This window comes from Georgenia phoenicis (assembly GCF_047302425.1).
Lineage (GTDB): Bacteria > Actinomycetota > Actinomycetes > Actinomycetales > Actinomycetaceae > Oceanitalea.
Genome location: NZ_CP154855.1, coordinates 2,087,454 through 2,142,687, shown reverse-complemented (window position 1 = coordinate 2,142,687; position 55,234 = coordinate 2,087,454). Strand labels below are relative to the sequence as shown.

Here is a 55,234-nt window from a genome sequence, read left to right as displayed (position 1 = left end):
CGCCCGGTGCGAGGGCACCGACGTCGGTGCCGAGCGCTCCTGCTCGTCGGTGTCGATGGTCATCTCGGCGTCGCCCATGCGTCGTACCTACCCCCAACTGTGCGTCCTCACAACCTACGTCTGCGGCTCGTCCCCGCAACACGCGTCCCGGAAGCGTAGCCGGTCCCCCGGGCGCGCCTGCGCGAGGGCGTCGAGGTCCGTCTCGCGGACGACGGCGAGCACCGGGTAGCCGCCGGTCACCGGGTGGTCGGCGAGGAAGACGACGGGCCGGCCGTCGGCGGGGAGCTGGACGGCGCCGGCGACGGTCCCCTCGCTCGCCAGCTCCGCCCGGTCGGTGAGCTCGAGGGGCGTGCCGTCCAGGCGCAGGCCCACGCGGTTGGACCGTTCGGTCACCGTCCACTCCTGGTCGAGGAGCCGCCGGAGGGACTCGGCGGTCACCCTGTCCGCCCGCGGGCCGATGAGGACGGCGACCTGCAGCACGCCGGACGCGCGCACCCGGGCGGGCTCCGGCTGACCGACGGCCGTGGCGGGTGGCGGGCCGACCGGCAGGACGCTGCCCGCGGCGAGAGGAAGTGGCCCGATGCCCGAGAGGAGGTCCGTGGACCGGCTGCCGAGCACGGGCGGGACCGTGATCCCGCCGCGGACCGCGACGTAGGCGCGCAACCCGACCGCCGGGTGCCCCAGCCGCAGGACGTGGCCGTCGGGAAGGAGGAACGGGGCGTCGGTCGGCGGGTGGCTGAGCTCGGTCCCGTCGGCGAGGACGGTGAGCGGGACGGGCGCGCCCGAGACGGCGAGCACCTGGTGGCCGGCGGCCGCCAGCTCCAGGCCGCCGAGGACCGTCTCGACGACGGCGGCGGTGCGCTCGTTGCCGACGAGCCGGTTCGCCTGGCGGGCCGAGCCCCGGTCCGAGGCACCGGAGGGGCTGACACCCAGGTCGAGGAGGCCGCTGCGGCCGAGGTCCTGGAGCAGACTCTGCGCGCCGGCGGCGAGGACGGTGAGGGCGCCGTGCGGCGGGGGCACGGGTGGCGCCGCGTCCGACGGGCTGGCGGGTGCGTGCGTGACCGGCGGCGGGCCGATGGGCTCGTCCGTCCTCAGCCGCGCCTGCTCCGGCACCGGGCGGAAGCGCACCCGGTCCCCCGGGCGCAGCAGCGCCGGCGGCTCGCGGTCGAGGTCCCACAGGCGCGCATCGGTGCGCCCGACGAGCTGCCACCCACCCGGCGAGGAGCGCGGGTACACGGCGGAGAAGGGCCCGGCGAGGGCGACCGCGCCGGCGGGCACGGCGGTGCGCGGGGTGGCACGGCGCGGGACGGTGAGGACGTCGTCGCCGACGAGGTAGGCGAAGCCGGGCGCGAAGCCGCCGAAGGCCGCGGTCCACTCCTGCCCCGAGTGGGCGGCGACGACGCCCTCCCGGCTCAGACCCGTGAGCTCGGCGACGACGGCGAGGTCGGCGCCGTCGTACACGGTGTCGATCGTGACCAGGCCGCCGCTGGGCGCGGGCGCCGACGACGCGGGAAGCTCGCGCAGGAGCGGCGCGAGGCGGTCGCGGGCGCCGCGGTCGCTCACCCGGACGAGGAGCGTGCGCGCGGCGGCGAGCAGCTCGGTCAGGCCGGGCAGCGGCTCGGCGGTGAGGGCGGCGTGCAGGCCGAGGACCTCGGCGAGGTCGGCGCACTCGACGAGCAGCGCCCGCTCCCCCACCGGGCGGACCGGGCGGCCGGTCACCGGAAGCCGGCCACCGGGACGCCGGCGGCGTCGAGCGCGGCACGGACCGCCGTCGCGACGGCGACGGCGCCGGGGGTGTCGCCGTGGACGCACACGCTCTCCGCGCGCACGGGCACGGTGGTCCCGTCCACCGCCGTCACGGTCCCCTCGGTGGCGAGCCGGACGACGCGCGCCGCGATCTCCTGCGGGTCGGTGAGGACGGCGCCGGGGCGGGAGCGCGGGAGGAGGGTGCCGTCGGGCAGGTAGGCACGGTCGGCGAAGGCCTCGGGGACGGTGCGCAGGCCCGCCGCCCGCGCCTCCTCCTCGACGACGCTCCCGGGCAGCACGAGCAGCGGCAGCGAGGGGTCGACGGTGCGCACGGCGGCGACGACGGCGCGGGCCTGCTCGCGGTGGTGGACGATCGCGTTGTACAGGGCGCCGTGCGGCTTGGCGTGGCGCACCTCCGTGCCGGCCGCGGCGGCCAGCGCCTGGAGCGCCCCGACCTGGTAGACGACCTCGTCGGCCAGCTCCTCGGGGTCGACGTCGAGGAAGCGGCGGCCGAAGCCGGCGAGGTCCCGGTAGGAGACGTGCGCACCGACGTTGACCCCCGCCTCGGTGGCGAGTGCGCAGGTACGGCGGGCGGTCCGAGGGTCGCCGGCGTGGAAGCCGCAGGCGACGTTGGCGCTCGTGACGACACGGAGGATCGCGGCGTCGTCGCCCATCGTCCACGCGCCGAAGGACTCACCGACGTCGGCGTTGAGGTCGATCGGCACGGGGGCTCCCTTCGGGGTGGTGCGGGCAGCGTATCCGCCGCTCCGGTTTGCGAGGCGCCCGGACGGAGGCACGCTGGGCACATGTCGAACCCCACCGCCGCCATCCTCGTCATCGGCGACGAGATCCTCTCCGGACGCACCCGGGAGGCCAACGCCTACCACCTGGCCGGCGAGCTCACGCGGGTGGGCATCGACCTCAGGGAGATCCGTGTGGTCCCCGACGACCAGGACGTCATCGTCGCGGCGCTGGACGTGCTGCGGGAGCGGTACACCCACGTGTTCACGTCCGGCGGCATCGGGCCCACGCACGACGACATCACCGCCGACGCCGTCGCCGCGGCCTTCGGGGTTGGCATCGACGTGCGCGAGGACGCCCGCGCGCTCCTCGAAGCGGCGCTGGCGGGCCGGGGCGCGACGCCCACGGCCGACCAGCTGCGCATGGCGCGCATCCCCGACGGCGCCACGCTCATCGTCAACGGGGTCTCGGGCGCGCCGGGCTTCAGCATCGGCAACGTCCACGTCATGGCGGGCGTCCCGAGCATCTTCGTCTCCATGCTCGAGGTCCTGCTGCCCACCCTCGCCGCCGGCGTCCCGCTGCGCTCCCGCGAGGTGCGCTTCGAGGTCGGCGAGGGGCGGATCGCCACCCGGCTGCGGCACCTCGTCGAGGAGATGCCGCAGCTGAGCTTCGGGTCCTACCCCTTCCACGAGGGAGCGGTCCGGGGCACGAACATCGTCGTCAGGGGGACGGAGCCGGGGCTGCTGGAGGACGCCGTCGCCCGGCTCGAGGAGCTGCGCGACGCGGTCTCCGGCTGATCAGCGCAGGTCGCGGCGCATGAGGACGCGCGGGAAGCCGGCGAGCACCGAGCTCGTGTCGGTGACCTTGACGAAGCCGGCGCGCTCGAAGACCGCGCGCGTGCCGACGTAGGCCATCGTGAGGTCGACCCGGGCGCCGTCGTTGTCGACGGGGTAGGCCTCGACGGCGGGGGCGCCGTGGGAGCGCGCGAGCTCGACGGCGCCGTCGACGAGGTGGTGGACGATCCCCCGCCCGCGGTGCCCGGGGCGCACCCGCACGCACCAGAGCGGCCACACGGGCAGGTCGTCGACGTGCGGGATCTTGCGGTTGCGGGCGAAGCTCGTGTCCGCGCGCGGGTGGACGGCGGCCCAGCCGACGACGTCGTCACCCTCGTAGGCGAGCACGCCCGGTGGCGGGTCCTGCCCGACGAGCTCGCGCACCCGCTCCCCCCGGGCCGGGCCGCGCAGGGCGAGCTGCTCCTTGGACGGCAGGCGGTAGCTCAGGCACCAGCACACGTTCGCGTCCGGCCGCTTCGGGCCCACCGTCGTCGCGACGTCCTCGAAGACGACGGCGGGGCGCACCTCGATCGCCATGGCGCCATGATCCACCGACGACGCGGCGGGCGGAAGGGCGTGCCGGTGACGTCCGGTAGCGTCGGCCACGTCCTGCCCTCCTGCGGAAGACGACGATGACGCCCTCCTCCACCTCTCCTGTCGACCCCTCCCTCGCCCACCGGGTGACCCACGCGACGCTCACCGTGCGCGGCGCCGACGGCGCGCCCCTGGCGGACGCCGAGGTGACCGTCGAGCAGGTCCGCCACCGCTTCGCCTTCGGCAACATCGGCTTCGACCTCATCCCCCTGGCCAACGGGGAGACGTCCGGTCCGGTGGACAACGTCTTCGGCGGGGCCGCGCCGGACCAGGGCGAGCATCTCGCTGCGCTGTGGCTCGACGTCTTCAACACCGCGACCCTGCCCTTCTACTGGGCCGGTTTCGAGCCCGAGCGAGGCCGCCCGGACACCGAGCGACTGCTGCGCACCGCCCGGTGGTTCCAGGACCGGGGTGTCACGGTCAAGGGCCACCCGCTCGCGTGGCACACGCTGGCCCCGGACTGGCTGCGCGAGCTGCCGACGGCGGAGGTCGCCGAGGTGCTGCGCGCCCGGATCCGAAGGGAGGTCGGTGACTTCGCCGGGGTCGTCGACACGTGGGACGCCATCAACGAGGTCGTCATCATGCCGGACTTCGTCAACGAGGAGCACGAGAACGCGATCACCCGGCTGTGCCGGGAGCAGGGTCGCGTGCCGACGGTCCGCCTCGCCTTCGAGGAGGCGCGGGCGACGAACCCGTCCGCGACGCTCCTGCTCAACGACTTCGACCTGTCCACCGACTACGAGCGCCTCATCGAGGAGGTCCTTGCGGCGGGCATCCAGGTCGACGCGCTCGGGCTGCAGACCCACATGCACCAGGGCTACTGGGGCGAGGAGAAGATGCTCGCCATGGTCGACCGCTTCGCGCGCTTCGGCCTGCCCCTCCACCTCACCGAGAACACGCTGCTCTCGGGCGACCTCATGCCGCCGGAGATCGTCGACCTCAACGACTACCAGGTCCCCTCCTGGCCGTCGACGCCCGAGGGCGAGGAGCGCCAGGCGGACGAGATCGTCCGGCACTACCGCTCGCTCCTGTCCCACCCCTCGGTCGAGGCGATCACCTACTGGGGCATCACCGACGACGGCGCCTGGCTGGGAGCGCCGGCGGGTCTCGTGCGGAGCGACGGGACCCCCAAACCCGCCTACGAGGCGCTGCGCCGGCTCGTCAAGGAGGAGTGGTGGCTGCCGGCGACGACGCTGCGGACCGACGCCGAGGGGCGGGTGCAGGTGTCCGGGTTCCACGGCGACTACGCCGTGACCGCCGCCGGTACGAGTGGCACCGTCGCGCTGGACGGGGCGCCGACGGCCGCCGTCGTCCTCGGGTAGGGCTCGACCGTGCCGGACGGTGGCGGGCCATGACGCTCATGACGATCGGTGACTTCTCGCGTGCCACCCGGCTCAGCGCGAAGGCGCTGCGGGCGTACCACGAGTCCGGGCTGCTCACGCCGGCCCGGGTGGACCCGCACAACGGCTACCGCCTCTACGCGGCCGAGCAGCTCGCCGACGCGCGGGTCATCAGCGCGCTGCGTTCCCTCGACGCGCCGCTCGCCCTCGTCCGTGAGGTGCTCGCCACCGCCGACGTCGCCGAGCGCGAGACGCTCCTGCGCTCCCACCTGCGGGAGCTGGAGGCACTGCTCGCGGCGACACGCTCCGCGGTGCAGTCCCTGCGGACCCTGCTCGACCCGGCCCCGGCACCGCTCGAGGTGGTCCACCGCAGCGTGCCCGCGCAGCGTGCCGTCGGGGTGCACGCGACGATCGAGCTCGACGCCCTCGGCGAGTGGTTCAGAGGCGGCGTCGGGCTCCTCACCGGCCTCGTCGCGTCCGGCGAGGTCGCCGCCAGCGGTCCCTACGGCGGCGCGTGGTCCACCGAGCTGTTCCTCGACGGCCGGGGCGAGGCGGCGCTCTACGTCCCGGTCGATGAGGCACCAGGGGCGCTGCCGCCGGAGGCGTCGGTCGTGCGGCTGTCCGCGGTCACGCTCGCGGTCGCCACGAGCGAGGGACCGGACGAGGAGGTCGCCCGGGTGTACGCCGCGCTCGGGGAGTACGTGGCGCGCCGCGAGCTGGGGGTGCCCGGGCCCTCTCGGGAGACGTACCTCGAGGGCTTCCCGGGCATCGACGCCCGGACCCGGACGGAGGTGGGCTGGCCCGTCTTCCCTGTCTCCGGGAGCCGGTCTTGACCTTCCCCCGGGGGGAAGGTCGACGGTGGCCCTGTCCACCGACACAGGGAGGAAGCCCATGACCACGACCACCACCCCGTACCGGCCCGAGCTGCTGCCAGCGCCTGTCACCCGCTACCTGGAGGGCCGTCTCGAGGACGGTGACCCCGCGGGGCTCGTGGCGGCCTTCGCCGCCGACGCGCGCGTCGTCGACGAGGCCACCGAGTACCGGGGAGCCGACGAGATCCGCCGCTGGCTCACGACGGCAGGCAGCGAGTACACCTACACGGCGACCTACCAGGGACAGGTTGCCGACGGCCCGGGCCGCTGGACCGTCCTCTCGCGCATCGAGGGGAACTTCCCCGGCGGGGTCGCCGACCTGCGGCTCCGCTTCCGCGTCGGCCCGGACGGGATCGAGGAACTCGTCATCGCCCCGTGAGCGCCCGGCGTGGCGCGGGCACGCCACGCCGGTCCGCCCCGCCTGCGGTGGCAGAATGGAGGCGGTCCCGGCGGTCGAGCGCTGCTCCCCGGGACCGGCCGTACTGGAACGAGGGCGTGGGCGACGCTCTCGCCCGCGCCCCTGGGTTGCTAGGGAGTGATCCGGATGTCGAACGTCCCCCACCTGCGTGCGCCGGAGGCCGAGGAGCGGTCCCTCGGGCAGCAGGCCGGGTCCATGGTCCTCACGCTCGTCGTCGTCGCCGCCCTCGTGCCGGGCGCGGCGGTGCTCGCCCTCACCTCGCTCGTCAAGGCGGTCGCCGCGGGCTGGGGGCCGGTCCTCGGCGGCGCGCTCTTCGCCTGCACGTGGCCGCTCGTCCACCGGGCGTGGCGTGAGCTGTCCGGCCGGGAGCCCGAGCTGCCGCTCGGGCTGCCCGGCTGGCTGTGGCTCGGGGCCGCCGGGACGCTGGGGTGCTGGCTGCTCTGACGCGCCGTCGGTCCCACGGGCTGCCGTGGTTGCGCCGGCGCCTCGCCGGCTCAGCCGACGAGGCGCCGCACAGCCCGGACGGTCGCGATCGCCGCCTGGGCTGCCTCCGCCCCCTTGTCCTCCCGCGAGCCGGGCAGGCCGGCGCGGTCGAGCGCCTGCGCCTCGTCGTCGGTCGTCAGCACGCCGAACCCGACCGGGACGCCCGTGCGGACCGAGACCTCCGTGAGGCCCGCGGTGGCCGCCTGGCAGACGTAGTCGAAGTGCGGGGTCTCGCCCCGGACGACGACCCCGAGGGCGACGACGGCGTCCGCGCCGCCACGGGCCGCCGCCGCGGCGGCCACGGGCAGCTCGAAGGTGCCCGGCACCCGTTCGAGCGTCACGGTGGCGCCCGCCTCCTCGGCGGCCCGGACGGCGCCGGCGACGAGGCCGTCCATGACGGTCGTGTGCCACTGCGCGGCTACGACGACCACCCGCAGGCCGGCGCCGTCGGGGGTGATGGTGGGTGCTCCGGCTCCGCTCATGCGTGCTCCTCCTCGGTCGTCCCGGACGCGCCGGGGTGGGTGCCGGCCGTGTCCAGGCCGGGCAGGTGGTGGCCCATGGCCGTCCGCTTCGTCAGCAGGTAGTGGTGGTTGTCCTCCGTGTGGCCGATCTCGAGGCCGCGGACCGCACTGACCTCGACCCCGGCCTCGACGAGCCCCGCGGCCTTCGCCGGGTTGTTCGTCAGCAGGCGGACGCGGTCCATGCCGAGGTCGGCGAGGACGGCCGCCGCGGCGCCGTACTCGCGCGCCTCCGCCGGGTGGCCGAGGCGGAGGTTCGCCTCGACCGTGTCGGCGCCGAGGTCCTGCAGGGCGTAGGCCTCGATCTTCGCGAGGAGCCCGATCCCCCGTCCCTCATGTCCACCGAGGTGGACGACGGCGCCACCCTCCCGAGCCACCCGGGCGAGGGCCTCGCGGAGCTGGGCGCCGCAGTCGCAGCGCGCGGAGTCGAGCGCGTCACCGGTGCGGCACTCCGAGTGGAGCCGCACGAGCGGGTCGGCCGGCGGGGCGCCCGCAGGAGGGGCGGCAGTGAGCGCGAGGTGCTCGTCCCCGGTCCGCAGGTCGGTGTAGGCGTGGACGACGAACTCACCGTGCGGCGTGGGGAGGCGGGCTGACCCCCGCGCCCGTACCCGGCGGGCGGGCGGCGCGACCACCGGCCGGTCGTGCGTCGTGCGGTACGTGACGAGGTCCGCCACGGTGAGGAGCACCAGCCCGTGGCGCCGCGCGAGCGCCGCCGCCTGGGGGCGGCGAGTCATCGTCCCGTCGTCCTCGACGAGCTCGGCGATGGCGGCGACCTCACCCACGCCGGCGAGGCGGCACAGGTCCACGGCGGCCTCCGTGTGCCCGGCCCGCTCCAGCACACCCCCGCTCATGGCGCGCAGGGGCAGGACGTGGCCGGGCCGGACGAGGTCGCCCGGGCCCGTGGCGGGGTCGGCGAGGACGCGGAGCGTCCGGGCCCGGTCGGCCGCGGAGATGCCGGTGCCCACGCCGTCGGCCGCGTCGACGGACACCGCGTAGGCGGTCCCTCGCGGGTCCTGCGAGTGGGTCACCATGGGCGGCAGGTGGAGCTCGTCGGCGCGGTGCGCCGGCATCGGCGCACAGAGGTAACCCGAGCTGTGCCGGACGGTCCAGGCCACCCACGCCGCGTCGGCGGTGGCGGCGGGCAGCACGACGTCGACCTCGTCCTCCCGGTCGTGGCCGTCGGCGACGAGGACGGGGCGCCCCGCGCGGAGCTCGCCGAGCGCGGTCTCGAGCCGGTGGTCCGGCGACGCTCCGCCAGCCGCACCGGGGTGGGCCCTCGTCGTGCTCACGCGCCGACCCCCGCGGAGAGGAGCCGCTCGACGTACTTGGCCACGACGTCGACCTCGAGGTTCACCCGGTCCCTGGGGGCGAGGTCACCGAGCGTGGTCCGCTCCAGGGTGGTGGGGACGAGCGCCACGCCGAAGGCGTCCGCCCCGACCCCGGTGACCGTGAGGGACACACCCTCGACGCTGACGGACCCCTTCTCGGCGACGTAGCGCGCGAGCCCCGCGGGCAGCGCGACGTCGAGCTCGGTCCAGCGGGGCCCGGGACGCCGGTCGAGCAGGGTGCCCACACCGTCGACGTGCCCCTGGACGAGGTGCCCGCCGAGCCGGCCGTCGGGACGGACGGGACGCTCGAGATTGACGCGGTGCCCGGGGGCCAGCGCGCCGAGAGTGGTCCGGCGCAGGGTCTCGGGCATGACGTCGGCGGTGAAGCCGTGCGCGTCGTGGGTGGTCACGGTGAGGCACACGCCGGCCACGGCGACGGAGTCGCCCGGGCGCAGACCGTCGAGGACGGTGTCGGCGGCGACGGTGAGGACGGCGGCGTCGTCGAGGTCGGTCCGTCGCGTGACGGTGCCGACCTCCTCGACGAGTCCGGTGAACATCAGAGGTCTCCCTCGGGTCGGTGGGCGACGACGAGGAGGTCCTCGCCCAGGGTGTGGGTCGTGACGGGGCGCCACCGCGGCGCGTCGGCCAGGGTCGTGACGCCGAGGTCGGTGACGGCGGGCAGGCCGCCACCGAGCAGGACGGGGGCGAGGTACGCGTGGAGCTCGTCGACCAGGTGCTCGCGCAGCGCGCGGCTCAGCAGGGTGGGCCCGCCCTCGAGGAGGACCCGGCGCGCTCCCGCGTCCCAGAGCCGGTCGAGCGCTGTGCGCAGGCCGCGCGTGGGAAGGTGAAGCCAGCCGCCCGGCGCCTGGCGCAGCGCAGCCCCGGGCGGGACGGCGCGCCGGCCGACGACGACCCGCAGCGGCTGGTGGTCTCCGAGCGTGTCGTCGGGACCGCGGGCGGTGAGCGCCGGGTCGTCGGTGAGCACGGTGCCTGTGCCGACGACGACGGCGTCGACGTCGGCACGCACCGTGTGCGCGTGGGCGCGGGCGGCCGCGCCGGTGATCCAGCGCGACGTGCCGTCCGCCGCGGCGACCCGCCCGTCCAGGCTCATCGCGGTCTTGCCGACCACCCAGGGCCGGCGACGGCGCACTGCGGTCGCCCAGGCGGCGGTCAGGCGTGCCGCCGGGCCCGTGACGTCCGCGGGCACGCCCGCGTCCTTCGCGGTGAGGACGTCCACGCCCTGACCGGCCAGCCACCGCGCCCCACCGGTGGCGACCGGGTCGGGGTCGCCGACCGCGTACACGACACGCGCGACGCCCGCGGCGTGCAGGGCCAGTGAGCACGGCGGGGTCCGGCCGCTGTGGTGGCACGGCTCGAGGGTGACGACCGCGGTCGCGCCGCGGAGCCGGACGGGGTCGGTGCCGGCCAGCGCGGCCGCCTCGGCGTGGGCCGTGCCCGCCCCGCGGTGCCAGCCCTCGGACACCACCGCACCGTCGGCGGCGAGGATGACGCAGCCCACCCGGGGGTTGCCGCCGTGCTGCGGCCCTCGCTCGGCGAGCTCGGTCGCGCGTCCGAGCGCCCACGAGACGTCCGGCATGCCTGTCCCCTTCCCTGTCGGTACCAGACCGGGGGCAGGGGGACACCAATGACGCCACCGTCGGCAGAGGACGGCGGCGCCACGTGCTGCCTCCCATCCGGACTTTCACCGTCGGTCCTGGAGTTCCACCAGGTCAACCGGGCGTCGTGGGACGCACGGGTCGCGGACTGTCACCGCCGGCTCGGAATTACACCGACCCCGGAGCACGTGTTGCTGCCCGACAGCCTACCTTCCCGGGAGACGGGCCGGACCGCGGCCGGCGTGCGGGGACGACGATCGGCCTCACCCGGGCGAGGAGGCCGTCGCGACGACCCGCTCGCACAGCTCGTGGGTGACGAGGGCGTCGCTCGCGTCGAGCCGCCGGCCCTCCCGGACGGCGGTGAGGAAGTCCGCGCACATGGCGTCGAAGCCGCGCAGCTCGGTGGCCGGGCGCCACCCGTCACGGCGGACCAGGCGTTCACCGCCGTCGTGGTCGACGACGTCGGCGAGGTCGGTGACCTGCCTGCGGCGACCGTCGCCGACGACGTCGAGCAGCTCGTGGGCGCCGCCCGCCGTCCAGCTCATGACCCCGACGGCGAGGCGGCCCTCCCCCGTGAACTGGACCGCGAGGCGGCGGGTGCGGCCGGCGTCGTCGTGGCGGACGGAGACGGTGAGGTCCTCGAGGGTGGAGGGGACGAGGAAGCGGAGGGTGTCGAGGACGTGGATGAAGTCGTCGAGGACCATGGGGCGGGCGTCGCCGAGCGGGTGCGAGCGGTGCTTGTGGAGGGTGACGACGTCGCGGTCGGGCCAGTCTGCGAGGGCGCGGTAGGCGGGGGCCCAGCGGCGGTTGAAGCCGACGGCGAGGGAGACGCCGCGCTGCGTAGCGAGCTCGACGAGCCGGGCCGAGGTCTCGAGGTGCGGGGCGATGGGCTTGTCGACGAGGACAGGGACGTCGTGGCGCAGCAGCGTCTCGACGATCCGCTCGTGCGCGTCGGTCGGGGCGTGGATGGTGGCGGCGTCCAGGCCGGAGGCGATGGCGGCCTCGAGGTCGGTGAAGCGCTCCGCGACGCGGTAGCGCTCCGCCGAGGCGTCGACCGTCTCGCGGCCGCGCGAGACGAGGACCGGGGTGACCCCGGGGGTGGCGGTGAGGACGGGCAGGTAGGCCTTGGTGGCGATGTCCCCGAGGCCGATGACGGCGACGCGCACCGCTCAGGCCCGCCCGACGGGGGCGGCCAGCGTGGTGTGGCCGTCCCGGACGGGCACGATCTGCTGCCCGAGCGGCAGGAGCGCGAGGGGCACCATCTTCCAGCAGGCGATGCCGAAGGGGATGCCGACGACGGTGACGCAGAGGATGAGGCCCGCGACGAGGTGCGCGATGGCCAGCTCCCAGCCGAGCAGGAGGATCCACAGGACGTTGCCGATGAGGGAGAGGACACCGGCGTCGCGGCGGAACACCGCGCGGCGGCCGAAGGGCCAGATGACGAAGCTCGCGAGCCGGAAGGAGGCGATGCCGAAGGGGATGGTGATGATGAGGATGCAGGCGATGATGCCGGCGACGACGTAGAGCAGGGCGAGCCACCAGCCGGCGAGGAGGAGCCACAGGACGTTGCCGATGGTGCGCATGGGTCAACCGTAGTGGTGGCGTGCGTTCAGACGGGGCCGACGGGCTGGCGCAGGATGGTCCGCTGCCGTTCGGGAGCGGTGCGCCGCATGTCGCTGAGGTAGATCTCGTGGTGGATGCCGGTGGGGCGCAGGCCGCGCTCGGGCAGGACCTCGTGGTGGAGGCGCTCGAGGACGGGTGCCTCGTCGTCGAAGGAGCCAACGTGGAGGGTCTGCACGCAGGTTGCCTCGGCGAGTGGTGCGACGCGCAGATCGTCGATGCGGGCGGGGCGCTTGGTCGTGCGCACGTGCTCGACGGTCGTATGGGCGAGGTCGGTGGGGACCCACTCGGGGATCAGGAGAAGGAGCGTCCAGTCCCACTGCGACTTGTCGCGGGCGGAGGTGAAGGCGTCCATGTCGTCGGCCCACCACAGTCCTTCGAGGGGCGGGACGACGTAGTCGCGGCCGAGCTCGTTCCTGCTCGCGAACTTGAGTGCGTAGGCCACGGGGTAGAGCGTCTCGACGGCGGCGGTGAAGGCCGGTGAGGTGTTGGGGTCGCCGTGGCCGTCGACCATGAGGTAGCGCGACTCGGGGACGTCCAGCAGGCGGAACTCCCCGCGCTTGGCCTGGTAGCCGTCGAGGGTCTTCCTGAGATCGGTCTTGCCTGCCTCGGTCGTGCGTCCCGCCATCATCGGCCTCGCTCTCTCGTGCGTTCTGCGGTCATGGTTCCAGCCGTCGCGCCCTGGCGGTGGCGATTCGTAGTTCGGGCTTGCCCTCAGAACGGTGGCTCGTCCTCGGCAGCCCACGACGGTCCGTCGTCGACGCCCGGCCAGGGGGCCGTGGTGCGCAGTCCTCCGGAGGGCACCCAGCTGCCGCCGACATCGGTGCCGGCGGCGATCTCCGCGAGGACACCGTCGACGAAGGCGGGATCGATGCTCCGACGTGCGCTCACCGAGGCCCGGCCCAGCTCCCGCAGTCCCTCGGCGGAGCGCCGCGGCATGGTGACCACGGTGCCGTCGGGCCGGCGGAGGTAGCCGTGGCCGGTGGGGCCGGCCCAGGCGTAGGTGCGGTCGGTGCCGTGGGCGACGGTGTAAACGCCGATCGTCTTGACGAGGTGGTCGCGCCGACAGTTCGGTCCGGTGTTCTCCACGGAGGTGACGCCCCCGTGCTGCCACTCGTGCTCGTGGTCGATCTCCGCGTGGCGTGCCGAGCAGGAGCAGCCAGGCCGGCTGCAGGTGCGGTCGCGCTCCCGGACCAGCTCCGCCATCGCGGCGGGCGGCTGGTAGCGGGTGCGTCCGACGTCGATGACCTGCTCGGTGGCCGGATCGGTAACCAGTCGCCGCCACGCTCCCCCGGCGGCCAGGGCTCGCGCGACGACCGGCGGGACGGGGCCGTAGCCCTCGAGCTCGGCGACGGGCTCGGTGATCCGCTCGAGCGGGCTCTGCTCGCCTGGCTCGGGCAGGAAGACGCCGAGCGGGACGGTGACCCGCACCTGGACCTTGCTGCCCGACAGCGATCCGAGGCGGACGGTGGGCAGGAGACCGCCGGGGAGCCGGTGCCCCGGGTAGGGCGGGCAGGCGGTGGCAGGGCGGGGCGCGGTGGTGGGCGTTGACGCCGGGGCGATGGTCGCTTCGGGTGGTGGTGACGCGGTCGGTGGTGGTGCGGTGCTCGTCTCGACCGGCGGCGGGGCGGGTGGCGGAGGTGCGGTGCGCGCTTCGTCGAGCGGGGAGACGGGCGGCGGAGGCGCGGTGCTCGCTTCTTCGGGTGGTGAGACGGTCGGCAGGTGCGCTGTGCCCGCTTCACCGGGTGGCGCGGCGGTCGGCGGAGGCGCGGTGCCCGCGCTCTCCGCGTCCGGCGGCTCGGCGACGACACCGCAGGCGCACACGCGCAGGGCGGCGTCCGGTCCGATGTGACCGCACTCGAGGGCGGTGTAGGCCATGAGCCCGAGGGAGTCGGCGCGCAGCTGGTCGAGGGTGCGCTTGTCGCCGTCCTGCTTCGCCGAGCGCGCGGCGGCGTCGAGTGCGAGGTCGAGGGCGATGGCGTCGGCGGCGGGCACGACCGCCGTCATCTGGGCCATGCCGTCGGGCAGCGGCCGCGGCCGGTACACGCAGCGCTTCTGCCGCGCCCGGCGGTGCCGCTCGTCGGCGTCGTCCGGGTCGACCGCGATGACGGCGCGCGCGAGGTCGTTCTGCAGCTGGCGCAGGGTGCGGCCCGGGGCCTTGTCGATGACCTCCCACTGCGCGGCCATGGCGACGTCCGCGGGCAGGTCCTCCAGCACCCTGACGATCGCCTGGGCACGCGGGTAGTCGATCTGGCCCTGCTCGAGAGCCTCACCGGTGAGCTGGAAGAGCTGCCCGAAGCCGCGCCCACACGAGACGATGCGCAGCGCCGTCTGCCGGCTGACCCGCAGCCGCATGGCCAGCTCCTCGCCCACGACGCACTCGCCGCGGTCCCGGCCCGGCACCGTGCCGGGCCACGTCGGGTTGAGGGCGGGACGTTCACTGAGCGCCGCTGCGGCACGTGCCGTGCGCGCCGCCGCCCAGGACTCCATCCGCCGGTAGGCCGCGACGACCTCGACGAGCGAGTAGTCGTCGACGTCCGCGGTGTCGATGACCTCGAGGAGGTGGGCCAGCCGCGGGCCGGGCGGAAGGTGCTCGAGGTAGTCCCCCAGCGCCATCGGGACCGGAAGGAGCTCGGCAACCTTCCGCTGTGCCCAGTCGGCCGGCTCGACCTCCGTGTACTTCGCCAGCCCGAAGGTCGCGAACTCCGCGTAGGCCGGCGGGTCCTCTGCGGTCACCGGCACGAGGTCGGCGGAGCGGAGCGGCGAACGGGGATCCAGCCTGCTGAGCAGCGCGGCGACCTCCGCCTCGAGGAGTGACGGCTCGCGAGACTCGCCGGCGTCCGGGTCGACGTCGTCCCGCTCGCTCAGTGTCATCTCCGGCACCTCCTTGGCACTATGGTATCGAACGCACGTTCGAGTGCGCAAGGGGTGTGGAACCAAATCTTCGGACCACTGTCCTCGCTAGGCTCAAGCCGTGAAGATCGTGATCCCGGGAGGAACCGGACAGGTCGGCGGTGCACTACGGCGTGCACTGGCGGAGCGAGGCGACGGCGTCGTCGTCCTCTCCCGCCGCCCCGAACGGCTCGAGGACGGCGTCCGGCACGTCGTCTGGGACGGGCGCACGCTCGGCGCGTGGGCCGAGGAGATCGACGGCGCGGACGCCGTCGTCAACCTCGCCGGCCGCTCCGTCAGCTGCCGCTACACCGACGCGAACCTGCGCCAGATGATGTCCTCGCGCGTGGAGTCGACCCGGGTGGTGGGCGAGGCGATCGCGCGAGCCACGCGCCCGCCCGCGGTGTGGCTGCAGATGAGCACGGCGACCATCTACGCCGACGCGCGCAGCCGCCCCGGCGACCCGGCCCACGACGAGGCCACCGGCGTCATCGGCGGTGAGGAGCCGGACGTCCCGCTCTACTGGGAGTACAGCGTGCGCATCGCGCGCCGCTGGGAGGAGGAGCAGGCGAAGGCCGACACACCCCGCACCCGGCGCGTGGCCCTGCGCACCGCGATGGTGATGACGCCGGACCGCGGCGGCGTCTTCGACTACATGTCGTGGATGGCGAGGCTCGGCCTCGGCGGTCCCGTCGACGGCGGGCGCCAGTACGTCTCGTGGATCCACGGGGACGACTTCGTCCGCGCCGTCGAGCTCCTCCTCACGCGCGACGACCTCGAGGGCCCGGTCAACCTCGCGGCGCCCGAGCCGCTCCAGCAGCGCGACTTCATGACGGTGCTGCGACGCGCGTGGGGCCGGCCGGTCGGGCTCCCGGCCACCCGGCTCATGGCCGAGGTCGGCGCCCTCGCGCTGCGGACCGACACCGAGCTGCTCCTCAAGAGCCGCCGCGTGGTTCCGGGCCGCCTCGCCGACGTCGGCTTCACCTTCCGCTTCCCCACGTGGGAGTCCGCGGCGCCGGATCTCGTCGGGCGGGCGCGGTCCATGCGGAGAAGGCGCGTGGACGACGGCGGGACGACGCCCGCGTCGCGTCCCCTCGCCTGTTCCTGACTCACTCCTCGCCCAGCGCGCGGAGCATCCGCCTGCGCTGGCCGCGCAGGTAGGGCCGCGCCCGCCGCTGGCCGCCGTGCTCGTCGATGGCGTCGTCGAGCCGCTCGAGGACCCGGGCGAGGGCGGCCGGGTCGGCCGGCCAGCCGCGCCGGAGGCACTCCTCCAGCCAGTCCACTGGAGCGGTGTGGCCGCGCTCCGCGTTGCACCGGCGGCAGGCGGCCACCTCGTTCTCCGCCCAGGACGGCCCGCCCTTGAGCCGGGGCACGACGTGGTCGACCGTCGGTGCGACGAGCGCGTCGAAGGACCGCCCGCACCAGAAGCACCGGCCGTCCTGGGCGAGGACGGAGGCCGCGAGCCGCTGGGTCCGGCGATGCTGCTGGCGCACACGCCCAGGGTGCGGCATGCCGCGCGACGGTGTCCTGCGGTCCGGGTGCTCAGCCGAGGGACGCGTCGACGGCCTCCGCCAGCACCGCGATGACCGGCCACGCCCCCTCGGAGCTGTTGCCGAGGACGCTCACGGTCGTGCGCGTCCCGGGCACGTGGGTCGACCGGAAGGACACTCCCGCGTCGTAGCCCTCGAGGATGAGCGCCGGGCCGGTGCGGTGCACCCAGAAGCCCATCCCGTAGCGCAGGTCCTCCTCCGGCACGTCGCGGCGCGGCCGGGTCAGGTCCGCGACACTGTCCGGCGACACGATCCTGCCGTCGAGCAGCGCGCACCAGAAGCGGTGCAGGTCGTCCGCCGTCGTGAACGCCCCGCCGTCGCCGTTGCCGAGAACCGGCAGGTGCAGGGTGTTGGCGAGGTCGCCGTCGTCGTGCACGTACCCGACGGCGGCGTCCGCAGGGAGCGCGTTGAGGGGCAGGAAGTCGGTCGCGGCGAGGCCGGCGGGGGCGAGGACGAGGCGGCGGACGGCGTCGTGGTAGGTCTCCCCCGTCACCCGCTCGATGACGACGGCGAGCAGGACGTAGCCGCCGTTGCAGTAGGAGAACCGCTCGCCGGGCGGGAACTTCTGCGGCCGGCCGTCGAGCATCGGGAGGAACGCGGTCGCGGTGTGCAGGGAGTGCACCGGCACGGGAAGGACGAAGTCGGACACGTCCCAGTCGGCCTCCTCGTCGAGGTAGTCGCCGATGCCCGAGGTGTGCGTGAGCAGGTGCTCGATGGTCACCCGGTCGTCGACGAGCGGGAGGTCGTCACCGAGGAGCTCGCGGACGGGCTGGTCCAGGCGGAGCAGGCCCTTCTCGACGAGCCGCACGACCGCGACCGCGGTGAAGGCCTTGCTGCCGCTCGCGATCGCGATCCGCGTGCCCGCGCTGATGGGCACCCGCAGCGCGCGGTGGGCGTACCCTGCCGTGCGCTCGAGGGTGCGTTGGCCGTCGACGTCGACGGCCACGACGCCCGTGAAGGCCGCCATGGCCTCGTCCAGTGCCTGCGTGTCGATGTTCACGTGAGGGGACCCTAGAGGAGCGCCCGATCGCGCCGAAGCGAATATCGCCGCCCGGGCGACGGGCTCAGCCGGTTCTCACGTCCCCCTCGCCGAGGACCTCACCGGCGGCGTCGAGCGCCTGGACCCGTAGCCCCTCGGGCGCACCGGTCACGGGCAGGACCGTCTCGAAACCGTCCCGGGCCGCCGCACCAACCTCGTTCCCGACGTCGTCGAGCACCCGCCAGCCGGCGACCTCGGTGGCTCCGTTCCAGCTCACGTGGACAGCACCGTCGACGGCGACGGCGGAGGGCTCGGTGCTCGGCCGCCCCTCCCAGTCCACCCGGTGGGCGCGGTAGGAGGTGACGATGAGGTCGGAGGGGATGGTGCCGTCCAGCAGCACCTGTCCCTCCTGGTCCATGAGGGTGAAGCGCGCGACGCTGCCCCAGCCGAAGAAGACGTCGCCGCCGGGCAGCTCCTGGAAGTTGGCCTGGCTTTGGGAGAAGAGCCCCTCGGGGTGGAGGTACTCGCGGGTGAGCTCGGCCGTCATGGCCTCCTCGTCGAGCTCGAGCGCGATCCCCCGCGTCACCTCCCGGGTGATGTCACCGCAGTCGCCGCCGTTGTCCAGGAGGGTGAGGGTGCCGTCGGCGCTGCGCCGCGCGTCGTGCTGCTTGATGAAGAAGGCCCCCTCCCCCATGGCGAAGTCGCTCTCCCGGCCGCCCAGCCGCCACTCGACGGCGGCGGTCTCCCGGTCGAGCGAGTACGCCGCGCAGGTGTGTCGCGCGGAGACGAGGAGGTCGCCGTCGTCGTCCACCTCGACGGAGTTGGCGTGGAAGTAGTCGTAGCGGTCCCCCGCGTCCTCGATGGGCAGGTAGGACTCCTCCAGGGCCACCTGGCCCACGCTGTGCCACTCGAAGAGCAGCGCACCGGTCGCGGGGTCGATCTCCTGGACGACGTTGTCGATGACCTGCCCGTCGGCCGGGCCGCCGACGTGGGTGAGGTCCATCCGCACCGGCTCGTAGCCGATGAGGAGCACGGTGTCGTCCTCGGTGATGCGGACCTCGTGGGAGTCGGCGGCGTACCCGCCGGCCATGTCCACCCGCGCCAGCTCCCGGTAGGAGGCGTCCATGACGACCGCCTCGCCGTAGCCGTAGCCCGTGCCCATGAGGCCCTCCCACCAGGTGATGACGGGCTCGCCGCGGTACTCCTGGACCTGCACGTCGCGGGCGTCGACGCCGTCGAGGGGCAGGAACCAGACCGGCTCGCCCGCGTCGTCGACGAGCATCGGACCCTTCTGCCCGTAGCCGTTCTTCACGCCGATGGCGGTGAGGCCCGGGGAGCGCGGGTCGTCCGGCCCCACGGTGCCGGCCTCGGGGCCGGTGACGTCGACCTGCGGGGGCTCGACGCCGGGCGCGGAGGGGTAGTGGCGCACATACTCGACGGCGAGCTCGCCCTCCGGGTCGGCGGGCTTGCCCCGGATCTCCTGGACCGGTGGGGCGGTGAGGTCTGGGCGCTCCCCCAGCTCGGCGACGGTCAGGGTGTACTCGCCGTCCTGCCCGCCACGGACCGGGTGCTCGGTGGTGACGGTGACGTCCTCGCCCTCGACGAAGGGCTCGTCGGGCAGGAAGCTCACGCCCTCGCCGTCGGAGTGCGGCAGGAGCGTGCCGGTGTGCTCACCGGACTCCGAGCCGACGACGGCGATCTCGCCCAGGTCCGCCGAGGGCAGTCCCCGGAAGCTCAACTGGGCCTGCGGGTGGACGACGGCGGTGCCCGGCGCCGGGAACGCGGACACCTGTCCCGAACTCGGGTCCGCCGCGGTGGCGGGCGGCTCGGCGGGTGCGGGCGTCGGCTCGCCCGGTGCCGTCCGGCTGAGCTGGGCGTAGGTGAGCACCGCGGCGACGGCGAGTGCGAGGACCGCGAGAACCAGGAGGAGGCGGCGCCTGGCGGGCGACCGCTGCGCGCGCGAGCCCGGGGCGTCGGGCCCGTCCGGTCCGGGCGAGCTCGCCCGACCACCACCGTCATGGGCGCTCATCGCACTACTGTGTCCCCGCTGTGGCACCGTCCGCGACTTGAACGGTCGACATCCGGGAAGTGACCTGCGTCACCGTCCCCGGGCATGCTGGACGGATGACTCCGCACACCGACGGAACACCTGACGACGACCGGCCTCCGCCCGAGAACTCGTGGCGGGCCGGCAGAGTGGGGGTGGGCGTCGGGTTCATCGTGCTCGCGTGCGTGAACGTCGCCTTCACCGTGAACAGCCTCCTCTCGGAGGACGTCAGCGCCACCGTGGGCACATGGGCCTTCTGGTTGCGGCTGGCCGTCGGGCTGGGCTTCCTCGCCCTCGGGGCGGGCGAGCTCCGGAGCCGGGTGGCGGTGGACCGGGAAGGCGTCCACTTCACGACGCTCGTTCGACGGCGCACGTACCCGTGGCAGGACATGAGCGAGGTGCGCACCGGCCGGCCCATGCCCTTCGGCAACAACTTCGTCTACCTGCTGCGGGACGACGCCAAGCAGGTCGAGCTGCCGAACTCCGCCGGGCACGTCCGCCTGCTGCAGCGCTGGCACACCGCCGCGTCGTCGACGCGGTGACCGCAGGCTGACGCCCTACCCGCACGACTCGCGGGCGATCGTCACGGTGTCCACCACCTCCACCTCCCCCTCGGCGTGGTACCCCAGCACCTCGACCTCGAGGTCCGAGCCGGCGCTCGCGGTGAGCTCGGCGACGTGGTGGCGGGTGTTGTCGCGCACCGCGCTCCAGAAGGGTGCTGGTGTCTCGGCGTAGGGCGAGAAGCTGAGGCTGCGGTTGCTCAGCTTGCCCGCGGGGCTCACGGTCATCCACACGACGCCGTCGCCCGGCGCCGCGCAGGTGAGGTCCGTCGTCGTCGCCGTGATCCCACCTGTGCTGCCGACGCCGGTGAGCGGCCAGGTGCGCTGGTAGGCCTGGTCGTGGGACTGCAGGACGAGGCGGATCCCGTGCCGCTCGAAGACCCGGCCGAGCTGGTCGCGCATCCGCGGGTTCGACGGGTGGACCGAGCCGGCGGCGAAGGCGCTCACGTGGGTGAAGGGGACGATCCACTCCCGGCCCGCCGCCTTCGCAGCGAGGATGTCCGCCTCGAGCCACGCGACCTCCGCCGACGGCAGCGCGTTCGTGTTGTGGACGGCTTGCAGGGAGATGAAGTGGAAGGGCCCGACGTCGAAGGAGTAGGAGCGCCGCTCGTTCCAGCCCTCGGGCGTGGGGAAGCGCGCCGCCCACGGCTCGTAGCCCTCACCGAGGAGCACCTCGTGGTTGCCGTACGTCGGCATGAGCGGTGACTGCGCGGCGGCGGGCTCCAGCTGGTCGAACCAGGCGTCGATGGCGTCGTCGAGCGTGGGGAAACGCTCGTCGGTGTTGAAGTACGCGTAGTCGCCGCCGGCGAGCAGGACGTCGGGGTGCAGGTCGCGGAGCAGGTTCATGGTGCGGCCGGTGGCGACGGTGAGGTTGTCCCTGCGGCCGTCGATCCCGGTGTCGGCGAAGTAGACGGCGCTCGTCTCCGCCCCCGGTGCGACGGTCCGCGCGGTCCACGTCGGCGAGCTCGTCTCCGGCTGGACGACCCGGTACTCGTAGGGCTGTCCCGGCGCGAGACCGGTGAGGGTCGTCGTCCACAGCTGGCCGCTCGTCCCGGAGTCGCGCGGGCTCGCCTCGGCGCGTGTCCACGGCCCGGTCGCCCCCGCCGGGGCGTACTCGACCCACGGCGTCCCCGGGGACGTCGTCCGCCACGTCACGGTGAGGGTCGTGGCCGGGTCGGCCGTCCACGACAGGTGCACCTGGTCCGGTGGCGGCCACTCGAGCCGTAGCTCGACCGGGACGACGACGGCGTCCTGGCCCGGTGCGCGGATAGTCACCGCCCCCGCGTGCGTGCCGGTGGCGAGCCCCGCGGTGTCGACGACGACGGCGAGCTCGCCCGGCGTCGTCGCCGTCACCGGGGAGACGGTCAGCCACGGCACGTCCGCCGACGCCGTGAGCGGGACGGCGGACCTGTCACTCATCCGGACCGTGAGGTCCGAGCGCGCCGTCTCGCCGGGGGCGAGCTCGACGGCGATCTGCCGGGGGTGCGCGGTGAGGACGGGGTCGCCGTTGAGGACGGTGAAGGCTGCCGTGACGGTGGAGCGCGCGCCGCTCGTCGAGGTGAGCCGTGCGGTGACGGTGTGGGCGCCGTCGGCGAGGCCCCACGTGTCGTAGGGCAGTGCGGACCCGTCGGTGGCCGAGCCGGCGAGGTCCCAGGGCGCGTTGCCCTCGCTCTTGTAGGGCTTGCGGCGCAGCTGCGGGTCGTCGACGAAGAACTCGACCTTCGACAGTCCGGTCTCGGGGGTGACGAAGACGTGGACGTCCCCGCGCACCTCCGCACCGTCGAGCGGGACGGGGTCCGTGCGGTCCGGGGCGGCGGACATCGCGATGGTGTGGGTGGGCGGCGGCGGAGGAGGAGGCGGCGGGGCGTCGTCAGTGACGGTGAGCGTGACGGGCAGCGACGCCGGCGGCAGGCCCGGGGAGGTCACCGTGACGACGGCGGTCCGGGTGCCCGGGGAGAGGCCGGCCGGGTCGAGGGTGACGGTCGCGGTGGTCGGCGTCGTGCCGCCGGCGGTCACCCGCACCCACGGGGCGTTCGCCGAGACCGTGACGGGCACGGGGGTGGAGCCCGACGAGACGGCCACCGTGCGGGTGACCGCCGCGGCGCCGACGGCCACCTGGGCCGAGAGGGTGGCCGGGGCGAGGACGAGCGCCGGGCCGGGCGCGTTGGCCACCGTGAACGTCGAGTCGACGACGGCGGTGCCGCCCTCCGCGAGGGTGAGGACGGCGGTCACGGCGTGCTCGCCGTCCGCGAGATCCGTCGTGTCGAGGGCGGTCGCCTGCGCGACCGAGCCGCCGGCGAGGTCGAAGGGGGCGGTGCGCTCCACCCGGTACGGGGCGCGGGTGCGCCCGGGGTCGTCGAGCCAGAAGGACACGGCGCTCACGCCGTCGTCGGGGGCGGTGAAGATGCGCGCCGGGCCGCTGACGGTGGCGCCGGCGAGCGGGACGGCGGCGGAGCGGTCGGCGTGCGGGCTGAGCCACAGGTCGTGCTCCCCCGGTGCCGCGCGGACGGAGAGCTCGACGCGGACGGAGGCGGGGGCGAACCCGTCGGCCTGGAGCTGGACGGTGGCCGCGTGCGTCCCCGGCGGGAGGCCGGCCGGGTCCGCGGTGAGGTCCAGCGTGCGCGGCGTGCTTCCCCGCGCCGGAGAGACGGCGAGCCACGGGGCGTCGGCGGTGGCCGCGACGTCCGCGGTGCCCGGCGCGGAGGTGATGTCGACCGTGCGCGTGAGCGGAGGCCCGTCGGCCTCGGTGGTGAGCTGGAGCAGGGCCGGGGCGGCGGTCAGGGCGGGGGTGACGGCGCCGGTGGTGAAGGTCGCGTGGACCAGCGCCGTCGTCCCGTCGGAGAGCTCGGCCGCCACCGTGACCGTGTGGGTGCCGGCGCTCACCGAGCCGGGGTCCCAGGGCAGCGCGGAGTCGTCCCTCGCCGAGCCGAGAAAGTCCCACGGGGCATTCCCCTCGACCTTCCGGGCCTTCTTCTTCCGGGCGGGGTCGTCGAGCCAGAAGGAGACCTTCTCGATGTCCGCACGCTCGGCGACGAACACGTAGGCCGCCCCCGAGCCGAGCGTGGCGCCGTCGAGCGGCCGCGGGTCGCTGCGGTCCGCGGAGGCGCTGACGAGCACCTCCGGTGGCGGTTCGGCGGCGGTGGCGCCGAGGAGTCCGCACGCGAACAGCAGCAGGGCGAGTGCTGCCGCGGTCCAGCTCCGGCGCGCCGGACGACGACCGGCTGCAGGGGTGAGTGACATGAGCGCCTCCGACGGTGCCGACCCGGAGCCTCAGCGTCCGCCCGGGCCCGAGCCCTGTCCAGGGTGCTTGGGGGCGCATCCGCTCCCGCGTGCGCGTCACCCCACGGGTCACCCCCGGTGGGCGCGGCAGCGGCACGGCGGCCCGCGGCGCTACCGTGCGCACATGAGCACGCTCGACGAGGTGGGCGAACGCGACTCCTGGCGCTGCTGGCTGTGCGACGAGCCGGTCGACCCCAACGCCTCGGTCAACTCCGACCTCGGCCCCAGCGTCGACACCGGCCTCGCGAAGGCCAAGAAGGGCGCGGCCGGCCCCGAGCGGCTCGCCCACCGCGCGTGCAACACGCGCAAGGGCGCCGTGAAGCCGGTCGTCCCGTGGTCCCCGGACCTGTTCGTCGTCGACCCCGCGCCGATCGCGGCGACCGTCGAGCGCCTCACCCGTAAGAAGGGCCGCGAGGTGGTCGCCCGGAGCCCGAGCCGGGAGGACGCCGACGCCGCGGCCGCCTGGCTCGTCGACCGGCTCTCCCGCTTCGCCCCCGACCTCCCGGTGACGACGCAGGTCGAGCCCGGCGGTGGGCAGTTCATGCTCGTCCTGCGCACCGCCTGACGCTGGATGCCACCTCCCCCAAAGGTGGTAAGCGCAATGCGCCAGTGCGGCCGAAGCGGGTCGCAGGTGGCGCGAACCAGCATGGGAGCAGGTCGCGGGCCCGACGTCCCGGAGCCCCCGGGACGCTCGCGGCAGCAGGAGGACACCATGCCCACGACAGCACCGACCCGCCGCGGCACCGGCCGGCGGGCCGCCCTCGCGCTCGCCGGCGCCGCCCTCGCCACGCTCACCGCGTGCGGAGCCGCGCCGGAGGCCGCTACCCCGCCCACCACCGAGGCCGGACCCGCCGTGGAGCTCACCCGCTCCGACGTCGACGCCTGGCTCGACGAGACGATCCCCGCCGCCCTCGAGGACGGACGGATCGCGGGCGCGAGCGTCGCCGTCGTCCACGACGGCGAGGTGCTGACCGCCCGCGGCTTCGGGCAGGCGGACGTCGACGCCGGCACCCCCGTCGACCCCGACCGCACCCTGTTCCGGACGGGCTCGGTCTCCAAGCTCGTCACGGCGACGGCGGTCATGCAGCTCGTCGAGGCGGGCGAGGTGGACCTCGACACGGACGTGCAGGAGTACACCGGCCTGGACCTCGGCCTCGAGCACCCGGTCACGCTGCGCCACCTGCTCACCCACACGGCCGGCTTCGAGGAGCGTGTCGCGGGACTGATCGGCACGGACACGACGCCGGACCTGCGCGCGTCCCTCGTCACCGACCCGCCCGAGCAGGTCTACGAGCCCGGGACGACCCCCGCGTACTCGAACTACGGCAACGCGCTGGCCGGGTACGTCGTCGAGGCCGTCACCGGCACGCCCTTCGAGGAGTACGTGGCCCGCAACGTCCTCGAGCCGGCCGGCATGACATCGTCGTCCTTCGCCCAGCCGCTGCCGGCGCACCTGTCCGGTGACGTCGCCCAGGGGTACCCGACCTCCGACGACGACGCCCTGCCCTTCGAGGTCGTCGGCCAGCCGCCCGCGGGCGCGCTGAGCGCCACGGCCACCGACATGGCCCGCTTCATGCTCCTCCACCTGGGCCAGGCGCAGGACACGGAGGTGCTGTCGGAGCCCACCCGGGAGCTCATGATGGAGCCCGCGCTCGACGCCGACGCGCTCGGCATCCTCGCCGAGGGGCCGCGCATGGGGCTGGGCTGGTTCGACGAGTCCCGCCACGGCCACCGCGTGGTCGGCCACGGCGGGGACACGACCGCCTTCCACTCCCACCTGCAGCTGTGGCCCGACGACGGCACCGGCCTGTACCTCTCGTTCAACAGCACCGGGACCGACGGCGCCGCGTACCTGCTGCGCGACGCGCTGCTCGAGGACTTCGCGGACCGGTACTACCCGGGGCCCGCCCCCGAGAGCACGGTGCCGGCCGACATGCGCGCGGAGCACGCCGAGGCGCTCGCCGGCTCCTACGAGAGCACCCGCGGCTTCCACTCGACCTTCCTCACCGCCGTCGGCCCGCTCGAGCCCACCCGCGCGGAGGTCGCCGACGGCGACACGGTCCGCTTCACTCCCGGCCCGGGACAGCTCGACGCCGCGGAGTACATCGAGATCGAGCCGTGGGTCTACCAGCAGGTGGGCGGGGACCGCGTCCTCACCGTGCGCACCGACGACGCCGGACGCGTTGAACTCATCGGGCACGACTCGGCGATGTCCATGGTGCCGGTCACGGCCGCGCGCTCCGCGGCGCTCCCGGCGCTCGCGGGCGGTGCCGTGGTGCTGCTCCTCACGGCCCTCGCGTGGCCGGTGGGTGCTGTGATCCGACGTGTCAGGGCGCGTCGCTCCGCCGTCGGGACCGACGTGCCGGGCCCGCGGGAGGCCGCGGGTGCATCGTCGCCGGTCCGGCTGCCGCGCCGGCTCACGCGGGTCGCGGCCGTCGTCACCGTGGTCGCGCTCGCCGGGTGGGTGGCCGTCGTGCTCGGAGTCATGGGCCTGCAGCCCGTACCCGCGCTGGCCATCCGGGCCGTCCAGGTGCTCACGGTCGTCGGGGTGCTGGGGCTGCTGCCGGCAGCGTGGCGGGTGGTCGCGGAGGCGCGGGCACGCACCGGCTGGTTCCGCATCGGCGTCGCGAGCGTCGTGCTCGTCGCCTTCGCCGCGACGTCGGTGGCGGTGAACCAGCTCCAGCTGCTCTCCTTCGACATCACGTACTGACCGGGCGACGTGGGAGGCTTGGCGACCATGGACACCACCCCGGTCACGAGCGCCGGCGCGTGGTGGGACGCCCAGCTGGCGCGGCTCGGCCTGCGGGGACCGCTCGCACGGGACACGGCACTCGCCGTCGTGGCAGCGGTGCTCATGCTCGTCGTCGCGGTCGTGACGATCGAGCTGGCACCGGCTGCCGAAGCCCCGCCTGCGGGTGTCACGCCGTGGCTGCTCGTGCTCGTCGTGGTGCAGTCGCTCGCGCTGGCGCTCCGGCGGGTGGCGCTCGGGGCATGCACGCTCGTGGTCGTCGCGACGCAGCTGGCGCTCGTCGCGGCGGCTCCGGAGCTGTCGGTGCGGATGGTCGGCGCGGTCGTCGTCGCCGTCACCGTCGGGACCCGGCTGCCGGCCCGCCGCGCTCTGGGCGTGGTGGGCACGGCGGTGCTCGTCGAGGCCGTGGGTGGTGCCGTCGTGTCGGCAGCGCGCGGGGCGGGTGGAAACACCGTCCTCCAGCACGTCGCCTCCCCCGTGCTCGTGTGGGGCGCGTCCGTACTCGTGGGGCTCTACGTCGCCACGCGCCGCGAGCACCTCGGGCTGCTCCAGGAGCGGGCCGCCCGGCTCGAGCGCGAACGGGACGAGCGGGTGGAGGCGGCGATCGCCGACGAGCGCGCCCGGCTCGCCCGCGAGCTGCACGACGTCGCGGCGCACCACCTCTCGGGCATGGTCGTCCAGGCGGCCGCCGTCGAGCGGCTCGTCGACCGCGACCCGCAGGCCGCGCGTGAGGGTGCCACGTGGCTGCGCGACCAGGGCCGCGAGACGCTCGACAACCTCCGCCAGGTCGTCGGGCTGCTGCGCGGCGACGAGGGCGACCCGCTCGGCCCCGTCCCCGGGGTGGGGGCGCTCGGTGACCTCGTCCGGGCGGCGCGTGAGCTCGGTGACGACGTCCGGCTCGAGGAGGCGGGGACGGCCGCGCCGCTCCCCCCGCTCGCCGACGTGTCGGTCTACCGGGTGACGCAGCAGGCGCTGACGAACGCGCGGCAGCACGCCCCGGGCGCGCCGGTGCGGGTGCGGGTGGCGCACGAGCCGACGGCCGTGGTGCTCGAGGTCGTCAACGGCCCGGCGGTGCCGGGACGTGCCGGGGTGGCCGGCGATCGTGGCGGTACGGGGCTCGCGGTCATGCGGGAGCGGGCGGCGCTGGTCGGCGGCACCTTCGAGGCGGGACCGACCGGCGACGGCGGGTGGCACGTGCGGCTGCGGGTGCCCGTGGCCGGGAGCGAGGGAGAGCGATGATCAAGGTGGCGCTGGTCGATGACCAGATGGTGGTCCGCGCCGGGTTCCGGGTGCTGCTCGAGGATACCGGGGACATCGAGGTGGTCGGCGAGGCGTCGAGCGGGCCGGAGGCGGTGGCGATGGTCCGCCGGACCCAGCCCGACGTCGTCTGCATGGATGTGCGGATGCCGGGCGGTGACGGCCTGGCCGCGACCCGGCAGATCGTTGCCGAGCGGAGCGGTGACCTGCCCGCCGTCCTGGTCGTCACGACCTTCGACCTCGACGAGTACGTCTTCGGCGCGCTCGAGGCCGGGGCCAGCGGCTTCGTCCTCAAGGACTGCGACCCCGAGGACCTCGCCGACGCGATCCGCCGCCTCTCGCGCGGTGAGGGGATGATCGACCAGGCGGTCACCCGCCGCGTCATCGCCGAGTTCGCCCGCCGCCGGCCTGCCCCGGACCCCGACGAGGCGGCCGGCGTCCTCACCCCGCGGGAGCGCGACATCGTCCGGCTGCTCGCCGAGGGCATGTCGAACGTCGAGATCGCCGCGGCGCTGTTCGTCGAGCCGTCCACGGTGAAGTCCCACCTCGGCCGCGCGATGACGAAGCTCGGCACCCGCGACCGGCTCCAGACGGCGGTGTGGGCCTACCGGACCGGCGTGGCGGGGTAAGAGGGCGGACCCTTCCGGCTGCGCTCTCGTAGGCCGGGGCTCCCCGACATCGCCGTCTCCACGCAACCACGGCATGGACGTGAGCTGCTCGGACGAGCGGGTGCCCGCGGTCAGACCTTGGCGTACACGGTCACGGGAACGAGGGAGCCCGGGCAGTACGCGAACATCGGCACCGCGCCGGCGACCGACCTCTTCGGAACGAAGGTGACGTACGACGACGCTTCCCACCACGTCGGCTCGGTGCCTGGGATCGTCGTCGAGAAGACGACGAACGGCGAGCCGGCCGACCAGGTCCCCGGCCCCTTCGTGCCGGTGGTGACGCGGTGCCCTGGGACGACGAACTGACGAACACGGGCGATGTACCGCTCACCGATGTCGTGCTCAGCGACGACCAGGGCGTGAGACCGACCTTCACGGCAGGGATATGAATACTGGCGGACGGCTCGACATCGCCGAGACATGGACCTACACCGCCGTCGGTACCGCAGAGTGGGGCCAGACGAGAACGTCGCCTCGGCGTCGGGCCTCGGCATCGTCAGCGGCGACACGGTGCAGGACTCGGACACCCTCTCACCACTTCGGTGAGACGCCCGCCGTCGTGCTGGACAGGTCGACGAACGGTGAGGATGTCGACGAGCCGTCCGGGCCGCTCGTGCCAACGGACGAGCCCATGGCGTGGACGTTCCGCATGACCAACACGGGCAACGTCCCGCTCCTGTAGCCGCTCACCGACGCCATGGTCGAGGTCATCGGCTGCTCGCGGACCCTCGAGCTCCTCCTGGCGCGAAGATCCTTGTCGGACGGTCGAAGTGTAGGCCGGGAGCGACGGTCGAGAGCTAGGCCACCTGAGCATGATCGAAGAGGTGATGACCGTGGAGGACTGGGCAAGGATCCGGCATCTGCATGGTGCTCAGCCTCCTGGACTCGAACAGGAGCGGCATCAAACCTGGGGCGGTTCACCGTCGACCCCACGAAGGACTACCAGCCACGAACCACACAATGACGAGCACCCGTACCCACATTCCCATGGGTACGGGTGTTTGCGACGTCCTGAGACATCACACCGTCGGCTGGCGGGATTTGAACCCACGACCCCCTGGCGGATTCGGACGGATCCGGGTCGCCACCACGTGTCTCGGGAACTCGCGGATTCCCTTGTGATCACAGGGAACCGGACGGTTCACTCACTCCGAGTGTAGTTGGTTCGCGGGGGTCGCTGACGGTTGATTGCGATGGGTAAGAGGTAGGTCATGCCTTCCACCGAGCAGGCTTCGCCCGGCCGACCTCGGGGCGGTAGAACTCCGCACACCCCTCCCCCGTCACCGCCCACGCCGCGCTTTGAGCCGACCAGCGCGTCCGCCGAGCCGTTCGGAAGAAGGTGCGGCGCTGCAGGGTGCACGGCGGCTCTCCTCACCTGGACCTCCGTAGCAGCTTCTCAAACCCCCGGAAGCCGCTCGGATCGTTGATTTCCCGCGTCCTACGGGGTTCTCGGGCTCGTCGGCCGCGCGTTCGGGGTGCTCGGATGACCGATGAGCGCGGTCCCGTGCGTGAAAATTCTCGGCAATCTCAAACCCGTTTGAGCGTCTCCAATCGAGCCGAGCTGCTCGCTGGTTACGCCGATGGTGTGCCCGTGCGGGAGCTGGCGACGCGATTCAACGTGCATCGCGGCACCGTGCGGGAGATAGCTCGGCAGGCGGGCTTGGCGGCACGTCGCCCGGAGTTGCCGGATGCGATCCGACAGGACGCCGCTCGGCTCTATGCGGGTGGGATGACGCTGGCTCAGGTTGCCGCGCGGCTCGGAATCAGCAATGAGTCCGTGCGCTCGGCGGTGATCGCGCGCGGCGAGACGATCCGTCCTGGCGGTCGTCGGGTCGGTGCCTGAGTTCTCACACCTCACCGGATACCTATCGCGTCCACCACGGCCCGCTCTTCGGCGTCGTCTGCTTCGGCGGGCGAGCTGGCGCGTTCGCGACGGGCGGTGACGGACTCACGAACACGGGCGCGGATCAGGAGCACAGCGCTGACCGGCCCGATCCAGAGCATCTTGAGCATGTTCCAGATCGTCCACAGCACTATCAGGTGGAGCCATCCGGGGGCGCCGTCCTCGATGAGTTGGACACAGACATTCGCGATCAGCAGGTACGGGACTGCGAGCAGCATCGCGGGGATGCCCCACTTCAAACCACGGCGGGTGCGGATCGCATCCAGCAGGATGTTGGTGGGCATGTAGCGCCGCAGGAAGTAGCGGGTGCGGACGCTAATGGCCCAGATCAGACGGATCATGGTCTTGTTCCTCTCCATCGCACAGTGCATCTGGTGAGGCAGTGCGTTGAAGAGTGACCCGAGGGTCTGCCGAGACCGGCGCGCTACAGAGGTGAAATCCGCCTCATCAGGCAGTCTACGGGCGATTCCTGCCAGAAGGAAGAAGCTGGACAGCTACGGTCGCGGTCCTGGAGCGCTCCGACTGGTCGTCCGCCCTACTCTCGTGTGAACCGTGGATCATGCTGCGTGCCGGTGGCCCGGCGAGGCAACTGGGCAGGCAGATTTCGCGACCATACGCTTGTTGGATGTACCCGCCACCAGCCGGGCCGGACCTGACGGCCGAGCAGTGTCAGGAGCTTGACGACACGTTCTTGTCGTCTGATCCGTACGGGTACTTCAGCGCTCGGATCGGCATGATGCTGCGATGGGCAGAGTCGGACGGCGACAGCGATGAGCATCCCCTGGCCGCATCCGCTGATGAACAGCAGCACGCGACCGAGACCCGTGGGCGGTTCGCTCGCCTCCTTGGTCGGCCGGTGGGCTTCATACCCGAGACCTCGCCGAGGTCCATTGCTACACAGGTTGCCACGGACGCGTACGCCCTGCGGCACCATGCGGCTGAGGCGCTTGTGCGGTTGACGGCGGCACTCTCGCAACGGACGAGCGTCGCCGAATCGTGCGTTTGGGAGGCTCTGTCGGCCGGGCCAAACAAACTCGATCAGGTCGTGAGCCAGCTCCGCGAGTCCTTCTCCTCGGCGGAGGCCCCGATGCAGTTCGCCCGTCTGGTTCTCCGCGAGCAGGACTTGCAAAGCGGGATGACCGAGCAACTTGCTTCGGCGTCCAACGTGTTCGCCGACTGGCTCCAGTTCGCTATCGACCTACTCGTGGGACATGAGCTCCAACTCAACGCTGCTCACAACAAGGTCAAGCACGGTCTCTCAGTCCGCGCTCGTGATGACCTCAAAGTCTCATTCGTCACCACTCCGCCCAGCGCAGACGGGACCATCCCGGTTGGTGCGCTGACCGGCCCGGACGCCGTGGACATCTTCGACCGCCCCGTTATCGAAGTTCTCGCACAGGCACCCAAGGTGGACGGGCATCGACAAGGACTGGAGCTGACGCAGTTGAGGGTGGATGTCCCTGCCGTTCTCGCCGAGGCATACATGATCGCCTGGGCCCACGGGGCGATGTTCCATGTCGCGGCCACGAAACACTTCGAAGGACGGGCAGACCTCCCCGACTATCTGTCTGCTCCCGCTCACCCCGGTTATCCGGTGGGCGGCCCACATCCTGACCATGTTTCAGGCAAGGCTCCGGTCGGGATGAGGTTCCCTCTCACCACTCCTCCCGGTGGCGGGCCTACGCGGCGGTCGGCAGGAGTCGCGTTTCGAGACTCGTTCATACCGCTCATATTCACTGGCTCTGCGATGCGCAACGTTCGCGTTGTTGCGGACGAGGCAACGCAGGAGGCGTAGATGCGGGCACCGAAGAACGAAGCTACGGGAACCTCGGGTGAGTCGGAGGTCTTGGCGCAGTTCGAGCGCTTGGGCTGGGGAGGGGTGATCGATAGTCGGCACGACACAGGCACCGATCTGTATCTGCGGCCGCGAGATGCCCGCCGGTACGAACTCGGCGCCGTGATGGGTGCCCAGGTCAAGACCGGGTCGTCTTACTTCAAATCCCCGCAGAAGGACGCCGAGGGCACGATCACTGGTTGGTGGTTTGCCGAGGACGACCGTGAACACTTCGACTACTGGCTGCGCCACGCCCTGCCCCACGTGGTGATCCTGCGCGATCAAGACAGAAACCTCTCGTTCTGGGTTCACATCACCCCTGAGCGAGTCGTCTCGACCGGTAAGGGCGCCAAGATTCTTGTACCGGCCCCCCAAACCGTTGACCCGGACCACAACGAAGCACTCTCCGACGTCGCGCTGACGCAGCTTCCGACTCCGACCTGGGACGGCACTGCGTGGACCGGCGCGGTGCATCTTGCACCGGTCGACGAAGTTCGGCATGCCCTCATCACTCCCCGGCTCATCGCACCCCACCCGAACCTGGTCCCAGACGCGATCTCCGGGCTCGAAGCCCTCGCCATGCAAGTGCACTTCCGGGACGACCTTGAACGGATTCTGGAACCGATGAGCCTTCCTGCGCTCGCAGGGGAGAATGACGCCGAGCGGAAGGGGCTGTCACTCGACGATGCACGTGAGGCCGACGACTGGTGTTGGCGCGCCACTGCTGCCCTTCATCTCTGGCACTACCAAGGAGAACCCGCTGACCTGCTTCAGCTTGTCGACCTAGCTTCGACGCCGAGTGAACGCTCCGCGGCATCCGTGCTCTGCTGCGTCTATCACTTCGACGAGAACGATCCCGATACGGCGCTCCAAGTGCTTCAGGGCGCCCTGGCACATGACGACTACTCCTCAGTGGATCACGCATGGCTAGAAGCTCAACGAGCACGGGCGCTGCTGGAGGTCGGACGACACGAGGAGGCTTTCGACCTCGCGATGAAGACCCAGCGAATCCATCGAGAGGCACCGTCAGACGTCACGGCTGCGGCCATCGCGGGCGCGTGTGCGCTGACGTCGTTCAGGGCCAGCGGCTGGATGCAGGGCGACATCGCCAACATCATCCAGCGCAGCGACAACCCAGCGTCGTGGTGGAGAACCCAGGTGATGTCCTATGGGCTATCCGCTCATCTCTCTGAGGAGTTCCGGGGATGGAGCGAGGATGCGTCGATTCGGATCGGGGGCTCGGACACTGCCCACAAGCGCCTGCTTTCCGCGGCGTTGCTAGCCTCGTGCGCTGGTGATCATGACGGGTGGCGTGGCGCAATTGGCGCTCTCGCGGAGCACTTCCTTGTCACCACCGGCCCCACGGATGATCCCGACAGGGTCGCCGGCCGGCTGACTCTTCTCCGTCTCTCCGGTGACAGCAAGAGAACTGGGCGCGCGACTCGACACATCGTACGCACGGGTCCAACGATGGCCGCCAGGATCGCGGCGAGCAGTGTGGACTTGTCTCGATCGACTCGAACGACCGCTTTGGCAGATATCGAACTACTGACGGCCGCCGGCGACGTTCTCGAACCAGCACGCGCCGACGAAATCTGTGCGTGGGCGCTAGCGATGCTCCAAGAGCCACAGGCCTACCTGGAACGTGCCCGGCCTACATTCATCGTGCTCTACAAGATCATCGATCTGCTGAAGGCCATGGTGCGGACGTTGAGCGAGGACGCCCTTCACAACGTGATCGACTACTTCCTCGACCAGCCCCCGGTCACCGACGACGGAACCGCGCAGACCCTCGCCCGGCTGATCCATACGATCCCCGCATCCGCGTGGCGTGAGAGTGACCGTCAGCGCGCAGCGAACCGATCTGACGGCGACGCCGCCTACCTACGCGAGGCCTTCTTGAGGGTCGCTGCTCCTGCAGTAGTCGAGAGTCGCGAGCAAGTCCTTCAACGAGCCCGGGCCGGGGAGTTGATCGTCTTCGAAGCCATCGACGACGTGCGAACGCTGCCCTCCGATGCAGTCAATGCTCTTACTGACCGACTGTGCAGCGTCATCGACAATCTCATCGAGGATGCCGCCCAGGGGGCGTACAGTGTTGGCGGTCTCGACCCCGGCCATGCACTGACCCTGCTCGGTGTCTGGCACCCTTCGAGTGGGCGGTGGGATCGTATCGAAGCTTTGTTGACGGCTCCCGGGGTCAGACCTCAGCAACAGTCTGGCGCATTGCAAGTACTCGCCATCCATGGAGCAACGCTTGCCGACCCAATCAAGACACAACTTGTCGAAGCCGCGTCAGCGCTTCGGAACCGAGAGCCAGTCCGGACCTTCTTCGATGACGACGAGGACATCCGAGGCCTCGCCGCCGAAGCGCTCGCTGCTCTCGCAGATGAGGCCTCACGCGAACCGTTGATACGGGACCTTCTTGGCGGCGACACCGTTCGCCGTGCTGCCAGTGCGCGGATCATTGAACGTTTCGGAGACAAGGCAGAGTCCGAACTGCTTCTCGCTCTAGCGGGTGACGCAAACGAAACCGTACGTGACGCGGCGCTTAGGGGGCTGAGCAGGTTGGTCGTTGCCGAGCGCGCATCTGAGGGAGTCGCGACAATCCTGTCGAAGGTCCTGAAGTCTGGCGGAAGGCGGAGTGCCGCGGCGGTCGTTTCCGGGCTCCACACGCCTCCGGAGGTGCCAGCCGTTTCTCAACTGCTGACCATCGCCGCGCAGCACCCTTCAGCACAGATTCGCGAGGCTGCACGCGAGAGCACCACCCACTGAGAGTTCCGCAGGCGCTATCGTTCCTCCGGCGTCGACGGTGGCAGGGATGCTCGATTTGTGCTGGAATCCGCCTCATCCTCGGGTGCTGGCGGTGCGAGTTGCTGCCTGGTGAAGGCGTCACTCATTTCATTGATTTCGACCGTCTCTGGCGCTGGGTAATCCAAGCGATCGACAACACGCTTCATCGTCTTGTCTACGCCACCCACGGCCTTGGTGAGGTCCTTGATCGCGCCACGTACATGGTGCAGTGAGCCGTCCGGAGCGTCCCTGGCCTGACGCCACTCTGAGATGTCGATCTGAGTCTCCAGGACAGGCAGCGGACCGTGCGGGCCCTCGCCTTCGACACGCACAGTGCGGACCTGTGGTTCCTCGCTGGACAGGAGGTCGTAGCCAGCACCGAGAGTCCACCGGATTTCCCGTTTCGGCGCGAGCGAGCGGAGTCCGCTGGCGAGCACCCGCTGAACACTCTCGACCTTGTCCGACTGTTGCTGGCCGGCTGGAAGCGGTGGATCGAACGTCACCCTCACGTTGCGTGCGACGGTGGGACCGTTGTTACCCACCACCACGTGCATCACGGTGCCTTGCTGCATATCTGGCTGGATGTCCGCCCACACGTAGGGCTGTAGGGACTCATGAGCGAGATCGCGTTGTAGTTGAGTCTGCTCCCGCGCGGCGGCCACCTGCTCGCGTTGGATCTCCGTCTGGTCGTGCGCCGCCTTCGCCTGCCTAGCGGCCGCCCGCGCTGCCCAGATGGTGAATGGCAGGGCGAAGGCCGAGATGACCAGGGCAACGATTGAGATGGCTACCATGCATTCACCTTTCCATGGTGGTTTGACGGAGGCAGTTGCCGCGACGCACTCTCAGGAACTCGGCACCGGTTCGGCGACGTGTTGGACCGCCGTCGACGAGGGCTCACTCGTCCTTGATCCGCGCCGGACACTAGAGATTCTTCTTCAGCCACTCGTTCAACTCCGACGAGAGTCCATAGGTCGCCCAGGACGCACCTGTGACGGTCACGACAACGACGTCGTCGTTCGCGTCAATGTGCTTCTTGATCCCGTCTCGTAGCTCCTTGGCTGCCAGGGATGTCTTCACGAAGAAGCTGCTCTTGAGGGGCTTCGCCCAGCCCTGGTGCGACTTCAAGTAGTCGATGAGCTTGGTGTAGTCCTGTCCCGTCTTGTTGAGGTCGTAGTTGACCCAGTGAACTGCCATGTCGTCCTCCTGCTGTATCTGAAAATCGGCTCTTCCGGAATGAGGGTGTAGAGGCGGTGTCGGCCGGGCGCCCAGCGCGAAGTGGCGTGTCGGGGGCCGGGTAGGGGTCGAGGTCTTCCGATGATGGGGGTTCCTACGCCAACCCATCGGGAAGACCTCGACGTGTCTGACGCTACCTTCGCTCGCCCTGACCTGACCACGTTCGCACGCCTGGACGAGCTCGGCCTCGAAGTCATCGGGCAGCGGCTCGAGCCGGATCGCGCGGTCCTGGCATGCCGAGTCGTGGAGCCCGATGAGTGGTGCCGGCGCTGCGGCTGCGAGGGCGTCGCGCGTGACACCGTCACCCGTGAGCTCGCGCACGAGCCGCTGGGTTGGCGGCCCACGACGCTGCTGCTCACCGTGCGCCGCTACCGGTGCACCGGGTGCGGACATGTCTGGCGCCAAGACACCGGTGCGGCGGCCGAGCCGCGAGCCAAGCTCTCGCGCCGGGCTCTGCGGTGGGCGCTGGAGGGCATCGTGTGCCAGCACCTGAGCGTGGCCCGCATCGCCGAGGCGTTGGCGGTCTCGTGGGACACCGCCAACGCCGCGGTGCTGGCCGAAGGGCGCCGAGTCCTGATCGAGGACCCGACCCGGTTCGACGGCGTGAGGGCTATCGGTGTCGACGAACACGTGTGGCGCCACACCCGCCGCGGGGACAAGTACGTCACCGTCATCATCGACCTCACCGGCATCCGCGACGGGACCGGCCCCTCCCGGCTGCTCGACATGGTTGAGGGCCGCTCCAAGCAGGCGTTCAAGACTTGGCTCGCCGACCGCCCGCAGGCCTGGCGCGACGGCGTCGAAGTCGTCGCGATGGACGGCTTCACCGGGTTCAAGACGGCGACCGTCGAAGAGCTACCTGAAGCCGTCGCGGTCATGGACCCCTTCCACGTCGTCCGCCTGGCCGGGGACGCTCTGGACCAGTGCCGCCGCCGCGTCCAGCAAGACATCCATGGCCACCGCGGCCGCAAAGGCGACCCGCTCTACGCCGCCCGCCGCACCCTGCACACCGGCGCCGACCTGCTCACCCAGAAGCAGACCACGCGGATCGAGGCGCTGTTCACCGGTGAGGACCACGTCCAAGTAGAGGTCACCTGGGCCGTCTACCAGCGCATGATCTCCGCCTACCGCGAGCCCGACCGGGCCAAAGCACGTGACCTGATGACCCGCCTGATCGACTCCCTGAGCGGCGGTGTCCCGGCGCCCATGACCGAGCTCCGCACCCTCGGCCGCACGCTCAAGCGTCGCGCCGCCGACGTCCTGGCCTACTTCGATCGCCCCGGCACGTCCAACGGCCCCACCGAAGCCATGAACGGACGCCTCGAGCACCTACGCGGGTCCGCCCTCGGCTTCCGCAATCTCACGAACTACATCGCCCGATCACTCCTCGAGGTCGGCGGATTCAGACCTCGACTACACCCTGGATTCGGATGAGCCTGAAAATCCGGTCCTGCTTGCGCGCCCGCTGCGGTGGCTGGTGGCCGGCGACACCGAGGCATCGCCGGCCCAGCGGCTACTTCTCGTTACGGACGCCCTTGTGCTGGTTGGGGCTGCCGTTGAGAATCCGGCCAGTGCCGGTGTCACGCTTGAACCATGTGGTGCCGTGCTTGAACTCGCTGCGGCTCTTCACGGCACCGACGCGGTGTCCTCGTCCGGTGTTCTTGGCCATCTCCTTCACCTCCGTCCCGACAGCCCAGGTCCGCGTCCGCGGGGGCTCTCACTGAGTAGTCGAGATAGGGCTGTGTGGAGTTAGCGTCAGGAACGGCAGTCCACGCAGAGGCCGTCGACAACGAGGTGTGGCTGGAACTGAAGGAAGCACTCGGTGCAGGTCAGTGCGTGCTTGGCATCTCGCTGACAGCGGCAGTCGCCGCAACGAGGACAGAACGGCTGACCACAGTCCGAGCAGGGGTACCCACGGCGCTCGAAACTGGTCCCGCAGCATGACCCCGTGAGCAGGGGGCGGGTGTCGAACTCGCGCTGGATGGGCGCATGAAACTGCTCGACTTCCCAAACGTCTCGGTCGCAGAACACGGCCATGACGCGCTTGTCATCCCCGATGGCGTCGACGTAGAAGTCTGCTTGCATGCCCCAGGGTGTGCGCCAGGACAGGCGCCGAGCCGCAGATGCTCCTGGTGCCAGGCCGAGTAGGGAGTGGCCTTCAGTGAGCTTCTGGTCACGCCAAGGGAAAACCGTCGGCCAACCTTGCTCGGGGTCGGGCTTGACGCTGGCGTGCGTGACGGTGCCGGTGTAGCGGTCGATGATCGCGATGGCCCCCAAGCCGGGCAGGTGCTTGGCGAGAGCGATCGCGCACACCGGCCGGCTGGCCTGGGAGGCGTTATAGAGGTCGATCAGGTGCTGCGCTCTGATCGGTCCGTTAGCGATAACCGCTGTTGCCGCAGACTCGGGCAAGAGCAATCGCTGGGCGATCCGGTCACAGACGGTTTCGAGAAGGCGGCCGGGCTCGTCCTGGTCGGCTATCCAGTCATAGATGTCCGGGGCCCTCTCGGCGAGCCAATGCCCAAGTTCGTGGGCGAGTGTGAAGTTCTCACGCCGACTCGCTGGCGTGGGCGCATACAGGATCACCCCATCTTGGAGGAACGAGACGCCATCACACGCGCCACCGTCGTCACGGGAGCTAGCCAGGTGTTCGACGGCTCTGACAGTCAGCTCAAGGTCGTCGCGGAGGACGCTAACCGGGTCCCCGGCGAAACGGGCTCGAACATCATCCGTCAGCAGGGACAGTGCCTGGTCAACACAACCTTCCAGGTTCATGCGGGTCTCACCCTCGATCGGCTTGCTCGACAGAGACGACAAGGGCGTCAAGCGAGCGCAACAGTTGCTCTGTGTCCGGGTGCTCCCCTCGGTGTACGGTCGCAAGCATCCGGCTTTCGAGCGTCGCAGCAGCCACGGCACGTGACACTCGTCGGGCCTGCGACCAGCGCGCGACGAGCTGTTCAAACAGCGGATGCGCGCGTACAGCGCCTACATGATCGGGCAGAGAAGCCGATGACGGAGCTGAGATCAGGTCGTCTACCCGTGCTCCGAGGATGTCAGCGATTGCCTGTACCACGGCGGGGGGTACGTCTGCCGCTGTACGGGTCTCCCACCTGAAAACGTCGCTCTTGTCGAACTGCCACCCTCGCTCATCCAGCCGTGCGGCGACATCACTGACGCTCAGTTGCGCACGCTTTCTTACGCGAGACAATGCGGCAGAGTCGAGACGACATTCGCTGTCAGGGAGTAGACCCAGCATTGCTGCCACGGGGTCGTCTTCAAGTGCGGGCGCGCCTTGGGCGGCTAGCCAGAGTGCGTCCGCCGTCTCAACGATGCCATCAAGTTCTACGCGCTCTCGGTCGTTCAGCTCGGCGTCACGCAGGATAAGTTCGCGCTCTTGGGGTCGTTCGAGCAGCTCGGCGACAAGCCTGTCGCGTTCGTCATCATTCATCGTTTCCTTCCTCCTTTCTGCGCATTTCCTCTCGAAGGAGCGCTAGCGATCTCGTCACCATCTGGCTCACACGCGCCGGACTCACGTTCATTTCTGCTGCCACCTCAGATCGCGGCCGCCCCAACGCTGCGGTCTCCCACACCGCCTTTCGATGGCGTTCGTCCAATATCGCGAGACAGTCCCACGCATGACCAGCACGCTCTTGTTGGTCGATGGCTTCCGCGACGTCTTCCGCGAGGTCGGAATCATCGGCGCGGTCATGGATGGCTTCGACGAACTCGGGGCCGGCGTGCCGTACCTCTGCTGATCTGATTCGATCCAGTGCCTTTCGCTTCGCCGCGGTCACCAGAAATGCTTCCCAGTTCCGCACATTCTCCGGAGGCGAAGCCATGATGGAGACGATCGCGTCCTGCACCGCGTCTTCCGCCTCAGAGGCGCGACCAGCCTCGCGCAGCACTGAGGCCGCAACCTTGTGCATAGCGTCTCGATGGCGGAGGTAGAGAGCACCGAGGTCTGGCGGCATGTTCGTCATCGCTGCCGCCTCGGCCCCTCGCCCCAGCGCCGGCACCAGCGAGGCTGTCTCATCATCGGCCTCGTCCTCCTCACCTCGTAGTCGAGATAGCACCTGACGCAGTTAGGCCATCCTGGTGCAGACCTGGACCGCCCTCCTGACGATTGTCTCGCTTGCAGTCAGTTCCGTGACGTATCTAGACGTGTCGGATCTTGCGTCCGACCCGGGCAGGGTCGCGTCACAGGCGCCGCTCGGGGGCAGCGTGCTCGACAGGTCGTCGCTCGGCAGCGGTCGGGCGCTGCCGAGCAATCGCACGTGACCGTGCGAGCGCACTTCTTGCGCGGGCGAACTCGATCTTCTGCCCCGTGTCCTCCGGTTCCGGCCCCAGCGGGGTGTCTTCGGTGATGCCGTAGCGATCGCGGTAGGCGGCGATTGTGCGGGCGTGCCGTCGCCACGCCGCTGCCTCGCGTGGGTCGCGGGGCGGCTGGCCGAGTGGTTTGGTCCAGGGCTCGCCGACCTCGCGTGCGGTGTCGAGCACCGCGTCGGCACGGGTCTCGATCAGTTCGCGCCGTTCTTCGAGGGCCTGCCGCATGTCGTCGGTCATCGGGCCGTCCGCGGACGGGATCAGTCCGGCGATGAGCCGTGGCGTCTTGCGGGTGCGGCCCGAGCCCGCCGGGCGTGCGGTGGCGCGGGCGACGCGGTAGTGCAGGACGGAGGCGATGTCGTCGGCGTCGGTGAACCCGCGCGCGGCGACCAGGCGCGGAAACAGGGTGTCGAGGTTGTGGTGGTTGGCCGCTGCGCGGCGCAGTTCGACGGTGAGTGCCCCGAACGCCTCGGACTCGATCGCGGTGTCGGCTTGTTCGGCGGTGAGGCCGGAGGATCGGATGAGGGTGGCCAAGCGGTCTCGTTGGGCTACGGCGGCGATGGTCTCGTACTCGGCGGCGAGTTGGGCGATCGAGCCCCAGTGCTCCTGTTCGGCGGTGATGGTTTCGTGCGCGGACAACTCCGCACCGACGTGCTGGAGCACGCCGAACAGGACCGACCGGCCGGTGGCGTCGGGGTTGTCGCCCGGATGCGGCTCGGCGTGCTCGTCGGCCCGGTCGAGGATTACGTAGGCGCGGTTGGCGTGCTTGCCGCGGGTCATCGCGACGTAGAAGTTCTCCCGAGTGGTGGTCGGCTCCACCAGCACGTGCGCAGTATCGACGGTGACGCCCTGCGCCCGGTGCGCGGTGATCGCGTAGCCCAGATCGACATGCTCGGCCACATAGGTCGCGGGGAGGACGATAGAGCCGCCGAACCGGCGCCCGGTCTTGCGGATCGTGACCGACCCGTCGTCGCGGACGCCGGTGATGGTCCAGGCATCGCCGTTGCGCACCCACGTCTTCCCGGACCGTAGGCGGCGGTCGTTGCGGCGGGTGATGATCGTGTCCCCGACCCCGGCGGTGGTGCCGTCGTTCAGCTCGACCTCCCGGCCCGGCTTCAACGTGCCGTCGAGGATCAGGTCGGCACGGGCGCGCTGGTTGAGGGCGCTTACGTGGTCGCGGGTCTCGGCGACCAGCACCGACACCAACCCGTGCTCCCGGTCGGCGCGCCAGGCGGTGTAGGCGGCGTCGGTCATCGCCTCGGCGTCGCCGTCGCGGATGCGGTCGTGGTCGAGGTAGGTGTCGATCACCTGCGTACGTCCGTGACGGAGGGCGAGGGAGGCGGTCTTCTCCCACTCGTGGGTGAACCGGTGCACGTCGACCAGCTCGGGCGCATCGTCCCGGTCACCGATGAGGAGTCCGAATGCGCCGCCGGCGTCAATGGACTGGAGCTGGGCGAAGTCGCCCACCAGCAGCACCTTCGCCCCGGCCCGTTCGGCCAGATGCGTGATCCGATCCAACGAGAGGGTGCCAGCCAGGGAGGCTTCGTCGATGATGACGAGCTGACCTGCCCGGAAGTCCTCGCCGTGGACGAGATGGTTCTGCCACCACTTCGCGGTGTTCTCCGTCGCGATCCCGAGGTCGTCTGCGAGCACCTGCGCGGCCACCGCGGACGGTGCCAAGCCGACGACGGTCCTCGCGCCGTGTTCGGTCTCCCACGCACGCCGCAACGCCGACATGGCCGTCGTCTTCCCGGCACCCGCCGGGCCGACGAGGACGTCGAGGACGCGGCCGGAGACGGCGATCTTCATGAGCGCGTCGGCCTGATCCTCGCCGAGCATCCGCCCCTCGGCATCAGGACGGGCGGTGATCTTCTCCACCGTGGGGAGCGGGACGGTGGGCGCGCTCAGGTTGCGGGAGCGGTCGAGCAGCCGGTCCTCGGCCGCGAGCAGCAGATCGGAGGAGAACACAGTCGAGTGCTTCGGGCGGAACACGCTCGTGCCATCCACCCGCCGGAATGCGGCCGGGCTGGTGGCGAGGTCGGGCGGCGTCAACCGCAGCGACACAGACTCCGCAGCGTGGGCGATCATCCCCACCACGGCTTCGCGATCTTGCATTGAACCGCCCCGGGTTCCATGGAGGCTCTCAGTCCACGGAGGATGAGAGCTATGAACCGCCCCGGGTTCCATGGAGGCTCTCAGTCCACGGAGGATGAGAGCTATGAGCGCACCGAGGAAGTACCCCGACTAGCTGCGTGAGCGGGCCGTGCGGCTGGTGCTCGAAGCGAAGAAGGATCCCGAGTCACGTGTGGGGGCGTGTCGGCGGGTGGGAGAGCAGCTCGGGATCAACCCCGAGACGCTGCGTGGCTGGGTTGCCCAGGCTGAGGTCGATGCCGGAGACCGGCCGGGCACCACGACCAGTGATGCCCAGCGGTTGGCCGAGCTGGAACGGGAGAATCGCGAGCTGCGGCGGGCGAACGCGATCCTCAAGAGCGCCTCGGCTTTCTTCGCGGCGGAGCTCGACCGCCCACATCGGTGATCGTGAAGTACATCGACGAGCACAAGGAGGAGTTCGGGGTCGAGCCGATCTGCACCCAGTTGCAGGTCGCCCCGAGCACCTACTACGCCGCGAAGAAGCGCTCACCCTCGGCCCGGGCGGTGGCCGACGCCGAGCTCGGTGAGGTCATCAGTGCCGAGCACGCGGCCAACTACGGGGTCTACGGCGCGCGGAAGATGTGGAAGCACCTGAACCGGATCGGCCGGCCGGTGGCGCGCTGCACGGTCGAACGCCTGATGCGTAACGCCGGCCTGCAGGGCGCGGTCCGCGGCAGGACGCGGCGCACCAAGATCCCGGCGAAGGACGGGATACGGGCCGGTGACCTGGTCAACCGCGACTTCACCGCAAGTGCCCGAACCAGCTGTGGGTCGCGGACTTCACCTACGTCGCGACCTGGGCCGGGTTCGTCTACGTCGCGTTCACCATCGACGTGTTCTCCCGGATGATCGTGGGCTGGAAAGCCTCCACCACGATGCGCGCCGACCTGGTCACCGACACGGTGAACATGGCGGCCTGGTCCCGCGGGCGCGCCGGGGTCACCGACCTTGCCGGGCTCATTCACCACGACGACGCCGGCTCGCAGTACACCTCCATCGCCTTCACCGAGCGGCTCGCCGAGCTCGGTGTCCAGCCCTCGATCGGGACCGTGGGTGACGCCTACGACAACGCCCTGGCCGAGTCCACCATCGGCCTGTTCAAGACCGAGCTCATCCGCCGCCGCGGCCCCTGGCGCAACCTCGAGGACGTCGAGATCGCCACCCTGGAGTACGTCGACTGGTTCAACAACAGCCGCCTGCACTCCGAGCTCGGTGACATTCCACCCGCCGAGCACGAGGCCAACCACTACCGTCAGAACCCCGTCACCACGACGGCCGAAACCAGAGAACCGAGTCTCCACTAAACCCGGGGCGGTTCATAACGCCTTCCAACGCCTGCTCATCGCGCTGGGCGTTCACCAGAAGAACGGCAAACCCAACCACCCCCAGACCCAGGGCAAGGTCGAACGCTTCCAACAGACCCTCAAGAAGCACCTCGTCGCGACCGGCCCCGCCCACACCATCGCCGAGCTCCAGCAACGCCTAGACACCTTCGCCGACTACTACAACAACACCCGCCCCCACCGCTCCCTGGGCCGACGCACACCCGCGGCCATCTACGCCGCCACGCCCAAGGCAGTCCCCCTGGGCTCACCCCACGGCCGCGACAACCGCGTCCGCACCGACCGGATCGACACCGCCGGCAAGGTCACCCTGCGCCACAGCGGACACCTCTACAAGATCGGCATCGGCCGCGCCCACGCCCGCACCCCGATCGTGATGGTCATCCAAGACCTCCACATCACCATCGCTGCAGCCGCCACCGGCGAGATCCTCCGCGACCTCACCCTCGACACCACACGCACCTACCAACCCCAAGAAACGACAAGACCCGAACCCCCACACTGAGGATTCGGGCTGTCGCCGATGTCTTGCGACATCACATCTGTCGGGCTGGCGGGATTTGAACCCACGACCCCTTGACCCCCAGTCAAGTGCGCTACCAAGCTGCGCCACAGCCCGTCTGGCTCGCGAACGAACCTAGAGAAGGTTACCCCAGGGGCGGGCCGGAACTGAAACCGCGACAGACCGTTGTGCGCGGCGTCACGTCGGACGGGTCGGGAACGTCGTCAGCGGGACCAAGGGCCGGCGGCCCAACGTCCCGAAAGCCCGCCGTGCCGCGCCCCTACGGTGGTGTGAGCGCCGTCACCCGGCGCACCCCAACCAACCGAAGGAGTCTGACATGGCACGGGTCGCCGGCAAGGTCGCACTGGTCACCGGAGGAGCCCGCGGGCTTGGCGCGGAGGCGGTTCGCCTCCTTGTCGCGGAGGGTGCGAAGGTCCTCGTCACCGACATCCTCGACCAGGACGGTGAGGCGCTGGTCGCCGAGCTCGGCGAGTCCGCCGTCTACCTCCACCACGACGTCACCAGCATCGAGCAGTGGGCGGCGGCCGTCGCCAAGGTCGAGGAGACCTTCGGTGGGCTCGACGTCCTCGTCAACAACGCCGGCATCGCCGACTTCGGCAGCCTCACCGACTTCACCTACGAGCGCTGGGACCGGATCATCGCCATCAACCTCTCCAGCGTCTTCTACGGGATGAAGGCCGCACTCCCGCTCCTCAAGGCGTCGACGAAGAACCCCTCGATCATCAACATCTCCTCGACCGCCGGTCTCCAGGGCTACCCGGACCTCGCCGGGTACGTCGCCTCCAAGTGGGGCGTGCGCGGCATGAGCAAGACGGCAGCCATCGAGCTCGGCCCGGACAACATCCGCGTCAACTCGATCCACCCGGGGATGATCGAGACCCCGATGACCGAGGGCCTCGCCGCCGAGCAGCAGCACGTCGCCATGCACCGCGCCGGCAAGCCCTTCGAGATCGGCTACCTCGTCGTCTACCTCGCCAGCGACGAGTCGACCTTCTGCACCGGCGCGGAGTTCATCGCCGACGGCGGTGAGCTCGCCGGCCTGCCCACGAGCTGACGTAGGCGCAGGGCGCCGTCAGTGAGCGGCGCCCTGCCCCGTCTGCTCGAGCCGCACCTTCTCCGCGACGACGACGCCGAGCCCGAGCAGCGCGATGCCCATGACGGCCGTCGCCTCCCACGGCGCGAGCCGGTAGAGCCCCACGACCGTCACCAGCAGCTGCAGGAGCAGCGCGCGACGCAGCCACTGGAAGGCCTGGTACCTCGCCCTCCCCAGCAACGTCCACGCGCGCACCGCGAACGCGACGACGGCGACCGACGAGCCGGCCGCCAGCCACAGGGCCCAGGCCGGTGCGCCGTCGTCGGCGGCAAGGATGACGACGGCGCCCCCTCCCAGGGCGAGGACGAGCAGCGCCCCGGCCACCGCCGTCGTCCACGAACCGCGCACGACGCCGCGCAGCAGGCCACGGACCTTGCGGGTGGCGAGCTCGAGCGGGTCGGGGAGCTCGCTGTGGTCGTCGGGGACGGCGGCGAGGAGCGCCTCGACCTCCGCCTCCCCACGGCCGCCGCTCCCCTGCCGCAGCAGCTCGCGCGCGACCTCCCGGCGCTGGGGGCTGAGCCCGCCCGCCAACCCGGCGACGGCGTGGTCGGCCGCGGCCGCCAGCTGCTCGCTCGGGTGCGGCGGACGGCGCCCGTGGAGCACGTCGGCGAGGATGACGAGCAGCACCAGCGTGAGGTACATGATCATCGGCGCCGGCTGGAAGAAGTAGTCGTTGTCGTTCGTGAGGAACTTGCCGACCTCGTCGATGAACAGGCCGAAGCCGATGCCGCCGAGGAAGGCGACGAGCGGCCGGATCACCGGCCCGGCGAAGGACAGCGCCAGCACCATGGCCAGCGCCATGAACAGCCCGCCCCACAGGACGTGCGCGACGTGCAGCGTCTCCCCGCCGATCTGGGGGAAGCCGGTGAGCTGGAGGTAGCCACGCGTGACGACGATCGTCACGACCGTCGTGAGGACGAAGCCCAGGACGTGCTCACCGGCGCGCGGGTCCCGCGGCAGCCCCCAGCGCAGGAGGACGTGCCGGCGGGATACCGCGCCGTCGGCCATCAGCGGCGGCGCTTCTCGCGCACGCGCACGCTGATCTCGATCGGCGTGCCGACGAAGCCGAAGGTCTCGCGCAGCTTGCGCTCGATGAAGCGGCGGTAGCCGTGCTCGATGAAGCCGGTCGCGAAGATGACGAAGCGCGGCGGGCGGCTGTCGGCCTGCGTCGCGAAGAGGATGCGCGGCTGCTTGCCCCCGCGCACCGGGTGCGGGTTCGCGGCGGTGAGCTCACCGAGGAAGGAGTTGAGCTTGCCGGTCGAGATGCGCGTGTCCCAGCCGCCCAGGGCGGTGTCCAGCGCCTTGACGAGGCGGTCGACGTGCCAGCGGGTCTTGGCGGAGATGTTGACGCGCGGCGCCCACTGCACCTGGACCAGGTCCTGCTCGACCGCCCGCTCGAGGATGTGGCGCTGCTCGTCGTCCATGAGGTCCCACTTGTTGTAGGCGATGACGAGCGCGCGCCCCGCCTCGATGACCTGCTGGATGACGCGGGTGTCCTGCTCGGTCAGCGGGACCGAGGAGTCGATGAGGACGACGGCGACCTCCGCCTTCTCCAGCGCCGACTGCGTCCGCAGGGAGGCGTAGAAGTCCGCGCCCTTGGTCTGGTGGACGCGGCGGCGGATGCCGGCGGTGTCGACCAGCCACCACGGGCGGTCGCCGAGGACGACGAGCTCGTCGACCGGGTCGCGGGTGGTGCCGGCGGTGGAGTCGACGACGACGCGCTGCTGGCCGGCGATCGCGTTGAGGAGGCTCGACTTGCCGACGTTCGGGCGCCCGACGAGCGCCACGCGACGGGGGCCGCCCTCGGGCAGCGGGTGGGCGACCGCGGAGACCTCCGGGAGCACCGCCATCGCGGCGTCGAGCACGTCACCCGAGCCGCGCCCGTGCAGCGCCGAGACCGGCCACGGCTGGCCCAGGCCCAGCGACCACAGCGCCGCGGCGTCGGCCTCCTGCATCTGCGAGTCGACCTTGTTCGCGACGAGGACGACCGGCTTGCCGGACTTCCGCAGCAGGCGGACCACCTGCTCGTCGGTGCTCGTGGGGCCGACGGTCGCGTCGACGATGAACATGACGGCGTCCGCCATGGAGATGGCGACCTCGGCCTGCTCGGCCACGCGGGCGTTGAGGCCCGCGGCGTCGTGCTCCCAGCCGCCGGTGTCGACGAGCGTGAAGCGCCGCCCGGCCCACTCGGCGGGGTAGCTCACGCGGTCACGGGTGACGCCCGGGACGTCCTGCACCACGGCCTCGCGGCGCCCGAGGACGCGGTTGACGAGCGTCGACTTGCCGACGTTCGGCCGGCCGACGACGGCGAGCACCGGTAGCGGCGCCTCCGGCCCGTCCTGGGCGGGGCTCTCGTCGCCGGCGGCGAGGAGGGCGGCGTCCTCCTCGTCCAGCACGTAGTCGGACAGCCCGGCGCGCAGGGCCGCGGCGCGCTGCTCGTCGTCGGCCGGGGTGGTCGGGAAGTCCTCGGTGTCACTCACGCCGGCCATTGTCGCGTGTCCGGGCGCTCGGACGCTAACGCCGCGCGTGGGACCTTGACCTCAGGTGAGGCCGGCGTCGTGGACGCAGAGGGCGATCTGGACGCGGTTGCTCGCCTCGAGCTTGGTGAACAGCCGCCCGATGTGGGTCTTGACGGTCGCCAGGCCCAGGTAGAGCTCCGCGGCGATCTCCGCGTTGGACAGCCCGCGCCCGATCGCGACGGCCACCTCCCGCTCCCGGTCGGTGAGCCGCGCGACCCGCTCCCGGGCGTGCTTCTCGCGCGAGTCGTCGGGGGTGCGGGTGGCCGCGGTGATGACCTGGGCGGTGACGCTCGGGGAGAGCATCGGCTCACCGCGCGCGACGCGGACGACGGCGTCGACGAGCCGGGCGGGCGGGGTGTCCTTGAGGAGGAAGCCGGCCGCGCCGTGCCGCAGCGCGGTGAGGACCATCTCGTCGGTGTCGAAGGTCGTGAGGACGATGACGCGCGCGCTCGAGCCGCGCTCGGTCAACCTCCGGGTGGCCGCGAGCCCGTCGAGGCCCGGCATGCGGATGTCCATGAGCACGACGTCGGGCCGCTCCCGCTCGACGACGGCGAGCCCCTCGTGCCCGTCCCCCGCCTCGCCGACGAGCTCGACGACGTCGCTCCCGCCGAGCATGAGCCGCAGCCCGGTGCGGACGAGGGCGTCGTCGTCGACCACGACGACCCGCACGCGCGACGCGCTCACTCCCTCTCCTCCCACGGCAGCCAGCATCGCACGGTGAAGGAGCCGCCCGGACCTGCCTCGTGCTCGAGCACTCCCCCGGCCAGCTCCACCCGCTCGGCCAGCCCGACGAGACCGTAGCCGCTCCCGGGCGCGGCCGGCACCGCACGCCCCGGCGTCGGCGGACCGTTGTGCACCTCGATGGTGAGCAGCCCGCCCGGCCCGCCGGCGAGGTGGACGACGACGTCGCTCCCCGGGGCGTGCTTGCACGCGTTGGTCAGCGCCTCCTGGACGACGCGGTAGGCGGTCCGCGAGGGGGTCGCCGGCAGTTCGGCGACCCCGCGCAGGTCCCCACCGGGCAGGCCGCTCGCGTCGAGCGCCGCCTCGACCTGGACGCGCGCGCCGTCGACGAGCTCGCGTACCTGCGCGAGGAGCGGCTGCGGCGGCTCGGCGGGCGCGGCGTCGTCGTGGGCCGGTGCGCCGTGGGCGCGCAGCACGCCCAGCACCTCGCGGAGCTCGGTGAGCGCGAGGTGGGCGTTGTGCTGGATCACGCCGGCGGCCTCGGCGGTCTCCTCCGGGGACAGGTCGGTGCGGTACGCGAGGGCCCCGGCGTGCATGGCGACGAGCGAGATCCGGTGGGCGAGGACGTCGTGCATCTCCCGGGCGATACGGGTGCGCTCGGCCTCCCGGGCGGCATCGGCCTTGGCGGCCTGCTCGCGCTCGGCCGTCTCGGCGCGCTGGCGCAGGGTGGCGAGCAGCTCGCGCCGGGCGCCGACGTAGTAGCCGGTCGCCGCGCAGGTGCCGGCCATGGCGATCGCGAAGGCCCCGGAGAGGGTGGCGAATGCGGCCGGGATGGCGTCGCCGATGATGGCAGGGCGCCAGACCATTTCGTAGAACACCGTCGACCACGCCCAGGTCGCCATCACCGGGACGACCCACTGCCAGCGCCGCCACGTGGACACCGATACCGCCGTCACCGCGGCCGCGCCCAGCGACGCCGCGGACACCATCCCGAACAGGCCGGTGACCACCGCGGTGAGGAGTGGGTGGCGGCGGCGCAGCGCGAGCAGGCACAGCCCGATGACGCCGAGCACGCCGTCGAGGAGGAGCGCGGCGCCCACGCGGCCCGCGACGTCGTCGGAGCCGTCGAGCTCGGCGACCGCGATGAAGTCGACGGAGACGGCGAGCCACAGGACGATGGCGATCCCCGCTGCCGCGAGGTAGCGCCAGATGCGCGACCACGGGCGCAGGGCGGGCGGCCGTCCGGTTGCGGCGCCGTCGTCGTCGCGTCGCGCGCCGGGCGCCACGGGCACGGCGGGAGTGGTGGCCACGGTCTGCATGGGCGCCAGCCTAGGGAACGGGCCTGATCCACCGGTCAGCCGGCGGGCTCACCGTCGTCAGCCGAAAGGTTGACCCGGCCGAGCCGGAGCGCCGATCCTCGGGGCGCCGCCGCCCGGAAGAGTGGTCGCCATGATCACCGCAGAGAACCTCACCCGGCGGTACGGGACCCGCGCCGTCGTCGACGACGTCTCCTTCACCGCCCGGCCCGGCCGCGTCACCGGCTTCCTCGGCCCCAACGGCGCCGGCAAGTCGACCACCATGCGCATGCTCACCTGCCTCACGACCCCGACGTCGGGACGCGCCACGATCCTCGGCTCGCCCTTCCGCGAGCTCACCAACCCGGGCCGGCGGGTCGGGGTGCTGCTCGACGCCTCCGCACAGCACGCCGGCCGCACCGGCCGCGAGATCCTCCACCTGTCTGCCCAGCTCATGGGCCTGCCCGCTGGGCGCGTGGAGGAGGTGCTCGCGACCGTCGGGCTCACGGCCTCCGAGGCCGGCGCGCGGACACGCACCTACTCCCTGGGCATGCGCCAGCGCCTGGGCCTGGCCCACGCGCTGCTCGGCGAACCCGAGGTCCTCATCCTCGACGAGCCCGTCAACGGCCTCGACCCGGCCGGCATCCGCTGGATGCGGGCCCTGCTGCGCGACTTCGCCGACCAGGGCGGCACCGTCCTCCTGTCCTCCCACCTTCTGCGCGAGGTCGAGGCCGTCGCGGACGACCTCGTCATCATCGGCAGCGGCCGCATCCTCGCCCAGGGCAGCGCGGAGGAGCTCCTCGCCACCCCGGGCACGCAGGTGCGCAGCCTCGACGACGACGCCCTCGCCCGCGCCCTCACCGCCGCCGGGCACGAGGTGACCCGCGCCGGGGCCGGTCTGACGACGTCGGCCACGGCGGAGGAGGTCGGACGGACCGCCCTGGCGGCCGCCGTCGTCCTCACCGACCTGCGTCCCACTGACGCCACCGGCCTGGAGGACCTGTTCTTCGACACCACCGCCCAGCACGGGCGAGAGGAGACCGCAGCATGACCACGACCACCGCCCGCCCGCGCCCGACGGCGTCCCGCACCGCTCCCCCGGCCGTCCCCTTCGGCCGGCTCACTCTCGTGGAGCTGCGCAAGCAGCTCGACACCCGCGCCGGCGTGTGGCTGCTCGGCGTGATCGTTCTGCTCAACGCCGGGCTCATCGCCCTCGTCCTGTTCACCGGGGAGCCGGAACTCCGCACCTGGCAGGAGCTCACCATGGCGTCCTCGCTCGCGCAGATGCTGCTGCTGCCGCTCATCGGAATCATGGCAGCGACCGGCGAGTGGTCCCAGCGCACCGCGCTGACGACCTTCACGCTCGAGCCGCGCCGCACCCGGGTCAACGCCGCCAAGATCGTCTCCGCCGTCGCCCTGGGTCTGGCGGTCATGGTCGCGGCGCTGCTGGCCGGTGCCTTCTTCAACGTCATCGGGATGGTCGCCCTCGACGGAAACGGCTCCTGGGCCATGGAGTGGTCGCTGCTCGGCGGGATGCTCCTCTCGCTGCTGCTCCTCATCGGCCAGGGCGTGGCCTTCGGCCTGGCGCTGCTGAGCACGCCGATCGCGATCGTCGCCTACCTCGCGCTGCCGACGGTGTGGACCGTGCTCACCATGCTCGTCTCCGCTCTGCAGGGTCCGGCGGAGTGGCTCAGCCTCGACTCCGCGATGGGCCCCCTCATGGAGGGTGCCATGACGGCGACGGCATGGGCCCAGCTCGGGACGTCGGCTCTCGTGTGGATCGGGGTGCCGCTCGCCGTCGGCCTCTGGCGCACCGCCCGCCGCGACGTGAGCTAGCCCCTCTCCTACGCCGACAGCCGGATTTCGCCAGGCGAAATCCGGCTGTCGGCGAGAGTAGGAGTGGGAGTGGAGGAACGGGTCAGTGAGTGGGCAGGGGGATGCCGGTCTGGCGGACGGCGTCCTCGACGTGGGCGGCCAGGCCCTGGTGGATCTTCTCCATGGCCCGCGTCATGACCTCGCGGTTGCCGCCCTCGCCGCGCTCGGTGTCGACGACGATCGGCTTGCCGAAGACGATGTGGAGGCGCGAGCGTGGCGGCGGCACGTAGCCGACCTTCTTGCCCGCCGGGCGCGTACCGAGGCAGGCGACCGGGACGACCGGCGCGTTGCCGTGGACCGCGAGCCACGCGACGCCCGCGCGCGTGGACTGGACGTTGCCGGTGCCGCGGTTGCCCTCGGGGAAGATCCCGACGACGCGCCCCTCGGCCAGCATCTGCTGCGCGACGACGAGCGCCGCACGTCCGTTCCTCCGGTCCACCGGGATCTGGCCGGCGAGCGTCATGAGGAAGCCGAGCGGGGAGTCCCAGAACTCCTGCTTGATGATGAAGTGCGAGCCGCGCGGCACCGCGCCGTGCAGCAGCGGCCCGTCGATCACCCCGGTGTGGTTGGAGGCGACGACGACCGGCCCGGTCCGCGGGACGTTCTCCGCCCCGTAGACCTTGGTGTTCCACCACACGTGGTCGAGGAACTGGCCCACGCGCCGGGACCAGATCGGACCCCAGCGGTAGATGTCCTCGGGCTTGACCCGGGCGCCGCGGGAGGGCTGGGCGGCCGGTTGTGCGGTGCTCACCGCGCCCCCTCCCGCGCCTGCGCGACGACCCGGCGCACGACGTCGAGCGTCTGGTCGATGTCGAGCGCCGAGGAGTCGATGGTGACGACGCCGTCGGCGGCGGTGAGGAAGGTGGAGACGGTGGAGTCCTGGGCGTCGCGCCCCACGACCTCGTCGCGGGTCGCGGCGATGGCGTGCTCGTCCACGGTGCCGTGGAGCTCGCGGGCGCGCCGGGCCAGGCGGGCGGCCTCGTCGGCGGTGAGGAGGATGCGCACGTCGGCGTCGGGGGCGACGACGGTCGTGATGTCGCGCCCCTCGGCGACGATCCCGCGGCCCTCGCTGTGCCCGCCGGGCTGCCGCTCGGCCGTGATGATCGCGCGCTGCCGCTCGCGCAGCTGGGCGCGGACGTCAAGGTTCGTCGCTACCGCGGAGACCACCGAGGAGATCTCGGAGGTGCGGATCGTCGCGGTGATGTCGACGCCGTCGCACACGATCGTCGGGTCGCCCGGGTCGGTGCCCATGTCTAGCGGCATCGTCTCGACCGCCGCGGACACCGCCGCGGTGTCGGTCAGTTCGACGCCCTGGCGGCGGCACCACCACGTCGCGGCCCGGTACATGGCCCCCGTGTCGAGGTAGGCCAGGCCCTCCGCGGCCGCGAGCCGCCTGCTGATCGTCGACTTGCCCGAGCCCGAGGGCCCGTCGATCGCCACCGTGACCGGTGCGGTCATTCCGCCACCACTCTCCATCCGCGGGTCGTCAGCTCGTGCTCCAGCTCGGCCGCCGCGGCCGGCACCACCGAGAGGTGGGCGATGCCCACCCGGGCGCCGGCCGAGTGCTCGAGCGTGAGGTCCTCGATGTTCACGCCGATCTCGCCGACCTCGCCGAAGAGACGGCCCAGCTCGCCGGGCTCGTCCGGCACGAGCACCTGGACGGTCGAGTAGCGGCGCGGCGCACCGCCGTGCTTGCCCGGGATCCGCCCCACACCGGTGTTGCCGGCCGAGACGACGGCGCTCAGCGCGCCCATCGCCCCGGGGGCCAGCGGGCCCTCCGTCGCGGCGCGGTCCAGGCCGGCGATGAGAGCGTCGAGATCGGCACGTAGCTCGCGCAGGCCCGCGGCGACGGGGCCGGCGTTCCCGACGAGGATCGCGGCCCACAGCCGCGGGTCGGAGCCGGCGATGCGGGTGACGTCCCGCAGGCCCTGGCCCGCGAGAGACAGTGCGGCCTCGGGCGCGTCGACGAGCCGTGACGCGACGAGCGACGCCGCCAGCTGGGGGATGTGGGAGACGAGGGCGACGGCGTCGTCGTGCTCCTGCGGCTCCAGGGCCACGGGCAGGGCGCCGAGGTCGAGGGCCAGGCCGCGCACGGCGGCGGTCGCGGTGGCGGAGGCGGCGTCGTCGGCGGCGATGACCCAGGGACGGCCGGCGAAGAGGTCCGCGTCCGCGGCGGCGGCGCCGGACTGCTCGCGGCCCGCCATCGGGTGCGAGCCGACGTAGCGGGAGCGGGCGCCGTCGTCGCCCCCCTCGGCGACCTCGGCGGCGATGACGGCCTTGACGCTCGCGACGTCGGTGACGACGGCGGCGGGGTGGCGGCGGAGCATGTCGAGGACGACCGGGCCGGCGACGTCCGGCGGGGTGGCGACGACGACGAGCGCGGGCTCGGGGCTCGCGTCGTGGACGGGCTCCCCCGCGCCCATGTCGCGCGCGAGGGCGAGCGCGGAGGGCGAGGCGTCGGCGAGCTGGACCGCGATGCCCTGGCCGCTGAGGCACAGCGCGATGCTGGTGCCGAGGAGCCCGGTGCCGACGACCTTGACGGGGCCCGTCGTCAGGGGTGCCGCCTGGCTCGTCACGCTCCTGCTTCCTCCCTGCTCGCGGGCCGCCCGGCGCGGCGCCCGGGACAGACTACCGCCCGGCTCACAGGCCGACGCTCGACATCAGCGTGCCGAGCTCGGTGCCGCTGATCACCCGGGTGTGGCCCGGCTTGAGCTGGCCCAGACGCACCGTGCCGAAGCGGGTGCGCACGAGGCGGGTCACCGGGTGGCCGACGTGCTCGAGCATGCGGCGCACGATCCGGTTGCGGCCCTCGTGGAGCTCGATCTCGACGACGGACGCGCGCGGCGTCGTCTCGAGCACGGTGAAGCGGTCGGCGCGGGCGGGGCCGTCCTCGAGCTCGATGCCCTCGCGCAGGCGGCGGCTCAGGGCGCGCGGGACCTCGCCCTCGACGGTGGCGACGTAGGTCTTGGCGACCTCGTAGGAGGGGTGCGCGAGGCGGTGGGCCAGCTCGCCGTCGTTGGTGAGGAGGATGAGCCCCTCGGTCTGCTCGTCGAGGCGTCCGACGTGGAAGAGCCGCTCGGCGCGGTCGGCGACGTGCTGCGACAGGTCCGGGCGGCCCTGCTCGTCCTTCATCGAGGAGACGACGCCGGCGGGCTTGTGGAGCGCGAGCGTCACCTTCGTCTCGTCGAGCTGGAGGCGGATCCCGTCGACGTGGATGACGGCGGTCGCCGGGTCCACGCGGGTGCCGAGCTCCTCGACCCGCTGCCCGTCGACCGTCACGCGGCCGTCGGCGATGAGGTTCTCGCAGGCGCGGCGGGAGCCGAAGCCCGCAGCGGCGAGAACCTTCTGCAGGCGGGTGCCTCCGGGCTGGTGCACGTCGGTCATCGCAGGTCTCCCTCCAGGTCGTCCAGGGTGTCGAGGTCGGGCAGGTAGGGGGCGAGCGGGGGCAGGTCTGCCAGCGAGCCCAGCCCCATCCGCTCGAGGAAGTAGGAGGTGGTCCGGTAGAGGACCGCTCCGCCGTCGTCGTCGTGGCCGGCCTCCTCGATGAGCCCGCGGGCGAGGAGGGTGCGGACGACGCCGTCGAC

General features: G+C 72.0%; 53 protein-coding genes, 1 tRNA gene, 1 pseudogene, 1 riboswitch and 1 other annotated feature (2 of these 57 only partly in view). Of the genes and pseudogenes, 21 read left to right on the top strand and 34 right to left on the bottom strand.

From position 1 onward, the window contains the following. The 3 genes in view from AA0005_RS10070 to AA0005_RS10060 are tightly spaced (at most 36 nt apart) and all read right to left on the bottom strand, a layout consistent with a single transcriptional unit that may run on beyond the window. Positions 1-78, bottom strand: the 5' end (the start) of a protein-coding gene (locus tag AA0005_RS10070) for a hypothetical protein (RefSeq protein ID WP_413450034.1). It extends 870 nt beyond the left edge of the window; the window shows 78 of its 948 coding nt (coding positions 1-78); its start codon is at positions 76-78; its stop codon lies beyond the left edge, outside the window. Positions 79-114: 36 nt separating this feature from the next. Further along, positions 115-1,719 carry a 5-oxoprolinase/urea amidolyase family protein gene (locus tag AA0005_RS10065; RefSeq protein WP_413450033.1) on the bottom strand — a complete coding sequence of 535 codons (1,605 nt, stop codon included), beginning with the start codon at positions 1,717-1,719 and terminating at the stop codon, positions 115-117. Next, positions 1,716-2,420, bottom strand: coding sequence for a LamB/YcsF family protein (locus tag AA0005_RS10060; protein WP_413453085.1), 705 nt, complete (start codon positions 2,418-2,420; stop codon positions 1,716-1,718). The genes AA0005_RS10065 and AA0005_RS10060 overlap by 4 nt, the downstream gene beginning before the upstream one ends. 132 nt (positions 2,421-2,552) lie before the next feature. Between AA0005_RS10060 and AA0005_RS10055 the strand changes: the two genes are divergently transcribed. After that, positions 2,553-3,284, top strand: coding sequence for a competence/damage-inducible protein A (locus AA0005_RS10055; RefSeq protein WP_413450032.1), 732 nt, complete (start codon positions 2,553-2,555; stop codon positions 3,282-3,284). On the opposite strand, the gene AA0005_RS10050 is transcribed toward AA0005_RS10055, so the two are convergent. Further along, positions 3,285-3,857, bottom strand: a complete 573-nt coding sequence (locus AA0005_RS10050) for a GNAT family N-acetyltransferase (protein ID WP_413450031.1) — start codon at positions 3,855-3,857, stop codon at positions 3,285-3,287. Between the two features lie 95 nt (positions 3,858-3,952). Here AA0005_RS10050 and AA0005_RS10045 point away from each other — a divergent pair, with 95 nt between their 5' ends. From AA0005_RS10045 to AA0005_RS10030, 4 genes are all read left to right on the top strand, one after another. Next, positions 3,953-5,236, top strand: coding sequence for an endo-1,4-beta-xylanase (locus AA0005_RS10045; RefSeq protein ID WP_413450030.1), 1,284 nt, complete (start codon positions 3,953-3,955; stop codon positions 5,234-5,236). A gap of 29 nt (positions 5,237-5,265) precedes the next feature. Next, positions 5,266-6,087: a MerR family transcriptional regulator gene (locus tag AA0005_RS10040; protein ID WP_413450029.1), complete on the top strand. Its 822-nt coding sequence runs from the start codon at positions 5,266-5,268 to the stop codon at positions 6,085-6,087. A gap of 58 nt (positions 6,088-6,145) precedes the next feature. After that, positions 6,146-6,505, top strand: a complete 360-nt coding sequence (locus AA0005_RS10035) for a nuclear transport factor 2 family protein (protein WP_413450028.1) — start codon at positions 6,146-6,148, stop codon at positions 6,503-6,505. A 165-nt stretch (positions 6,506-6,670) separates the two neighbouring features. Beyond that, positions 6,671-6,988: a hypothetical protein gene (locus AA0005_RS10030; RefSeq protein WP_413450027.1), complete on the top strand. Its 318-nt coding sequence runs from the start codon at positions 6,671-6,673 to the stop codon at positions 6,986-6,988. A gap of 50 nt (positions 6,989-7,038) precedes the next feature. Here AA0005_RS10030 and ribH read toward each other — a convergent pair whose 3' ends face one another. The 8 genes from ribH to AA0005_RS09990 all read right to left on the bottom strand — a co-directional run bounded on the left by ribH (position 7,039) and on the right by AA0005_RS09990 (position 14,983). Then, entirely contained in the window at positions 7,039-7,509 is a 471-nt protein-coding gene (gene ribH / locus AA0005_RS10025) for a 6,7-dimethyl-8-ribityllumazine synthase (protein WP_413450026.1), read from the bottom strand. Next, complete coding sequence (gene ribB, locus AA0005_RS10020; RefSeq protein WP_413450025.1) at positions 7,506-8,834, bottom strand: 3,4-dihydroxy-2-butanone-4-phosphate synthase; 1,329 nt, start codon at positions 8,832-8,834, stop codon at positions 7,506-7,508. The genes ribH and ribB overlap by 4 nt, the downstream gene beginning before the upstream one ends. Then, positions 8,831-9,430: a riboflavin synthase gene (locus AA0005_RS10015; RefSeq protein WP_413450024.1), complete on the bottom strand. Its 600-nt coding sequence runs from the start codon at positions 9,428-9,430 to the stop codon at positions 8,831-8,833. The genes ribB and AA0005_RS10015 overlap by 4 nt, the downstream gene beginning before the upstream one ends. Next, positions 9,430-10,470, bottom strand: coding sequence for a bifunctional diaminohydroxyphosphoribosylaminopyrimidine deaminase/5-amino-6-(5-phosphoribosylamino)uracil reductase RibD (gene ribD, locus AA0005_RS10010; protein ID WP_413450023.1), 1,041 nt, complete (start codon positions 10,468-10,470; stop codon positions 9,430-9,432). The genes AA0005_RS10015 and ribD overlap by 1 nt, the downstream gene beginning before the upstream one ends. Before the next feature lie 79 nt (positions 10,471-10,549). Continuing rightward, positions 10,550-10,681, bottom strand: a riboswitch (FMN riboswitch). 71 nt (positions 10,682-10,752) lie between these two features. Beyond that, positions 10,753-11,655: a Gfo/Idh/MocA family protein gene (locus AA0005_RS10005; RefSeq protein ID WP_413450022.1), complete on the bottom strand. Its 903-nt coding sequence runs from the start codon at positions 11,653-11,655 to the stop codon at positions 10,753-10,755. A 3-nt stretch (positions 11,656-11,658) separates the two neighbouring features. Further along, positions 11,659-12,072, bottom strand: a complete 414-nt coding sequence (locus AA0005_RS10000; protein WP_413450021.1) for a YccF domain-containing protein — start codon at positions 12,070-12,072, stop codon at positions 11,659-11,661. A gap of 26 nt (positions 12,073-12,098) precedes the next feature. Continuing rightward, positions 12,099-12,737: a GyrI-like domain-containing protein gene (locus tag AA0005_RS09995; protein ID WP_413450020.1), complete on the bottom strand. Its 639-nt coding sequence runs from the start codon at positions 12,735-12,737 to the stop codon at positions 12,099-12,101. A gap of 86 nt (positions 12,738-12,823) precedes the next feature. Then, positions 12,824-14,983 (bottom strand): DUF222 domain-containing protein, encoded by a 2,160-nt coding sequence (locus tag AA0005_RS09990; RefSeq protein WP_413450019.1) that lies wholly within the window; start codon positions 14,981-14,983, stop codon positions 12,824-12,826. A gap of 100 nt (positions 14,984-15,083) precedes the next feature. Between AA0005_RS09990 and AA0005_RS09985 the strand changes: the two genes are divergently transcribed. Next, positions 15,084-16,109, top strand: coding sequence for a TIGR01777 family oxidoreductase (locus AA0005_RS09985; RefSeq protein ID WP_413450018.1), 1,026 nt, complete (start codon positions 15,084-15,086; stop codon positions 16,107-16,109). A 1-nt stretch (position 16,110) separates the two neighbouring features. On the opposite strand, the gene AA0005_RS09980 is transcribed toward AA0005_RS09985, so the two are convergent. The 3 genes from AA0005_RS09980 to AA0005_RS09970 form a co-directional block, all read right to left on the bottom strand. After that, positions 16,111-16,494, bottom strand: a complete 384-nt coding sequence (locus AA0005_RS09980; protein WP_413450017.1) for an HNH endonuclease — start codon at positions 16,492-16,494, stop codon at positions 16,111-16,113. A 49-nt stretch (positions 16,495-16,543) separates the two neighbouring features. Continuing rightward, positions 16,544-17,551 (bottom strand): serine hydrolase domain-containing protein, encoded by a 1,008-nt coding sequence (locus tag AA0005_RS09975; RefSeq protein WP_413450016.1) that lies wholly within the window; start codon positions 17,549-17,551, stop codon positions 16,544-16,546. A 64-nt stretch (positions 17,552-17,615) separates the two neighbouring features. Beyond that, positions 17,616-19,559, bottom strand: a complete 1,944-nt coding sequence (locus AA0005_RS09970) for an arylsulfotransferase family protein (protein ID WP_413450015.1) — start codon at positions 19,557-19,559, stop codon at positions 17,616-17,618. Positions 19,560-19,654: 95 nt separating this feature from the next. On the opposite strand from AA0005_RS09970, the gene AA0005_RS09965 reads away from it, so the two are divergent. Then, a complete protein-coding gene (locus AA0005_RS09965) occupies positions 19,655-20,119 on the top strand; it encodes a PH domain-containing protein (protein WP_413450014.1) in 465 nt (154 codons plus the stop codon). A 15-nt stretch (positions 20,120-20,134) separates the two neighbouring features. Here AA0005_RS09965 and AA0005_RS09960 read toward each other — a convergent pair whose 3' ends face one another. Next, the gene (locus AA0005_RS09960; protein WP_413450013.1) at positions 20,135-23,377 is read right to left on the bottom strand and encodes a purple acid phosphatase family protein; all 3,243 of its coding nucleotides are present in this window, start codon (positions 23,375-23,377) and stop codon (positions 20,135-20,137) included. 163 nt (positions 23,378-23,540) lie between these two features. On the opposite strand from AA0005_RS09960, the gene AA0005_RS09955 reads away from it, so the two are divergent. The 6 genes from AA0005_RS09955 to AA0005_RS09930 all read left to right on the top strand — a co-directional run bounded on the left by AA0005_RS09955 (position 23,541) and on the right by AA0005_RS09930 (position 29,933). After that, on the top strand, positions 23,541-23,981 hold the full coding sequence (locus tag AA0005_RS09955) for a hypothetical protein (protein ID WP_413450012.1): 441 nt from the start codon (positions 23,541-23,543) through the stop codon (positions 23,979-23,981). A gap of 147 nt (positions 23,982-24,128) precedes the next feature. Then, a complete protein-coding gene (locus AA0005_RS09950; RefSeq protein WP_413450011.1) occupies positions 24,129-26,126 on the top strand; it encodes a serine hydrolase domain-containing protein in 1,998 nt (665 codons plus the stop codon). 27 nt (positions 26,127-26,153) lie between these two features. Continuing rightward, positions 26,154-27,404 carry a sensor histidine kinase gene (locus AA0005_RS09945; RefSeq protein WP_413450010.1) on the top strand — a complete coding sequence of 417 codons (1,251 nt, stop codon included), beginning with the start codon at positions 26,154-26,156 and terminating at the stop codon, positions 27,402-27,404. After that, positions 27,401-28,051 carry a response regulator gene (locus tag AA0005_RS09940; protein ID WP_413450009.1) on the top strand — a complete coding sequence of 217 codons (651 nt, stop codon included), beginning with the start codon at positions 27,401-27,403 and terminating at the stop codon, positions 28,049-28,051. Before AA0005_RS09945 ends, AA0005_RS09940 begins: the two co-directional genes overlap by 4 nt. Positions 28,052-28,168: 117 nt before the next feature. Beyond that, the gene (locus tag AA0005_RS09935; protein ID WP_413450008.1) at positions 28,169-28,396 is read left to right on the top strand and encodes a hypothetical protein; all 228 of its coding nucleotides are present in this window, start codon (positions 28,169-28,171) and stop codon (positions 28,394-28,396) included. Positions 28,397-29,573: 1,177 nt separating this feature from the next. Then, positions 29,574-29,933 carry a helix-turn-helix domain-containing protein gene (locus AA0005_RS09930; protein ID WP_413450007.1) on the top strand — a complete coding sequence of 120 codons (360 nt, stop codon included), beginning with the start codon at positions 29,574-29,576 and terminating at the stop codon, positions 29,931-29,933. Between the two features lie 11 nt (positions 29,934-29,944). On the opposite strand, the gene AA0005_RS09925 is transcribed toward AA0005_RS09930, so the two are convergent. Beyond that, complete coding sequence (locus AA0005_RS09925; protein ID WP_413450006.1) at positions 29,945-30,334, bottom strand: hypothetical protein; 390 nt, start codon at positions 30,332-30,334, stop codon at positions 29,945-29,947. Between the two features lie 284 nt (positions 30,335-30,618). On the opposite strand from AA0005_RS09925, the gene AA0005_RS09920 reads away from it, so the two are divergent. Further along, on the top strand, positions 30,619-31,788 hold the full coding sequence (locus tag AA0005_RS09920; protein WP_413450005.1) for a hypothetical protein: 1,170 nt from the start codon (positions 30,619-30,621) through the stop codon (positions 31,786-31,788). Beyond that, complete coding sequence (locus AA0005_RS09915; protein WP_413450004.1) at positions 31,789-34,599, top strand: DUF4365 domain-containing protein; 2,811 nt, start codon at positions 31,789-31,791, stop codon at positions 34,597-34,599. 14 nt (positions 34,600-34,613) lie between these two features. On the opposite strand, the gene AA0005_RS09910 is transcribed toward AA0005_RS09915, so the two are convergent. Further along, the gene (locus tag AA0005_RS09910; RefSeq protein ID WP_413450003.1) at positions 34,614-35,408 is read right to left on the bottom strand and encodes a hypothetical protein; all 795 of its coding nucleotides are present in this window, start codon (positions 35,406-35,408) and stop codon (positions 34,614-34,616) included. Between the two features lie 130 nt (positions 35,409-35,538). Then, positions 35,539-35,811, bottom strand: a complete 273-nt coding sequence (locus AA0005_RS09905) for a hypothetical protein (RefSeq protein WP_413450002.1) — start codon at positions 35,809-35,811, stop codon at positions 35,539-35,541. Between the two features lie 162 nt (positions 35,812-35,973). On the opposite strand from AA0005_RS09905, the gene AA0005_RS09900 reads away from it, so the two are divergent. Continuing rightward, positions 35,974-37,284, top strand: a complete 1,311-nt coding sequence (locus AA0005_RS09900) for an ISL3 family transposase (RefSeq protein WP_110854004.1) — start codon at positions 35,974-35,976, stop codon at positions 37,282-37,284. A 79-nt stretch (positions 37,285-37,363) separates the two neighbouring features. Here AA0005_RS09900 and AA0005_RS09895 read toward each other — a convergent pair whose 3' ends face one another. From AA0005_RS09895 to AA0005_RS09875, 5 genes are all read right to left on the bottom strand, one after another. Next, complete coding sequence (locus AA0005_RS09895; RefSeq protein ID WP_363678164.1) at positions 37,364-37,519, bottom strand: hypothetical protein; 156 nt, start codon at positions 37,517-37,519, stop codon at positions 37,364-37,366. Between the two features lie 86 nt (positions 37,520-37,605). Then, a complete protein-coding gene (locus AA0005_RS09890; protein WP_413450001.1) occupies positions 37,606-38,622 on the bottom strand; it encodes an ImmA/IrrE family metallo-endopeptidase in 1,017 nt (338 codons plus the stop codon). Positions 38,623-38,629: 7 nt separating this feature from the next. After that, on the bottom strand, positions 38,630-39,295 hold the full coding sequence (locus AA0005_RS09885; protein WP_413450000.1) for a hypothetical protein: 666 nt from the start codon (positions 39,293-39,295) through the stop codon (positions 38,630-38,632). After that, positions 39,288-39,827 carry a sigma-70 family RNA polymerase sigma factor gene (locus AA0005_RS09880; RefSeq protein WP_413449999.1) on the bottom strand — a complete coding sequence of 180 codons (540 nt, stop codon included), beginning with the start codon at positions 39,825-39,827 and terminating at the stop codon, positions 39,288-39,290. Before AA0005_RS09880 ends, AA0005_RS09885 begins: the two co-directional genes overlap by 8 nt. A 217-nt stretch (positions 39,828-40,044) precedes the next feature. Next, on the bottom strand, positions 40,045-42,264 hold the full coding sequence (locus AA0005_RS09875) for an ATP-dependent DNA helicase (RefSeq protein WP_413453084.1): 2,220 nt from the start codon (positions 42,262-42,264) through the stop codon (positions 40,045-40,047). A 154-nt stretch (positions 42,265-42,418) separates the two neighbouring features. Here AA0005_RS09875 and AA0005_RS09870 point away from each other — a divergent pair. After that, positions 42,419-43,625, top strand: a pseudogene (locus tag AA0005_RS09870) (IS3 family transposase). Beyond that, positions 42,667-42,780 (top strand) — a sequence feature (AL1L pseudoknot). (Overlaps the previous pseudogene by 114 nt.) Next, positions 43,534-44,169 carry an integrase core domain-containing protein gene (locus AA0005_RS09865; protein WP_413449998.1) on the top strand — a complete coding sequence of 212 codons (636 nt, stop codon included), beginning with the start codon at positions 43,534-43,536 and terminating at the stop codon, positions 44,167-44,169. Before AA0005_RS09870 ends, AA0005_RS09865 begins: the two are co-directional and overlap by 92 nt. Before the next feature lie 40 nt (positions 44,170-44,209). On the opposite strand, the gene AA0005_RS09860 is transcribed toward AA0005_RS09865, so the two are convergent. After that, positions 44,210-44,283 (bottom strand) — tRNA-Pro (locus AA0005_RS09860). Positions 44,284-44,503: 220 nt separating this feature from the next. On the opposite strand from AA0005_RS09860, the gene AA0005_RS09855 reads away from it, so the two are divergent. Beyond that, a complete protein-coding gene (locus tag AA0005_RS09855) occupies positions 44,504-45,241 on the top strand; it encodes a glucose 1-dehydrogenase (protein WP_413449997.1) in 738 nt (245 codons plus the stop codon). Positions 45,242-45,259: 18 nt separating this feature from the next. Here the strand turns inward: AA0005_RS09855 and AA0005_RS09850 are convergent, their stop codons facing one another. Genes AA0005_RS09850 through AA0005_RS09835 form a run of 4 tightly spaced genes read right to left on the bottom strand, consistent with a single transcriptional unit; the run spans position 45,260 to position 49,799 of the window. Continuing rightward, the gene (locus tag AA0005_RS09850) at positions 45,260-46,288 is read right to left on the bottom strand and encodes a hypothetical protein (RefSeq protein ID WP_413449996.1); all 1,029 of its coding nucleotides are present in this window, start codon (positions 46,286-46,288) and stop codon (positions 45,260-45,262) included. Further along, complete coding sequence (gene der / locus AA0005_RS09845; RefSeq protein ID WP_413449995.1) at positions 46,288-47,769, bottom strand: ribosome biogenesis GTPase Der; 1,482 nt, start codon at positions 47,767-47,769, stop codon at positions 46,288-46,290. The genes AA0005_RS09850 and der overlap by 1 nt, the downstream gene beginning before the upstream one ends. Before the next feature lie 51 nt (positions 47,770-47,820). After that, a complete protein-coding gene (locus tag AA0005_RS09840; RefSeq protein ID WP_413449994.1) occupies positions 47,821-48,510 on the bottom strand; it encodes a response regulator in 690 nt (229 codons plus the stop codon). Next, entirely contained in the window at positions 48,480-49,799 is a 1,320-nt protein-coding gene (locus AA0005_RS09835; protein WP_413449993.1) for a sensor histidine kinase, read from the bottom strand. Before AA0005_RS09835 ends, AA0005_RS09840 begins: the two co-directional genes overlap by 31 nt. A 130-nt stretch (positions 49,800-49,929) precedes the next feature. Between AA0005_RS09835 and AA0005_RS09830 the strand changes: the two genes are divergently transcribed. Continuing rightward, on the top strand, positions 49,930-50,826 hold the full coding sequence (locus AA0005_RS09830) for an ABC transporter ATP-binding protein (RefSeq protein WP_413449992.1): 897 nt from the start codon (positions 49,930-49,932) through the stop codon (positions 50,824-50,826). Continuing rightward, complete coding sequence (locus AA0005_RS09825) at positions 50,823-51,611, top strand: ABC transporter permease (protein ID WP_413449991.1); 789 nt, start codon at positions 50,823-50,825, stop codon at positions 51,609-51,611. The genes AA0005_RS09830 and AA0005_RS09825 overlap by 4 nt, the downstream gene beginning before the upstream one ends. An 82-nt stretch (positions 51,612-51,693) precedes the next feature. Here the strand turns inward: AA0005_RS09825 and AA0005_RS09820 are convergent, their stop codons facing one another. The 5 genes from AA0005_RS09820 to scpB form a co-directional block, all read right to left on the bottom strand. Then, the gene (locus AA0005_RS09820) at positions 51,694-52,401 is read right to left on the bottom strand and encodes a lysophospholipid acyltransferase family protein (RefSeq protein WP_413449990.1); all 708 of its coding nucleotides are present in this window, start codon (positions 52,399-52,401) and stop codon (positions 51,694-51,696) included. After that, positions 52,398-53,108, bottom strand: coding sequence for a (d)CMP kinase (gene cmk / locus AA0005_RS09815; RefSeq protein ID WP_413449989.1), 711 nt, complete (start codon positions 53,106-53,108; stop codon positions 52,398-52,400). Before cmk ends, AA0005_RS09820 begins: the two co-directional genes overlap by 4 nt. Next, entirely contained in the window at positions 53,105-54,226 is a 1,122-nt protein-coding gene (locus AA0005_RS09810) for a prephenate dehydrogenase (protein ID WP_413449988.1), read from the bottom strand. The genes cmk and AA0005_RS09810 overlap by 4 nt, the downstream gene beginning before the upstream one ends. 64 nt (positions 54,227-54,290) lie before the next feature. Then, positions 54,291-55,034, bottom strand: a complete 744-nt coding sequence (locus tag AA0005_RS09805; RefSeq protein ID WP_413449987.1) for a pseudouridine synthase — start codon at positions 55,032-55,034, stop codon at positions 54,291-54,293. Further along, positions 55,031-55,234 carry the final stretch of an SMC-Scp complex subunit ScpB gene (gene scpB, locus AA0005_RS09800; RefSeq protein WP_413449986.1) on the bottom strand. The gene runs 417 nt beyond the window's last position, so the window shows 204 of its 621 coding nt (coding positions 418-621); its start codon lies beyond the right edge, outside the window; its stop codon occupies positions 55,031-55,033. Before scpB ends, AA0005_RS09805 begins: the two co-directional genes overlap by 4 nt.

Bases quoted from the DNA above. Each gene is read 5' to 3' on its own strand.
- cmk (WP_413449989.1), bottom strand. From the start codon at position 53,108: ATGACCGCACCGGTCACGGTGGCGATCGACGGGCCCTCGGGCTCGGGC.
- AA0005_RS10055 (WP_413450032.1), top strand. From the start codon at position 2,553: ATGTCGAACCCCACCGCCGCCATCCTCGTCATCGGCGACGAGATCCTC.
- AA0005_RS09895 (WP_363678164.1), bottom strand. From the start codon at position 37,519: ATGGCCAAGAACACCGGACGAGGACACCGCGTCGGTGCCGTGAAGAGC.
- AA0005_RS10030 (WP_413450027.1), top strand. From the start codon at position 6,671: ATGTCGAACGTCCCCCACCTGCGTGCGCCGGAGGCCGAGGAGCGGTCC.
- AA0005_RS09940 (WP_413450009.1), top strand. From the start codon at position 27,401: ATGATCAAGGTGGCGCTGGTCGATGACCAGATGGTGGTCCGCGCCGGG.
- AA0005_RS09925 (WP_413450006.1), bottom strand. From the start codon at position 30,334: ATGATCCGTCTGATCTGGGCCATTAGCGTCCGCACCCGCTACTTCCTG.
- AA0005_RS09805 (WP_413449987.1), bottom strand. From the start codon at position 55,034: ATGACCGACGTGCACCAGCCCGGAGGCACCCGCCTGCAGAAGGTTCTC.
- AA0005_RS09920 (WP_413450005.1), top strand. From the start codon at position 30,619: ATGTACCCGCCACCAGCCGGGCCGGACCTGACGGCCGAGCAGTGTCAG.
- AA0005_RS10000 (WP_413450021.1), bottom strand. From the start codon at position 12,072: ATGCGCACCATCGGCAACGTCCTGTGGCTCCTCCTCGCCGGCTGGTGG.
- AA0005_RS09910 (WP_413450003.1), bottom strand. From the start codon at position 35,408: ATGGTAGCCATCTCAATCGTTGCCCTGGTCATCTCGGCCTTCGCCCTG.
- AA0005_RS09970 (WP_413450015.1), bottom strand. From the start codon at position 19,559: ATGAGCGCCCATGACGGTGGTGGTCGGGCGAGCTCGCCCGGACCGGAC.
- AA0005_RS09890 (WP_413450001.1), bottom strand. From the start codon at position 38,622: ATGAACCTGGAAGGTTGTGTTGACCAGGCACTGTCCCTGCTGACGGAT.
- AA0005_RS10045 (WP_413450030.1), top strand. From the start codon at position 3,953: ATGACGCCCTCCTCCACCTCTCCTGTCGACCCCTCCCTCGCCCACCGG.
- AA0005_RS09880 (WP_413449999.1), bottom strand. From the start codon at position 39,827: ATGACGAACATGCCGCCAGACCTCGGTGCTCTCTACCTCCGCCATCGA.
- AA0005_RS09945 (WP_413450010.1), top strand. From the start codon at position 26,154: ATGGACACCACCCCGGTCACGAGCGCCGGCGCGTGGTGGGACGCCCAG.
- ribH (WP_413450026.1), bottom strand. From the start codon at position 7,509: ATGAGCGGAGCCGGAGCACCCACCATCACCCCCGACGGCGCCGGCCTG.
- AA0005_RS09835 (WP_413449993.1), bottom strand. From the start codon at position 49,799: ATGCAGACCGTGGCCACCACTCCCGCCGTGCCCGTGGCGCCCGGCGCG.
- ribD (WP_413450023.1), bottom strand. From the start codon at position 10,470: ATGCCGGACGTCTCGTGGGCGCTCGGACGCGCGACCGAGCTCGCCGAG.
- AA0005_RS09855 (WP_413449997.1), top strand. From the start codon at position 44,504: ATGGCACGGGTCGCCGGCAAGGTCGCACTGGTCACCGGAGGAGCCCGC.
- AA0005_RS10035 (WP_413450028.1), top strand. From the start codon at position 6,146: ATGACCACGACCACCACCCCGTACCGGCCCGAGCTGCTGCCAGCGCCT.
- der (WP_413449995.1), bottom strand. From the start codon at position 47,769: ATGGCCGGCGTGAGTGACACCGAGGACTTCCCGACCACCCCGGCCGAC.
- AA0005_RS09950 (WP_413450011.1), top strand. From the start codon at position 24,129: ATGCCCACGACAGCACCGACCCGCCGCGGCACCGGCCGGCGGGCCGCC.
- AA0005_RS09990 (WP_413450019.1), bottom strand. From the start codon at position 14,983: ATGACACTGAGCGAGCGGGACGACGTCGACCCGGACGCCGGCGAGTCT.
- AA0005_RS09965 (WP_413450014.1), top strand. From the start codon at position 19,655: ATGACTCCGCACACCGACGGAACACCTGACGACGACCGGCCTCCGCCC.
- AA0005_RS10015 (WP_413450024.1), bottom strand. From the start codon at position 9,430: ATGTTCACCGGACTCGTCGAGGAGGTCGGCACCGTCACGCGACGGACC.
- AA0005_RS09955 (WP_413450012.1), top strand. From the start codon at position 23,541: ATGAGCACGCTCGACGAGGTGGGCGAACGCGACTCCTGGCGCTGCTGG.
- AA0005_RS09930 (WP_413450007.1), top strand. From the start codon at position 29,574: ATGACCGATGAGCGCGGTCCCGTGCGTGAAAATTCTCGGCAATCTCAA.
- AA0005_RS10050 (WP_413450031.1), bottom strand. From the start codon at position 3,857: ATGGCGATCGAGGTGCGCCCCGCCGTCGTCTTCGAGGACGTCGCGACG.
- AA0005_RS09825 (WP_413449991.1), top strand. From the start codon at position 50,823: ATGACCACGACCACCGCCCGCCCGCGCCCGACGGCGTCCCGCACCGCT.
- AA0005_RS09850 (WP_413449996.1), bottom strand. From the start codon at position 46,288: ATGGCCGACGGCGCGGTATCCCGCCGGCACGTCCTCCTGCGCTGGGGG.
- AA0005_RS09830 (WP_413449992.1), top strand. From the start codon at position 49,930: ATGATCACCGCAGAGAACCTCACCCGGCGGTACGGGACCCGCGCCGTC.
- AA0005_RS09840 (WP_413449994.1), bottom strand. From the start codon at position 48,510: ATGCTGGCTGCCGTGGGAGGAGAGGGAGTGAGCGCGTCGCGCGTGCGG.
- AA0005_RS09995 (WP_413450020.1), bottom strand. From the start codon at position 12,737: ATGGCGGGACGCACGACCGAGGCAGGCAAGACCGATCTCAGGAAGACC.
- AA0005_RS09905 (WP_413450002.1), bottom strand. From the start codon at position 35,811: ATGGCAGTTCACTGGGTCAACTACGACCTCAACAAGACGGGACAGGAC.
- AA0005_RS09960 (WP_413450013.1), bottom strand. From the start codon at position 23,377: ATGTCACTCACCCCTGCAGCCGGTCGTCGTCCGGCGCGCCGGAGCTGG.
- AA0005_RS09885 (WP_413450000.1), bottom strand. From the start codon at position 39,295: ATGAATGATGACGAACGCGACAGGCTTGTCGCCGAGCTGCTCGAACGA.
- AA0005_RS09915 (WP_413450004.1), top strand. From the start codon at position 31,789: ATGCGGGCACCGAAGAACGAAGCTACGGGAACCTCGGGTGAGTCGGAG.
- AA0005_RS10040 (WP_413450029.1), top strand. From the start codon at position 5,266: ATGACGCTCATGACGATCGGTGACTTCTCGCGTGCCACCCGGCTCAGC.
- AA0005_RS10060 (WP_413453085.1), bottom strand. From the start codon at position 2,420: ATGGGCGACGACGCCGCGATCCTCCGTGTCGTCACGAGCGCCAACGTC.